The following is a 57,671-nucleotide window of genomic DNA, read 5'->3' on the forward strand; positions in this document are numbered from 1 at the left end:
CCCCGTGCGGATATTGCTGCGCAACTCCAGATCATTACCCACAGCGACAATCTGCTTGAACATATCGCGCATGTTGCCGGCGATCGTCACTTCCTGGACGGCGAATTGAATTTCGCCATTTTCCACCCAGAAACCTGCCGCGCCCCGTGAGTAATCACCTGTGACCATATTCAGGCCCTGGCCCATCAACTCAGTCACCAGCAAGCCGCGCCCCATGCGCCGCAGCAATGCAGCCTGGTCTTCGTCGCCATGGGTCACGAACAGGTTATGCACGCCACCGGAGTTGGCGGTACTCGGCAGGCCAAGCTTGCGACCGGCATAGGTACCCAACACATAGGAGACCAGCTCACCATTTTCGACAAACGGCTTGGCATAGGTCGCCAGGCCATCACCGTCGAACGACGAACTGCCCATCGCACGCATCAAATGCGGGCGCTCATCGATGGTCAGCCACTCAGGAAACAGCTTTTGGCCGATTGCGCCTTCAAGGAATGACGATTTGCGATAGAGGTTGCCACCGGAAATCGCCCCCAAAAAGCTACCGAACAAACCACCGGCCAGTTCCGCAGAAAACAGCACCGGCACTTCGCACGTCGGCACCGGGCGCGCGCCCAGGCGACTGGCGGCACGCTGTGCAGCCCGTTGGCCAATGCTGACGGGGTCCGCCAGCAAATCGCCCTGGCGGTTCACGTCGTACCAGTAGTCACGCTGCATCTGGCCGTTGGCTTCGGCGATCATCACGCAACTGAGGCTGTGACGCGTGGACGCATAACCGCCGATGAAACCATGGCTGTTGCCGTACACACGGCAGCCCTGGTGAGTGCTCAGCGTGGTGCCATCAGCATTCTTGATCCGAGGGTCGGTATCGAAGGCCGCCGCTTCGCAGATCAGCGCTTGTTCAATGGCTTGCTCCGGGGTGATGTCCCAGGCGTGGAACAGGTCGAAATCCTGCACGTCCCTGGCCATCAGCGCCTTGTCGGCCAGCCCCGAGCTTTCATCCTCGGAGGTGTGCTTGGCAATCGCCAACGCAGCGGCGACGGTCTCGCGAATCGCTTCCGGGCCGCTGGCCGAGGTGCTGGCCGAGCCTTTGCGCTGGCCTGCGTACAAGGTGATGCCAAACCCCTGGTCGCGGTTGAACTCGACCGTTTCCACTTCCCGCTGGCGCACCGAAGTCGACAGCCCCTGCTCCAGCGACACCGCCACTTCACAGGCGCTGGCCCCCTGGCGCTTGGCCTCGGCGAGGATCTGCTCGACTTGTTCCTGCAGTGCCGGTAACGCTTGCGGACCGACGCTTTGGGCTGCACTCATGGTTTTCTCCACTCAAATTCTGCTTTCGGTTAAGGCCATCGAGCGACCGGGCCGGACAAGCGGCCCCCGACTGGTTATCATGGCGGCGTTTCTTTGCGGACTGCCACCATGGTTGATTCTTACGACGACTCCCTCGATGGGGAGAAAAGCAAAACCCAGGTCAAACGCGAGCTGCATGCTTTGGTTGACCTCGGCGAGCGCCTTACAACGCTCAAAAAGGATTTGATTGCCAAACTGCCATTGACCGACGAAATGCGCCGGGCCCTGGCTGATGCGCCCAAGCACACCGCGAATATCGCGCGCAAACGGCACATCTCGTTTATCGGCAAACTGATGCGCGATCAGGACATTGACGCCATTCTGACCTTGCTTGATCAAACCGATGCCTCCACTCGCCAGTACAACGAACGCTTCCATAACCTGGAACGTTGGCGTGACCGCCTGATCGCGGGCGATGACGCCGTGCTGGAGAAATTCGTGATGGACTACCCGGATGCGGACCGCCAGCAATTGCGCTCCCTGATCCGTCAGGCCCAGCACGAGCAGGCGCACAACAAAGCGCCGGCCACCAGCCGTAAAATCTTCAAGTACATCCGTGAGCTGGACGAGACTCAACGCGGCCTGCGCTGATCCTCTTCCCCGGGTGGCGGCCTTCGCCACCCGAAGCTCCGTCCTTACGACCCCGTGCCACCCACGGTGATCGCATCAATTTTCAGGGTTGGCTGCCCCACGCCTACCGGCACTGACTGCCCATCCTTCCCGCATGTGCCCACGCCGCTGTCCAGCGACAGGTCGTTACCGACCATCGAAACCTTGCTCATGGCCTCCGGCCCGTTACCAATCAAGGTCGCCCCTTTGACCGGCGCGGTAATCTTGCCGTCTTCGATCAGGTACGCCTCGCTGGTGGAGAACACGAACTTGCCGCTGGTGATGTCGACCTGGCCACCGCCCAGATTGGCGCAATAGATGCCGCGTTTCACCGAGGCGATGATTTCCGCCGGATCGCTTTCGCCACCGAGCATGTAGGTATTGGTCATGCGTGGCATCGGCAAATGCGCGTAGGACTCACGACGGCCGTTACCGGTGCGCGCCACGCCCATCAGGCGAGCGTTGAGCTTGTCTTGCATATAGCCCTTGAGCACGCCGTTTTCGATCAGGGTGGTGCATTCGGTCGGTGTGCCTTCGTCATCGACGCTCAGCGAACCACGGCGCCCGGCCAGCGTGCCGTCGTCCACGATGGTGCAGAGCTTGGACGCAACCATCTCACCCATTCGCCCGCTGTAGGCCGAACTGCCCTTGCGGTTGAAGTCGCCTTCCAGCCCGTGGCCGACGGCTTCGTGGAGCAACACGCCAGACCAACCCGAGCCCAGCACCACCGGCAAGGTGCCGGCCGGTGCAGGGATGGCTTCGAGGTTGACCAATGCCTGACGCAGCGCCTCACGGGCATAGCCCATGGCACGGTCGTCAGCAAGGAAGTAACGGTAGTCGGTGCGCCCGCCGCCGCCATGGCCACCGCGCTCGCGGCGACCGTTCTGTTCAACGATCACACTCACATTGAAACGCACCAGCGGCCGTACATCCGCCGCCAGCCCGCCGTCGGTGGAGGCAACGAGGATGCGCTCCCACACACCGGCCATGCTTACGGTTACCTGCTGGATACGCGGGTCCAGGGCACGGGTAGCCGCGTCCACACGCTTGAGCAGCTCGACCTTTTCCGCACGGCTGATCACTTCCAACGGGTTATCCGGCGCATACAACTGCGCTACATCCTGGGTGCTGAACGCCTGTACCGTGCCATTTTGCCCGGCACGGGAGATCGAGCGTGCCGCACGCGCCGCCAGGCCCAGGGCTTCAAGAGTGATTGCATTGCTGTAGGCAAAGCCGGTTTTTTCACCCGATTGCGCACGCACGCCAACGCCCTGATCAAGGTTGAAACTGCCTTCCTTGACGATGCCATCTTCCAGGGCCCAGGACTCGGAAATCTGTCCCTGGAAATACAGGTCGGCCGCATCGATACCTGGCCCGGCCAGGTCGCCCAGCACGGTCTGCAGACTTTCGATGGTCACGCCACCGGGCGCCAGGAGGTGTTCACTGACTGAGGACAACAACTCGCTCATAGGTTTGGCCTTAAATTCATCGTTCTGAAGCAGGCCGCTGCGCGCCCTGCGAGAAAAAGCGCCGGTGGTTCGCCACCGGCATGCGCGTCCGTATCGACGCTTGTTCACCGCTATCGCGTTCGGCCAGTAGCACCGCTTCGCCTTGATCCTGTTGCGCCAGCACCCGACCCCAAGGGTCGATGATCGCCGCGTGGCCAAAGGTTTCACGTGGGCCTGGGTGCACACCGCCTTGGGCCGCTGCCAGCAGGTAGCACTGGGTTTCAATGGCCCGCGCCCGAATCAGCACATCCCAATGGGCGGCCCCAGTCACCGCCGTAAAGGCCGAGGGCGCGGTAATCAATTCAGCCCCCGCAGCGCGTAATTCGCTGTACAGCTCGGGAAAGCGCAAGTCATAGCACACCGTCAGCCCCACGCGGCCCACTGGCGTATCCGCCACCACTACATTGCTTCCAAAAGCATAGTCGTCGGATTCGCGGTAGCGACCGCGAGCATCCGCTACGTCCACATCAAACAAGTGGAGCTTGTCATAGCGAGCGACGATTTCACCCTGATCATTGATCAGCAGCGAGCAAGCGTTGGCCTTGGCGTGGGGTTGGTCCCTGGGCGGCAGCGGCAACGTGCCGGCCACTATCCATAAGGTGAGGTCGCGGGCGGCCTGTTTCAACCATGGCAGGATCGGGCCTTCACCCAATGCTTCGGCGCGGCCAATGTCGGCCACGTCACGGCGTCCCATGGCGGCGAAGTTCTCCGGCAAAACCGCGAGTTTCGCGCCGTTTGCCGCCGCCTGCTCCAGCAGGCGGCGTGCCTGGGCGAGGTTGGCCAGCACGTCACTCTGGCTGACCATTTGGATTACTGCAAAGGACATGGGCCGACACTCCAGACAAGGCATGGGGCCATGCTACTCCACAGGCTCTCAGTTTGGCTTTTCAAATGGCTTGTCGAAGGTGATTTTCGGATCCTTCCAAGGGCCTTGCACCTTGTACTGCACACTGGCAAAGCGCGAAACCCGATCACCGATCAGCTTGTCGATCAGGAACAACGCACCACCGATGGCCGGCGCACCGACAATCAGCGCCGCGATAGGCAGGTTGTTGGTCACCGGCAACGTGACCAGCAGCTTGGCGTCGACGCGATCGGCGACCAGATCCAGGGTGCCGTTAAGCTCAAGATTGGTCGAGGGTCCGGTCATGGTGATGGGCTCACGGGTCACGAACACACCATTACTGGCGGCCAGCAAGCCCTTGACTCGGTCATAGCTCAAGCCTTTGCCAAACAGGTCGGAAAAGTCCAAACGCAAACGCCGGCCAATGGAGTTGAAGTTAAGCAGGCCAAACACCCGCAATGCCTGGGCGCCCCCTTCCACTTCAACGAACTGACCTTTACGGAATGCCGCATCCAGGCTACCGGAAAAGCGCTTGGGCCCAACCCAGGCCGGTGAGCCCGGCCAACGGCCATCCACGTCCAGATGGAAATCCTCACTGGTCACCGTAGGCGCAAAACCCCAGCCCTTGAGCACATCGGCGATATTTCTGCCATCGAGGCGGCCCTTGTACCAACTGCTGCTGGCGCCCGGCGCGCCTTCCCAGCCACCGGCGCCCTTGAGCAGCATCCCCTTGAGGCCCAGGTCCAGGTTATTGAAGGCCAGGCCCTTGGTGGTCGGACGAATCCGCAGCGACCATGCCCCTATCAGATCGGGGCCCTGGAACAGCTGGTCAATGGCGATGTCCAGTGCCGGGATGCTTTTGGGGTCGATATCGGCCAGCGGGTCCGGTGCGTTTTCGTCGGCCTGCGCTGTCGGGTCCACCGCGGGCAATTTGACGTACTTGAGGTTGATCGCAATCGGCGCGCCCTTGGCATCGGGCAGGTTCACCGTGCCCTTGGCTTGCTGGCTGTCGAGTTGCAGGCCCCAGGCAGCCGGCTTGCGATCAAGCTGCAACTTGACCTGGTCAAACCGGGTACCAAACCCGGTCAGCTTGCCTACCCTGAAGTCGGCGCTACTGAGCAGTTGCTTGGCATTGCCACCTGGGTCGTTACCCGCGTAGCGGTCCACGAGTTTTTTCCAGGGATCGATATCCAGTTCCGACAGCACGCCACGAATGCGCAAGCCCTTGGCCCCGGGCAACAGCGCGTCACCGTCGCCGAGGAACAATTCGCCACGGCCGTTATTGAAGTTGTCCGGCGGCGCCGCAAAGGTGAAATTCGCCAGCTCGCCGTAATCAAACCAGTAACGTCGCTCAGCGCCCTGCAACGTCATGCGAAAGGTGCTGTCACGTCCCTGGCTGGCCGGCATGCCGAACGGCGCCGGCAGATCCACCGCAACACCCTTGAGGTTGGAGTTGACCATCAACTGACTGTCCGCACCGTCCAGAATAACCTGCAACTGGTAAGGAATATCGCCGGATACCGGCAACGGCTGACTGACGTTCAGCCAATCCGTCAGGCGCTTGACCGCCACCTGGCCCTTGGCAGTCACGCGGGTGCTGATATTGCCCGGCTTGCCCTCGGCGAAGATCTGCGCAGTGACAGGTTGCTCGAATGCCCGGGCCGAGATGTTCTGACCGCTCAGGCCCTTGGCGCTATCGAAGCGAAAATCACCCTTGAGCTGGGTGAGGTCCAAGGGCGGCTCAGCCAATTGCAGGCGTGCCTTGTCGGTCTTGAAGTCCACCACGATCTTGGGCTCGGTGCCCTTGGCCAGGGGAACGTCGAGGTCCAGGCTACCTTGCAGGTCACCCTCGCCTTTCCAGCCGGCGAACGTGGACGCGGTACCGATGGGCGCTTCCTGAAGAATTTTCAGGCCATCACCCAAGCCACCGGAAAACCCGCCGGTGAGCAACAGATGACTGTCCTTGCCGGCCGGTGCGTGGGGAATATTGACGTACACATCCTTGACCCGGGTGTCGAGCAACTGCCCCTTGCTCGCCAGGATGCGCACGCCGCTTTCCTCGACGAACACTTCACCATTGACCTTGTTCACATGGGGCCAACCCGGCTGGAAGGCCAGTTCGGCATCATGCACCTTGAAGAACAGGCTGATATTGCGCGACGCAGGCAGGGCGTTGTGGCTCAGCGACCCCTGGTACTGGAAGAAGCCTTCATCCACTGCACCTTTGAGAATCGCCGTACGCAGCCACTCATCCAGCGCCGGGCTCAACACGGCTGGCAAGTATTTGGGGGTAAAACGGCCATCGCCATCGACCATGCCGACCCGCAGGTCCATGTAGTCTTCCTGGCTATGATCAAAATGCAGGCGAATCAGAAAGTCCGCCGCGACCTTGCCCTCTTCGCCCAGCACCTTGATGTACGGAGCGATCAGGGTGAAACCCTGTTTGTCGAGTTTCCAGGTCAGGCGTGCATTGGCCTGGATGTACTGCCAGGGCTTGGCGAAGATGGGGAACAGATGCAGGGAAAAATCCTTGCTGTCCATGCGCAGTTCGCCATGGCCCAGGTCGCCACTGATGCTGCCGGACACATTACGCGCGGCCGGCGCACCGAAATACGCGTCGAAACCGACGCGCTCAAGGTTCGCGGCAAAACTGACTTTCTGGTCGGTGGTGTCCTGAGGGCGGAAATCCACCAGCACATTACGCAACAAGCCAGTGGCCTTGAGATGCTCGACAGTCTTGGCGAAACCTTCGGGCAAGGGCGCCAAGGCATTGAGCAGCGGCGTGATCGGCGTCAGGTCAAGACGATCGGCCTGCAACTTCCACACTTCCTGTTCTTTATCGGTCGCAAGGCTTTGCTGCAATTGAATGCGCGACTCCCAGCGGGTGTCGCCAATGTTCATTGCCAGCGAATCGAACAGCACTTCAAGGCCCCTGTCACTGCGTTGCAGGTAGGCCGTCAGCGCCAGATTCTCCAGATGCACGGGCTTGCGGTCGGCGTAGCTGCCCTTCACTTGCGGCGAGTTGAGGCGAACCGCAGCGCTTTGCACGGTGCCTTTGGCCCAACTGAGCCAAAACTCACCGCCGGCCTTGAACTGCGTGAGTTTCCATTGCTGGGTCAGCCGGGCGGGAATCCATTTGGCCCAGTCGCTTTGCGGCAGGCTCAGGTAGCCGTCGATCTCTGCGTCCTTCCACTGGCTGGCGCGAATACGGCTACGCAGGCTGACAGCAAGCGGCTGGCCATCGGGCAAGGTCAGCCGTGCATCCAGACGCTGATGGCTCATGCCGGTATGCAGGCTCAGGCCTACATAGGTCACGGTCACCGGCGCCTGATCGAAGGGTTGCAAGGTAACTTGACTGTCCAGCACCGACACGCGCTTGATCATTTGCATGCGCGTCAGCAACTGTTGCGGGTCCAGCGGCTGGTCGTCCTGAACCGGCAAGCCTTGCAGCGTCCAGCGGCCGTCCTTGTCTTCCTTGACGCTCAGTTGCAGGCCGCTGACTTGAAGGTGGGCGATGCGCACTTCACGGGCCAACAGGCTGGCCCATATATCCGGCACCACTTCCACCTGGTCCAGGCGCAGGGCACTGCTGCCCTCGCCGACCATCACATCGTGGGCCAGCAATACCGGGGCAAACCCGCTCCAGCGGCCTTCAAGGCTGCCGATATGCAGCGGTGTATCCACTGCAGCCTGGGCCTTGGCTTCGATTTCGGCGCGATATTCGGCGACCAATGGGGTCAATTCACGCCCCAGGCTTACGTACACCGCCGCCAATACCAGCAGCAACGCACACAGGCCCAAGCCCCAGCGGGTCAAAGCGGCAAAAAAGCGTATCAGACGCTCCATGTCAGGCGACCCTCAAAAAACAGTTGGCGGACGGCGGATCAAGGTCCGCCGGTCTCGAATAAGGCAAGCAATTGGGGATCAGAGCAGCACCACGTCGTATTGTTCCTGGGAATACATGGTTTCGACCTGGAAGCGAATCGTGCGACCGATAAAGCTCTCCAGCTCCGCGACGTTCCCCGACTCTTCGTCCAGCAGGCGATCGACCACTTTCTGGTTGGCAAGCACTCTATAACCCTCGGCCTGATAGGCACGTGCCTCACGCAGGATTTCGCGGAAAATTTCGTAGCAAACGGTTTCCGGGGTTTTCAATTTACCCCGCCCCTGGCAACTGCTGCACGGCTCGCACAGCACCTGCTCAAGGCTTTCGCGGGTGCGCTTGCGGGTCATCTGCACCAGGCCCAGCTCGGTGATGCCGATGATGTTGGTCTTGGCGTGATCGCGCTCCAGCTGCTTTTCGAGGGTGCGCAATACCTGGCGCTGGTGCTCCTCATCTTCCATGTCGATGAAGTCGATGATGATGATGCCACCGAGGTTGCGCAGACGCAGTTGGCGAGCGATCGCCGTGGCGGCTTCCAGGTTGGTCTTGAAGATGGTCTCTTCGAGGTTGCGATGGCCCACGAATGCGCCGGTGTTGACGTCGATGGTGGTCATGGCTTCGGCCGGGTCCACCACCAGGTAGCCGCCGGATTTGAGCGGCACCTTGCGCTCCAGGGCTTTCTGGATTTCGTCTTCAACGCCATACAGGTCGAAGATCGGCCGCTCGCCGGGGTAGTGCTCCAGGCGGTCGGCAATTTCCGGCATCAGCTCGGCAACAAATTGCGTGGTGCGCTGGAAGGTTTCCCGCGAGTCGATACGGATTTTCTCAATTTTCGGGCTGACCAGGTCACGCAGCGTACGCAGCGCCAGGCCCAGGTCTTCATAGATGACGCTGGGCGCGCCAATGGTTTTGATCTGTGCGTCGATCTGGTCCCACAGGCGCCGCAGGTAGCGGATATCCATAAGGATCTCATCAGCGCCTGCGCCTTCGGCGGCGGTACGCAGGATAAACCCGCCCGCTTCCTTGATGCCCTCGGCAGCCACGCAGTCGCTGACCACCTTTTTCAGGCGTTCACGCTCGGCTTCGTCTTCGATCTTCAGGGAAATGCCGACATGGGCCGTGCGCGGCATGTACACCAGGTAGCGCGAGGGAATCGACAACTGGGTGGTCAAGCGTGCGCCCTTGGAGCCGATAGGGTCCTTGGTGACTTGCACCACCAGACTCTGCCCTTCATGCACCAGGGCGCTGATGCTTTCCACCGCAGGGCCTTCGCGCAGGGAAATTTCCGACGCATGAATGAATGCTGCACGGTCCAGACCGATGTCGACAAATGCTGCCTGCATACCTGGCAGTACGCGCACCACCTTGCCTTTATAGATATTGCCGACGATCCCACGCTTCTGGGTGCGCTCGACATGCACTTCTTGCAGAACACCGTTCTCTACCACCGCCACGCGCGATTCCATCGGCGTGATATTGATCAGAATCTCTTCACTCATGGCTGGGTCTCGTTCAGGCGTTTTCACAATAGTGACCGATCGCTCAAGGCTTGGCGCTGGAATACGGCGTTCAGCGCACGGTAAGGTTTTGCCAACAGGGTATGCCGAATTGGGCGAGCAGTTGCGCGGTTTCGCACACGGGCAGGCCAACCACCGCAGAATAACTGCCATTGAGGCCGGCAACGAACACCGAACCCAGGCCCTGGATAGCATAGCCGCCGGCCTTGTCCTGCGGTTCGCCACTGTGCCAGTAGGTTGTAGCCTCTTCGACAGAAACCTGGCGAAAACGTACAAGACTGCTTACATATCGAGTTTCGCAGCGCTGGCCGTCGGTGAGGGCAATCGCGGTGAGCACTTCATGCTCGCGGCCCGAAAGGGCCATCAGCATTGCCAGCGCGTCGGCCTGGTCCACCGGTTTGCCCAGGATCTGGCCGTCAATAATCACCGCCGTATCGGCGCCCAGGACACAGGCGCCGGAGGTTTGGCCAAGCGCAATAAAACCCGCCGTTGCCTTGCCGCGTGCAAGACGCTCGACATAGGCAACGGCAGGTTCGTGGGTAAGCGGTGTTTCATCAATCGCGGCGCTGACTAGGGTGAAAGGCACACCGATCTGGGTCAGCAGCTCACGTCGCCGCGGGGAGCCCGAGGCCAGATAAAGCGAAATCATTGCAGCCTCTCCCTGTTGGGTTCGATAACCAGGCAGAGCCTCGCAACCATTCAATTGATTTTATAGCGACGACGCAGCCCACGCAGGCCAAAACTGATCCAGGGCCACAGCAGTGCACTGACCAGGGCCGGCAAGACCAGCGCCAGCGTAGGCTGACGGTTGCCGGTCAAGGCGCTCAGCCACAGTTGTACCAGCTGCGCCAGACCGAAGATCACCAGGATCACCAGGCACTGCTGCCACATAGGGAACATGCGCAGGCGCTGTTGCAACGACAGCACAAGGAAAGTGATCAGGGTCAGGATCAACGCATTCTGGCCCAGCAAGGTGCCATAGAGCACATCCTCCGCCAAGCCCAGGCACATCGCCGTGACCATGCCCACCTTGTGCGGCAGGTTCAAAGACCAGAACGCCAGCAGCAAGGCCAGCCAGAGCGGGCGCAGGATTTCCATGAATTGCGGCAGCGGCGAAACGCTGAGCAGCAAGCCAATAGCGAAAGTCAGCCAGACGATCCAGCCATTGCGCGAATGAGTACCGGCCATTATTCCTCCCTCTGCCGTGTGGTGGCCGGAGCGGTTGTCGCAGGCCTCGCAGGCGCGGTGGTCGCCGCCGGTTTAGCCGGGCGAGCACTCTGTGCAGCAGGCTTGGCTGGTGTGGCGACAGGCGCTGCGGTTGCCGGAACGGCCGGCGCAGGCGCTGGTGGCCCGACGAAAGCCGGTTTGGGCACAGTGGCGGGGACGACCGGCGTGGTGCCGTTCTGCTTGTCTTCGGCTTCCTGGGCCTGGGCGGCGTCGTTGGCGCGCTCTTCCGGGGTTCGATTGTCGCTGAACACCAGCAGCAGGTAACGGCTGCGGTTGAGGGCAGCCGTCGGCACCGCCCGCACGATAGCGAATGGTTGGCCAGAATCGTGGATCACTTCCTTGACCGTCGCCACCGGGTAGCCGGCCGGGAAGCGCTGGCCCAGGCCGGAGCTGACCAGCAGGTCGCCTTCCTTGATATCCGCAGTGTCGGCAACATGGCGCAGTTCGAGGCGTTCGGGGTTGCCAGTACCGCTGGCAATCGCGCGCAAGCCGTTGCGGTTGACCTGCACCGGAATGCTGTGGGTCGTGTCCGTCAGCAGCAGGACGCGGGAGGTGTAGGGCATCAACTCCACCACCTGGCCCATCAGGCCACGGGCATCAAGCACCGGCTGGCCGAGGACCACACCGTCGCGCTCCCCCTTATTGATGATGATGCGATGAGTGAACGGGTTGGGATCCATGCCGATCAGCTCGGCCACTTCAACCTTTTCATTGACCAACGCGGAAGAATTGAGCAACTCGCGCAGCCGAACGTTCTGCTCGGTGAGGGCCGCCAGCTTTTGCATGCGCCCCTGCAACAGCAGGTTTTCAGTCTTGAGTTTTTCGTTCTCGGCGATCAGCTCGGTGCGGCTGCCAAATTGGCTGGCCACGCCCTGGTAGAGACGTTGTGGCAGGTCGGTGATCCAGTAGGTCTGCATCAACACCAGCGACATCTGGCTACGCACGGGCTTGAGCAGTGCAAAGCGGGCATCGACCACCATCAGCGCGACCGAAAGCACGGTCAGCACCAATAAGCGCACGCCCAATGAGGGGCCTTTGGCGAAAAGCGGTTTAATAAGCCGCTCCTCCCAGGCAAATGTTCTCTTTATTCATACGGCATCAAACCGGCCTGGATGCAGATTGAAGAAGATAAACGCCAACAGGCAGCACTGCAAAGTGCTGCCTGCCGACCAAGCATGAACCATCCAGGCAATCTTATTCGCTGGAGAGCAGGTCCATGGTGTGTTTATCCATCATTTCCAGCGCACGACCACCACCACGAGCAACGCAGGTCAGCGGGTCTTCGGCGACGATCACCGGCAGACCGGTTTCCTGGGCCAGCAGCTTGTCGAGGTCGCGCAGCAAGGCGCCACCACCGGTCAGCACCAGGCCACGCTCGGCGATATCGGAAGCCAGCTCCGGCGGCGACTGCTCCAGGGCACTCTTCACGGCCTGAACGATGGTGGCCAGGGACTCTTGCAGAGCTTCCAGCACTTCATTGGAATTCAGGGTGAAGGCACGTGGAACGCCTTCGGCCAGGTTGCGACCGCGAACATCGACTTCGCGAACTTCGCCGCCCGGGTAGGCGGTGCCGATTTCCTGCTTGATGCGCTCGGCGGTGGATTCGCCGATCAGGCTGCCGTAGTTGCGACGTACATAGGTGATGATCGCTTCGTCGAAACGGTCGCCACCCACACGCACGGATTCGGCATACACCACACCGTTCAGGGAAATCAGGGCGATTTCGGTAGTACCACCACCGATATCCACCACCATCGAGCCGCGGGCTTCTTCAACCGGCAGGCCGGCACCGATCGCAGCCGCCATCGGCTCTTCGATCAGGAACACTTCGCGGGCACCGGCGCCAAGGGCCGACTCACGGATGGCACGACGCTCAACCTGGGTGGACTTGCACGGAACGCAGATCAGCACACGAGGGCTGGGCTGCAGAAAACTGTTTTCGTGAACCTTGTTGATGAAGTACTGCAGCATCTTCTCGCAGACGCTGAAATCGGCGATCACGCCATCCTTCATCGGACGAATGGCAGCAATGTTGCCTGGTGTACGGCCGAGCATACGCTTGGCCTCGGTGCCAACGGCAACGACACTTTTCTGATTACCATGGGTCCGAATGGCCACAACCGATGGCTCATTCAGAACGATACCGCGCTCGCGCACGTAAATAAGGGTGTTGGCAGTGCCCAGGTCAATGGAAAGATCGCTGGAAAACATGCCACGCAGTTTCTTGAACATGGGAAAGGGACCCTAGGCAACGCGTGGGTAAAAAAGTGCGGCAAACTCTAACAACGACAGGGATTTTGGGCAAGGCGCCAATGTGCTAAATTGGCCGACTTTCTGTGCACCAACCCCCACAATCGCGGCCATATGACCGTAGAAATGCGGTAGTGTTCCGACAATCTAACACACGGACGCCTTCCGTTCTGTTTTCCACTGGAGAATCCCATGGCGCTTGAACGCTCCGACGTGGAAAAAATCGCGCATCTGGCCTCGCTTGGCCTCAATGACGCCGATCTTCCACAGACCACCGCAGCCCTGAACAGCATTCTCGGGCTGGTTGACCAAATGCAGGCTGTCGATACCGACGGCATCGAGCCCCTGGCTCACCCGCTGGAAGCCAGTCAGCGCCTGCGCGCAGACGTCGTGACCGAGCGCAATAACCGCGAGGCCTACCAGTCCATCGCGCCAGCGGTCGAAAACGGCCTGTACCTGGTTCCGAAAGTCATCGACTAAAGGGAAAGAGCCTTTCATGCATCACATGACTCTGGCCGAGATCGCCCGCGGTCTCGCCGACAAAACGTTTTCCAGCGAAGAGCTGACCAAGACCCTGCTTGCGCGTATCGCCGAGCACGACCCCAAGGTCAACAGCTTCATCAGCCTCACCCAAGAGCTGGCCCTGAGCCAGGCCAAGGCCGCCGACGCACGTCGCGCCAACGGTGAAAACAACCCTCTGCTGGGCGCCCCCATCGCCCACAAGGACCTGTTCTGCACCCAGGGCATTCGCACCAGCTGCGGCTCGAAGATGCTCGACAACTTCAAGGCGCCCTATGACGCCACCGTGGTCTCCAAGCTGGCCGCCGCCGGGGCTGTGACCCTGGGCAAGACCAACATGGACGAATTCGCCATGGGTTCGGCCAACGAGTCGAGCTACTACGGCGCGGTGAAAAACCCGTGGAACCTTGAGCACGTGCCCGGTGGTTCGTCCGGTGGCTCGGCTGCGGCCGTGGCCGCACGCTTCCTGCCCGCCGCTACGGCGACCGACACCGGTGGTTCGATCCGCCAGCCGGCCGCGTTCACCAATCTCACCGGCCTGAAGCCGACCTACGGTCGCGTTTCCCGCTGGGGCATGATCGCCTACGCCTCAAGCCTGGATCAGGGCGGCCCTCTGGCACGCACCGCCGAAGACTGTGCAATATTGTTACAAGGCATGGCAGGCTTCGATAAACAGGACTCCACCAGCATCGATGAGCCCGTGCCGGACTACAGCGCCAGCCTGAATACCTCGCTCAAGGGCCTGCGCATCGGCGTGCCGAAAGAGTATTTCAGCGCCGGCCTCGACCCGCGTATCGCCGAACTGGTGCAAAACAGCATCAAAGAGCTGGAAAAGCTGGGCGCCGTGATCAAGGAAATCAGCCTGCCGAACAACCAGCACGCGATTCCCGCCTACTACGTGATCGCGCCGGCAGAGGCGTCTTCCAACCTGTCGCGCTTCGACGGCGTGCGCTTCGGCTATCGCTGCGAGAACCCGAAAGACCTCACCGACCTGTACAAACGCTCCCGTGGCGAAGGCTTCGGCAGTGAAGTCCAGCGCCGGATCATGGTCGGCGCCTATGCCCTGTCCGCCGGCTACTACGACGCGTACTACCTCAAGGCGCAGAAAATCCGTCGCCTGATCAAGAACGACTTCATGGCCGCCTTCGAAGAAGTCGACGTGATCCTCGGCCCGACCACGCCGAACCCGGCCTGGAAGATCGGCGCCAAGACCGGCGACCCGATCGCCGAGTACCTGGAAGACCTCTACACCATTACCGCCAACCTCGCGGGCCTGCCGGGCTTGTCCATGCCTGCCGGTTTCGTCGACGGCTTGCCGGTTGGCGTGCAATTGCTCGCCCCGTACTTCCAGGAAGGCCGCCTGCTCAATGTGGCGCACCAGTACCAGTTGCACACCGACTGGCACACCCGCACCCCTACCGGCTTCTGAGGAGAACACTATGCAATGGGAAGTTGTGATCGGGCTGGAGATTCATACCCAGCTCGCCACCCAATCGAAGATTTTCTCCGGTAGCGCCACCACGTTCGGCTCTGAGCCCAACACCCAGGCCAGCCTGGTCGACCTGGGCATGCCCGGCGTGCTGCCGGTGCTGAACCAGGAAGCGGTGCGCATGGCGGTGATGTTCGGCCTGGCGATTGACGCCGAAATCGGCCAGCACAACGTGTTTGCACGCAAGAACTACTTCTATCCAGACCTGCCCAAGGGCTACCAGATCAGCCAGATGGAACTGCCGATCGTCGGCAAGGGCCACCTGGACATCCCGCTGGAAGACGGCACCATCAAGCGTGTCGGCGTAACCCGTGCGCACCTGGAAGAAGACGCCGGCAAGAGCCTGCACGAAGAATTCCCCGGCGCCACCGGTATCGACCTGAACCGTGCCGGCACGCCGCTGCTGGAAATCGTCTCCGAACCGGACATGCGCAGCGCCAAGGAAGCCGTGGCCTACGTCAAGACCATCCACGCGCTGGTGCGCTACCTGGGCATCTGCGACGGCAACATGGCCGAAGGCTCGCTGCGTTGCGACTGCAACGTGTCGATCCGGCCAAAGGGCCAGGTTGAGTTCGGCACCCGCTGCGAGATCAAGAACGTCAACTCGTTCCGCTTCATCGAGAAGGCGATCAACAGCGAAGTGCGTCGCCAGATCGAATTGATCGAGGACGGCGGCAAGGTGATCCAGCAAACGCGCCTGTACGACCCGAACAAAGACGAAACCCGCGCCATGCGCAGCAAAGAGGAAGCCAACGACTACCGTTACTTCCCCGACCCGGACCTGTTGCCGGTGGTGCTGGAGGATTCGTTCCTCAACGACATCCGCGCCACCCTGCCGGAACTGCCGCAGCAAAAACGCGAGCGCTTCCAGGAGCAGTTCGGCCTGTCGGTATACGATGCCAGCGTGCTGGCGTCCAGCCGTGAACAAGCCAACTACTTCGAAAAAGTCGTGAGCATTGCCGGCGACGCCAAGCTGGCGGCCAACTGGGTGATGGTCGAACTGGGCAGCGTGCTGAACAAACAGGGCCTGGAAATCGACGAAGCGCCTGTCACTGCCGAACAATTGGGCGGGATGCTGCTGCGCATCAAGGACAACACCATCTCCGGCAAAATCGCCAAGACGGTGTTCGAAGCGATGGCCGCGGGTGAAGGCAACGCCGACGAGATCATCGAGAAGCGTGGTCTCAAGCAAGTCACCGACAGCGGCGCGATTTCGGCCGTACTCGATGAAATGCTCGCGGCGAATGCCGAACAGGTCGAGCAATACCGCGCCGCAGACGAAGCCAAGCGCGGCAAGATGTTCGGCTTCTTTGTCGGCCAGGCCATGAAAGCCTCCAAGGGCAAAGCCAACCCGCAACAGGTGAACGAGCTGCTTAAAAGCAAGCTCGAAGGCTGATTGCGGTGAATGGTTGGAGCAGACTTCAAGGTCTGGCTCCAACCTGTGTGGGAGGGGGCTTGCTCCCTCTCCACATTTTTTATTGGGGATGTCCTGACAATGAAGCGTCTACTCGGCCTCCTGGCCTTGTCCTCCCTGCTGGCGGGTTGCGCCAGCGGCCTCATCGACCCCAACGGTTACGACGAAACCGGCACCGCCTCCTATTACGGCGCCAAACACCATGGCAAAAGAACCGCCAGTGGTGAACCCTTCAACCAGAACGCCTTGACCGCTGCGCATCGGCGCCTGCCCTTCGGTACGCGGGTCAAAGTGACCAATCTGAACAACGACCGATCGGTCGTGGTGCGTATCAATGACCGCGGCCCGCACACCCGTGGGCGCCTGATCGACGTTTCCCGCAAGGCTGCCGAGCAATTGCGTATGCTGGGCAGCGGCACCGCACGGGTTCGCGTGCAAGCCCTGAACAACTGATTGAGGCCGCCTTGAGTATTTTCGGATTGAACGCCCTTTCGCCCTGGAGCCTGCTCGAACTGGTCGGCGGCTTGCTGCTGTTGATCGTCGGCGCCGAGATCCTGGTACGCGCCGCCGTACGCCTGGCGGCCAGCCTCAAAGTGCGACCGCTGATCATCGGCTTGAGCATTGTCGCCTTCGGCAGCAGCGCGCCGCAGATGGCCGTCAGCCTCCAGGCCACGCTGGCCGGCAATACCGATATCGCCGTGGGTAGCGTTATTGGCAGCAGCATTTTCAATATCCTCGTCACCCTGGGCCTGTCGGCGCTGATCATTCCGCTGCGGGTCTCGCGGCAACTGGTGCGTGTGGATATCCCGGTGATGATCTTCGCCGGTCTGCTGGTGTTTATCCTGGCCGCCAATGAAGTGCTGACACCGCTCGATGGTGTTTTGCTGCTGGTGGCGCTGGTGGCTTACCTTGGCGTACTGCACCACCAGACGCGTCATTCACGCCGCCCGCGCACCCTGGACACCGTGGCCAAGGCACCCTGGTTGAGCAGCGCGTTGCTGATGCTCGCCGGGCTATTGGTGCTGGTACTGGCCGGGCATTTGTTGCTGGGCGCCGCGGTGGAAGTGGCGGGCGACCTGGGCTTGTCGGAGCGCGTCATCGGCCTGACGCTCATCGGCGTGGGCACCTCGCTGCCCTGCCTTGCCACATCGCTGATCGCCGCCTTGCGCGGCGAGCGGGAAATTGCGGTGGGCAACGTGATCGGCAGCAACCTGTTCAACCTGCTGGGCGTGCTGGGCTTTACCGCGCTGGTGGCGCCGTCGCCGCTGTCGGTATCACCCAATGCCCTGGACTTCGATTTGCCGGTGATGCTCGGTGCCATCGTCCTGTGCCTGCCGGTGTTTTATACCGGCTACCGTGTGACGCGTATCGAAGGGCTGGTGCTGCTGGGGTTGTACCTGGCGTACGGGCTGCACGTAATGGCGTTCACCACCGGTATGCCCCTGGCCAACAAGCTTGAACAATTGATGCTGTATTACGTCCTGCCGGCGTTGGTGGCTTTGCTGTTGTTCACCTCTGTGCGCGCCTGGCACCGCCAACACAAGAGGGAATCGAAATGACCGATCAGAAAAAACCCGGAGTTGAGGTACGACGCCAAGTCATGGGCGATGCATTCGTCGACCGCGCCCTGGGTAGTGCCACGGCGTTCACCCAGCCGCTGCAGGACTTCGTCAATGAACATGCGTGGGGCGCTGTCTGGAACCGCGAAGGCTTGCCGCTCAAGACCCGCAGCCTGATCACCCTCGCCGCCCTGACAGCCCTCAAATGCCCGCAGGAACTCAAGGGCCACGTGCGCGGTGCACTGAATAATGGCTGCACGGTAGACGAGATTCGCGAAGCGCTGCTGCATTGCGCGGTGTATGCCGGTGTGCCGGCGGCGATTGATGCCTTTCGGGCAGCGCAGGAAGTGATCGAAAGCTACCAGAAAGACGCCTAGATCCAGCCACCCGCCTGCAATACGAAAATCCCGATGTTGGTGGTCACCGCCGCCATCAACGTGGTGATCACGATAATCGCCGCCGCCAGCTCATGATTGCCTTGCGCCGCCCTGGCCATCACGAAGCTGGCCGCGGCTGTCGGCGCGCCGAAGTACAGGAACAGAATCCCCAGCTCCGGCCCGCGAAAGCCCAGCAACCAAGCGCCCAGGGTTGCGATCACCGGCAACCAGATCATCTTCATCAGGCTCGCACTCAACGCCATGTTGCCGCTCTTGCGCAGCGCGGCCATGGACAAGGTGCCGCCGATGCAAATCAACGCCAACGGCAGCGTGGTATCCGACAGGTACTGCAAGGACTTTTCGAACCAGCCGGGCAAGCTGATCTGAAAGTACGCGAACGGCGCCGCAACGATCACGCTGATGATCAGTGGGTTAGCCACCACACTCTTGAAAATGCTCCACGGGTCGGACTTGATCACCGGGCTGTACACCGCCAGCACAATGGTCGACAGCGTGTTGTAAAACAGGATCACCAGCGCCGCGAGGATTGCGCCCAGGGAGATCCCGTAGTCACCGTACATGCTGGCGGCGAGCGCCAGGCCGATCACCCCGTTGTTGCCGCGAAACGCACCCTGGGTGTAAATGCCCCGGTCTTCACGCTTGCAGCGAAAAATCGCCCAGCCCCAGGCCAAAGCAAAGCTCGCCAGGGTGGCGACGGCAAAATAGATCAGCAAACCCGGCTTGAGTGCCGCGTGCAGGTCGGCATGCAGGATGCCCAGGAACAACAGCGCCGGCATGGTGACGTTGAACACCAGGGACGAAGCGGTGTGGATAAAGTTGTCGTTGATCCAGTTGATGCGCTTGAGCAGCACACCAAGAAACAGCATGGCAAACACCGGCGCGGTGATGGTGAGGGTGGTAAGGAAGATTGCCAGCATGCCGGGGAGAACCTTGGTGGGCGTCGTTAGTTGGCTAATGATAAGCCATGCAGCCCGTGTCGTCTGGTCTACCGCTATCGGGAGCAAGCCCCCTCCCACATTTGAACGCATTCATTGTGTTGGAATGCGGACCAATGTGGGAGGGGGCTTGCTCCCGATGCAGGCGACTCGGTCTCAGGTAATCGGCGCCGGGTTGAACAGCGTAATATCGTTGTGCAACTTGTGATGCTCGGCCCACGTCTGCTTCCTGCCACTGGCCACGTCCAGGTAGAAGTGAAACAACTCCCAGCCCAGTTCCTCGATACTCGCACGCCCGGTGGCAATGCGCCCGGCGTCGATATCGATCAGGTCCGGCCAACGCTGGGCCAGCTCGGTGCGGGTCGACACCTTGACCACCGGCGCCATCGCCAGCCCGTACGGCGTGCCACGCCCGGTGGTGAATACATGCAGGTTCATCCCTGCAGCCAGTTGCAAGGTGCCACACACAAAATCACTGGCCGGGGTGGCGCAAAAAATCAGGCCCTTGCCCTTCAAGCGCTCGCCGGGGCCGAGCACGCCGTTGATCGCGCTGCTGCCGGACTTGACGATGGAACCCAAGGACTTCTCGACAATATTCGACAGCCCGCCCTTCTTGTTGCCCGGCGTGGTATTGGCGCTGCGGTCTGCTTCACCCTTGGCCAGGTAACGGTCATACCAGTCCATTTCCCTGACCAGTTCCCGGGCAACCTCCTGGTTCTGTGCGCGGGAAGTCAGCAGGTAAATGGCATCGCGCACTTCAGTCACTTCGGAAAACATCACCGTCGCGCCGGCCCGCAGCAGCAAGTCCGAGGCATACCCCAGCGCCGGGTTGGCGGTGATACCGGAAAACGCATCACTACCACCGCACTGCATACCCAGGATCAGCTCGCTGGCCGGCACGGTTTCCCGACGGCGCTGGTCGAGTTTCTTCAAGCGCACCTCGGCCAGCGCCATGATCTGCTCGATCATTTCGGTGAAGCCATGGCTGGAATCCTGCAGGCGATACAACCACGGCTCGCTCAGATCCACCGAGCTGTCGTTGTCGTGCATCACCTGCCCGGCCTGCAACTTCTCGCAGCCCAGACTGATCACCAGGGCTTCACCACCCAGGTTCGGGTTGCGCGCCAGGTTGCGCACGGTGCGGATCGGGATATAGGCATCCGTCGCCGTAATCGCCACGCCGCAGCCATAGCTGTGAGTCAGCGCCACCACATCATCGACGTGGGGATACTTGGGCAGCAACTCATCCTTGATGCGCTTGACTGCGTGGTCCAGCACGCCGGTGACGCACTGCACGGTGGTGGTGATACCGAGGATATTGCGCGTGCCCACGGTACCGTCGGCATTGCGATAGCCCTCGAAGGTGAACCCCTCCAGCGGTGCCTGGGTTTCAGGCACCTCAGTGGACAGCGGCAAGCTGTCCAGCGGTGGCGCGGTGGGCATGCGCAGCTGATCTTCCTGCACCCAACTGCCACGCAGGATCGGAGCCAGGGCGTAACCGATGGTCTGGCCGTAGCGAATAATCCGGCCGCCCTCGGGGATATCTTCCAACGTCACCTTGTGGCTCTGGGGTATGAACTCCACGGTGACCAGGCCGTCGGGAAATTCAGTGCCCGCCGGCACGCCCTGGTCGTTTACCACGATCACCACATTGTCGCGCTCGTGCAAACGGATCGAGCGCGGCGAGTCGGCATGTTCAATCAACTGCATCACACGAACCTCAGGAATGCGCTTGGGAAAGGTTGGTCAACTCAGGGCCTTTGGCGGGCGGCTCTTTGAGCACCACGCGCTTGATCGGGCCGACAATCACCAGGTAGCTGAACACTGCGACCAGCGCGTTGGCGCCGACGAACACCAGGGCCCATTTGAACGAGCCGGTAGTGCTGATGATGTAGCCAATGACAATCGGCGTGGTGATCGACGCCAGGTTACCGAAGGTGTTGAACAGGCCGCCACTGAGGCCGGCGATCTGCTTGGGCGAGGTGTCGGACACCACCGCCCAACCCAGTGCGCCAACGCCTTTGCCGAAGAACGCCAAGGCCATGAAGCCCACCACCATCCATTCGATGTCCACGTAATTGCAGGCCACGATACTGCTGGAGATCAGCAGGCCGCCAATGATCGGCGCCTTGCGTGCAAAGGTCAGCGAGTGGCCTTTACGCAGCAGGTAGTCAGAGATCACCCCGCCGAGCACACCGCCGATAAAGCCGCAGATCGCCGGCAACGAGGCGATAAAACCAGCCTTGAGGATGGTCATGCCGCGATCCTGCACCAGATACACCGGGAACCAGGTCAGGAAGAAGTAGGTGATACCGTTGATGCAGTACTGGCCCAGGTATACGCCAAGCATCATGCGGTTGGTCAATAACTGGCGGATGTAATCCCACTTCGGCCCGTCAGTTTTCTTACCCTTGCCCTTGTCCTGATCCATGTCGACCATCGCGCCGTTGGCAGCGATGTGGTTGAACTCGGCCTCGTTGATCATCGGATGCTGGCGCGGGCTGTGGATAACTTTCAGCCAGATCAGCGAGAACACGATGCCGATCACGCCCATCACGATAAACACGTGCTGCCAGCCGAAGCGGTAAACGATCCAGCCCATCAATGGCGCAAACAACACCGTGGCGAAGTACTGCGCCGAATTGAAGATCGCCGATGCGGTGCCGCGCTCAGCCGTAGGAAACCACGCCGCAACAATACGGGCATTGCCCGGAAACGAAGGCGCCTCGGCCAGGCCCACCATGAAGCGCAGCATGAACAGCGCAACCACAGCAGTGGAGACGCCGAACTCACCGACATAGCCTTGCAGCACGGTGAACAGCGACCAGGTGAAGATGCTCAAGGCGTAGATTTTTTTCGAGCCGAAGCGGTCGAGCAGCCAGCCGCCAGGAATTTGCCCGGCCACGTAAGCCCAACCGAATGCGGAGAAGATGTAACCGAGGGTGACCGCGTCGATGCCGAGGTCTTTTTGCAGGCTGGAGCCGGCGATGGCGATAGTTGCGCGGTCGGCATAGTTGATCGTGGTCACCAGAAACAGCATGAGCAGGATCAAATAGCGGACATGGGTCGGCTTGGTCGCTTGCATGAAGAGGTACTCCCACTAATTATTTTTTTTGCGGGTAATGATTTTTTGTTTTTCCTGTGGGAGCCGGGCTTGCCCGCAATGCAGACACCTCGGTGTGTCAGCAAGACCGAGGTGATGCTATCGCAGGCAAGCCAGCTCCCACATAAAGCCAGTGCCACAGGATGCTGCGTATTACGACCCGATATAGCTGGTCTTCACCACGGTGTAGAACTCTTGCGCATAGCGACCTTGCTCACGCGAACCGTAGGATGACCCCTTACGGCCACCAAATGGAACGTGGTAATCCACACCGGCGGTTGGCAGATTGACCATCACCATCCCAGCCTGGGAGTGGCGTTTGAAGTGGTTGGCGTACTTCAGCGACGTAGTGGCGATACCCGCCGACAGGCCGAATTCGGTGTCGTTGGCCATGGCCAGCGCCGCCTCGTAGTCAGCCACACGCACCACGTTGGCCACCGGGCCGAAGATTTCTTCACGGCTGATGCGCATCGCCGCTTCGCTGTCGGCAAACAAGGTCGGCGCCAGGTAATAGCCTTCGGTGTCGCAGGTCACCAGGCCGCCACCGCTGACCAGCCGCGCACCTTCGCTTTGGCCGATGTCGATGTATTTCATGTCCTGGTCCAACTGGGCCTGGGACACCACTGGCCCGATGTCGGTGCCGGTGTGCAACGCGTGGCCGACCTTGATCGACTTCATGCGCTCAGCCATTGCCGCAACAAACTGGTCGTGAATGCCGGCGGTGACAATCAAACGGCTCGACGCGGTGCAACGCTGGCCGGTGGAATAGAACGCGCTCTGCACCGACAACTCCACCGCCTGCTTGAGGTCGGCGTCATCGAGGATGATCTGCGGGTTCTTGCCGCCCATTTCCAACTGCACTTTGGCCTGGCGCGACACACAATTGACGGCGATCTGACGACCCACGCCAACCGAGCCGGTAAAGCTGATGCCATCGACTTTCGGGCTGTTGACCAACACGTCGCCGACGACACGACCGCTGCCCATCACCAGGTTGAACACACCAGCAGGGAAACCAGCGCGAGAAATGATCTCCGACAGGGCCCAGGCGCAACCCGGCACCAGCTCCGCTGGCTTGATCACCACGCAGTTGCCGTAGGCCAGGGCCGGGGCGATTTTCCATGCGGGAATGGCAATCGGGAAATTCCATGGAGTAATCAGCCCCACCACGCCAAGGGCTTCGCGAGTCACTTCAACGTTGACGCCCGGACGCACCGAGGGCACGTAATCACCTGAAAGGCGCAGGCATTCACCGGCGAAGAACTTGAAAATATTACCGGCGCGGGTCACTTCGCCGATGGCTTCGGGCAGGGTCTTGCCCTCTTCCCGGGCCAGCAGGGTGCCGAGCTCTTCGCGACGGGCAAGGATTTCACTGCCGACTTTATCCAGCGCGTCGTGGCGCGCCTGGATACCGGACGTGGACCAGGCCGGGAAAGCGGCGCGGGCCGCGTCAATGGCCGCGTTGACTTGGGCCACGTCCGCTTTGGCATATTCGCCGATGACATCGGCCAAATCAGACGGGTTGATATTGGTGCAATAGTCGGCGCCGGTTACCCATTCACCGTTGATGTAGTTTTCGAAACGCTTTGCTTGGGACACGAATCTTCTCCTGACGCAAAAGGCCGCTGATTGCTCAGCGGCCTTGTGGATAATTTATTGCGCGCCTTGCTTGTCGATCAGCGCGGCCAGGGCTTCGTATTCTTCCGGCAACAGATCGGTCAGCGGCGTACGCACCGGGCCGGCGTCGTACCCGACAATTTTCGCGCCGGCCTTGACGATGCTCACTGCGTACCCGGCTTTGCGATTACGGATGTCCAGGTACGGCAGGAAGAAGTCATCGATGATCTTGTCGACGGTGGCGTGATCTTCGCGGGCAATGGCGTGGTAGAAGTCCATGGCGGTTTTCGGGATGAAGTTGAACACCGCCGAGGAGTACACCGGCACTCCAAGGGCCTTGTAGGCCGCGGCGTAAACCTCTGCAGTCGGCAGGCCGCCGAGGTAGCTGAAACGGTCACCCAGGCGGCGACGGATCGACACCATCAACTCGATATCACCCAGCCCGTCCTTGTAGCCGATCAGGTTCGGGCAACGTTCGGCCAGGCGTTCCAACAGCGGCGCGGTCAGGCGGCAGACGTTGCGGTTGTACACCACCACGCCGATCTTGACCGACTTGCACACCGCCTCAACGTGGGCAGCAACCCCGTCCTGGCTGGCTTCGGTAAGGTAGTGCGGCAGCAGCAGCAAGCCTTTGGCGCCGAGGCGTTCCGCCTCCTGGGCGTACTCGATGGCCTGGCGGGTCGAACCGCCCACACCGGCAAGAATTGGCACGCTGGACGCGCAAGTGTCCACGGCGGTTTTTACCACTTGGGAATATTCGCTGGCAGCGAGGGAAAAAAACTCACCCGTCCCCCCGGCGGCGAACAACGCGGTGGCGCCGTAAGGGGCCAGCCATTCGAGGCGCTTGATGTAGCCCGCCTGGTGGAAGTCACCCTGGGCGTTGAAATCGGTCACCGGGAAAGACAGCAGACCGTGGGAGAGGATGGACTTCAGTTCTTGTGGATTCATTATTCGAACACCCTGGGCGAAGACTTTCTGAGGAAAGCGTTGTTGTTGGTTTTGATGATGTCGTACGTCATCGTACAACTATAAAAAGATTCGTCAACTGCAATTCGTTGAGCCTCCGCTCGCACCTGACGTGTGGATTGCAATTCTTGACGTAGGAAATTTCTCACCTATAGTGACTTTAGCTGTATATACATACAGCTAAAAAGGAAGATTCCCACGACATAGCAAGGAGCTAACATGTCAGGTCTTGAACTCGCAGTACCCGAGAAACTCCCACCGACCCTGCGTTTTGAAGGGGGTGAACACACCGCCATCGGCGATGAAACCCTGCTGCGCTTCGCCAAGGACGCAGCGGCGATTCCTGCACACCAGGTGCAATTGCATCTGCCCAACGGGCTCGCGCTGACCTACGGCCAAGTGATCGCTTTGGGTGGCGATTTCTATGGCATCCCCGGCCAAGCCATCAGCGATGGCGCCTCTGCGGCCGAGCGCGTGCAACGTTTCACTGCAGCCTTCAACTCTCTCGCCGTATTGCCCGCCTCACGGGAAGAGGCGCAGAAGATCCTGGCGGTGATGCAAAAGGAAATCAACGCGGTCAAGCAGGCGATCAAGGATGGCAAACAACCCCATGAAGCCTACGACGCACTGGGTGATACGTTGTCGGAGGAGTGGAACCGCATCACGGGTGGCGGCAGCGCTGTTTCGGCCCTGATTCCCTTGGGACGCTACCTCAAGCTGGCAGCGGATAATGCCGATCATTTCGGTGAGTGGGCCTTGTCCGCGTACCTGGCCGGTCACACGGCGGCGCTGCAACAAGCCGTTGTGGCCCACCAGACGGGTACCGACCAGGCCCTGGAACTGGCCTATGCAATGAACAGCTTCGCTGATCACTTCTTGACCGACCTGTTTTCCGCCGGGCACCTGCGAGTGCCACGCAAACAGTTGGCAGCCGTTGTGACACCAGGTGAATTGGGTTCGCTGATCAGCCGCTTCATGCACGACGAAGACAGCAAGTTCGGGCTCAAGGTGCGTAATGCCATGGGTGATCAGTGGCATGCCTACGGCGACAAGCGCTACTTCGACAGCATCGACGCCGATAATCGCGTGCAGGTAAAACGTGCGGTGCAGGCTTCGGCAGACGAAATCTTCGAAACCTTCATCAGCGGCGTCGCGCCCTCCCCGGCCAGCTTCAAGGCACCGCTGTATGTGCCCGACCTGAACGCCGCGCAAAACCCGGCGAACAACTTCTCGCCGTTGTTCAAGATGGAGGGGGACAAGGTGCTGCGGCGCAAGGACGTCAATGACCTGAACGACAAACACTGGACCAATGATTGGTGGGGGTGGAGTACGTATCTGTTGCTCAAAGACTACAAGCCCAATCAACCCGCCAGCTAAACAGGCCCGGTATCCAGATAATGGAGGTCAAATGTGGGAGCTGGCTTGCCTGCGATAGCTGTGTGTCAGTCATTGAGTTTGTTACTGAACCACTGCATTCGCAGGCAAGCCAGCTCCCACACGGGATATGGCAAACCTCAGACGCGCTGTGCTTCTGCCTCTTCATGGGCATGGCGCAGCCGCTCACGGCTGTTGGTCAAATGCAGACGCATGGCCGCCCGCGCCGCATCCGAATCCTGGCGGGCAATTGCCTCATAGATTTCTTCGTGTTCGCGGCTCAGGCGGCCCATGTAATGCTGCTGGTCATCATGGGCCAGGCGCGCCGAATTCAAGCGGGTCCGCGGAATGATGCTGGTACCCAGGTGGGTCATGATATCGGTGAAGTAGCGGTTACCGGTAGACAGTGCAATTTCCAGGTGAAAGGCAAAGTCTGACGCCACCGCATCGCCAGCGTGGGCCGCACTTTCATTCAGCGCATCAAGAGCCGCACGCATGGCGGCCAGTTGCGCATCACTGCGACGCAAGGCGGCAAGGCCCGCCGACTCTACTTCCAGACTGATACGCAGCTCCAGAATCGCCAGCACATCACGCAAGGTCACCACGGTGGCCGGGTCAATGCGGAAACCGCTGGGGCTGGGCGTGTCCAGCACAAAGGTGCCGATACCATGGCGGGTCTCGACCTGCCCCGCCGCCTGCAAGCGCGAGATGGCCTCGCGCACCACGGTGCGGCTGACGCCGTGGGCTTCCATGATCGCCGACTCGGTAGGCAATTTATCGCCGCGTTTGAGCTGGCCATCGCGGATCTGCTCGGACAACACCGTGACCAATTCCTGGGCAAGGCTGCGGCGCTTGCGGGGCAGACGTGGAGCGGCGCTGGCGTTTTCCATGATGAACCATCTTTCTCGGCGAACTGAAGACCGCATCATAGCCCATGGTGGTTGTACGATCACCGTTGTGGCGCGACTTTCATCCATATCCTTCACGCAAAAAAATGCCCCGACAAACATCGAGGCATTTCTCACGGGGGGCTGAAGGCAAAATCCGCCTACTTCACCACTTTCAAGCTCGGCCGACCGCTAGGACGCGGCGGCTCGCTGTCCGGTGGCGGTAGATCATCACCGCCTTCACCGTCAATCGTTTCGTCGTCCTCGAAAGGCGACTCCAGATCGAACACCATGCCTTGGCCGTTCTCCCGGGCGTAGATCCCGAGGATGGCACCAATCGGCACGAACAGCGTATGCGGTACGCCACCGAAACGCCCTTCAAAGCTCACCGCTTCGTTGTCCATGTGCAGATGGCGCACGGCACTGGGCGATACGTTCAGCACGATTTGTCCGTCGCTGGCGAAACCCTGTGGCACATCCACCTTGGGAAACTCGGAATTGACCAGCATGTGCGGTGTGCAATCGTTGTCCACAATCCACTCATAGAGCGCGCGGACCAAATAAGGTCGACTGGAGTTCATCAACGGCTCCTTAAGCCTTAGCGCATATCGCGTTCGACACCAGACAGACTCGCCTGGAAAGCCTCACGCGCAAATTGGCGCTCCATGTAATCAAGCAGCGGCTTGGCCGGCCGTGGCAGTTCAATGCCCAGGATCGGCAAGCGCCAGAGTATGGGTAATAGGCAGCAATCCACCAGGCTTTGTTCCTCACTGAGGAAAAAAGGTTTATCGGCGAACAGCGGCGAAACACCGGTCAGGCTTTCGCGCAATTCCTTGCGCGCCTGCACCCGAGCGGCTTCCTTAGAACGCGAATCCAGAATCACATCCACCAGCCCGCACCAGTCACGCTGGATCCGATGGATCAGCAGGCGGCTGTTGGCACGCGCCACCGGGTACACCGGCAGCAAAGGCGGATGCGGGTAACGCTCATCCAAGTATTCCATCACCACGGTTGACTCCCACAACGCCAGGTCACGATCGACCAGGGTGGGCAAGCTGCCGTAAGGGTTCACTTCGATCAGTTTCGGCGGATGACGGCCCGCCTCCACACTGATGATCTCGGCGCTGACACCCTTCTCTGCGAGCACGATGCGTACTCGGTGGGAATAGTGGTCGGCGGGGTCGGAGTAACAGGCCAACCGATTGGTCACGCCCATGGCGGTCCTCCTCGCTTGTTGAAATTATCGAAAGCTCAAAAACGAGCGCGCCCAGAGAGCATCTCTGTAACGTCCGGTCAAACCAGGCGTTACGTGTTCAGAGATGCCGCTGGGCGCGCAAGATTAACAGCAATTGCTTACGGTTGGATCAATGCACATCCTTCCAGTATTCGCGCTTGAGCAGATAAGCGAATACGAAGAAGAAAGCCAGGTACAGCAAGACGTACGTACCGATGCGCTGGTGCTGCAGTTTGACCGGGTTGGCCGAGTAGGCCAGGAAGGTCACCAGGTTCTTGACCTTCTCGTCGAACTGCTCTTCGTTCAGCGTACCGGTCTTGGGCACGATGGTCAGTTGATCGCACGCTTCATGAGTCAGCGGCGTGCCGGTCAACGGATCATATTGCTTCTTGCCGTCTTCAACGACCTGAACCTGCTTGCATCCTACCACTTGACGACCCTGCAGGCCGACCAGAACGTTCGGCATGCCGACATTCGGGAAGACTTTGTTGTTCACGCCATAGGGGCGCGCCGGGTCTTCATAGAAGGACTTGAGGTAGCCGTAGAGCCAATCGGTACCGCGTACACGAGCCACCAGGGTCAAGTCGGGCGGTGCGGCGCCGAACCAGGTCTTGGCGTCAGCCGGTTGCATGCCGATGTTCATATGGTCGCCAATCTTGGCGCCAGTGAACACCGCGTGACTGAGCATCACCTCATGGGGAATGCCCAGGTCATCGGCCACACGCTCGTAACGCTGGAACTTGGCGCTGTGGCAGCCCATGCAGTAGTTGGTGAAGGTACGCAGCCCATCCTGCATGGCGGCCTTGTCAGACACATCGATATCGACTTTTTCCAGCTGCGCGCCATGCTCGGCGGCGAAGGACAGTAGCGGCAGAGCCGCAAGCACGAATGCAACGAATAATTTTTTCATCAGCCAGTCACCCTTTCCGGAACCGGTTTGGTCTTCTCGAGCCGGGTATAGAACGGCATCAGAATGAAGTAGGCGAAGTACAGGAAGGTGCAGACCTGCGACAGCAACGTACGCTCGGGGGTCGGCGCCAGCACGCCTAGCACACCCAGGATCACGAACGAAATGCAGAACACCCACAGCCAGATCTTGCTCAGCCAGCCTTTGTAGCGCATCGACTTGACCGGGCTCCGATCGAGCCACGGCAGCACGAACAGCACCGCGATGGCTGCGCCCATGGCGATCACGCCCATGAGTTTGTCGGGGATCGCACGCAAGATCGCGTAGAACGGCGTGAAGTACCAGACCGGGGCAATATGCTCGGGCGTCTTGAAGGCGTTGGCCTGTTCGAAGTTAGGTTTCTCCAGGAAATAACCACCCATCTCCGGGAAAAAGAACACGATCGAGCAGAACACAAACAGGAACACCACTACGCCGACAATGTCTTTCACGGTGTAGTAAGGGTGGAATGGAATGCCGTCGAGCGGGATGCCGTTCTCATCCTTGTGCTTCTTGATGTCCACACCATCAGGGTTATTGGAACCCACTTCGTGCAGTGCCAGGATGTGCAGTACCACAAGGCCCAGGATCACGATCGGCAGGGCCACCACGTGCAAGGCGAAGAAGCGGTTCAGGGTGATGCCGGAGATCAGGTAGTCGCCACGTATCCACTGGGTCAGGTCGTTGCCGATCACCGGGATTGCACCGAACAGCGAGATGATCACCTGGGCGCCCCAGTACGACATCTGGCCCCATGGCAGCAGGTAGCCCATGAAGGCTTCGGCCATCAGCGCCAGGTAGATCAACATGCCAAACACCCACACCAGCTCGCGGGGCTTCTGGTATGAACCGTAGAGCAGACCGCGGAACATGTGCAGGTAGACGACGATGAAGAACGCTGATGCGCCTGTGGAGTGCAGCAGGCGCAGGATCGAGCCGTACTCGACGTCGCGCATGATGTATTCGACGGAAGCAAAGGCCTCTTCCGCCGACGGGGTGTAGCTCATCGTCAACCACACGCCGGTGACGATCTGGTTGACCAGCACCAACAAGGCCAGGGAGCCAAAGAAGTAGAAGAAGTTGAAGTTTTTTGGCGCGTAATATTTGCTGAGATGGTCTTCCCACATTTTGGTGGCGGGGAAGCGCGCATCCACCCAATCCATGAACTTGCTCATCACGCGTTCTCCTTGTCGAGGCCAATGACTATGAGGTCGTCAGTTTCGTAGGTATGCGGAGGCACGGGCAGGTTCAATGGAGCAGGCTGGGATTTGTAGACACGGCCAGCGAGGTCGTAGTGCGAGCCGTGGCAGGGGCAGAAATAACCACCGACCCAATCCTTGCCCAGATCGACAGGGGCCACTTCCGGGCGGAAGGTAGGCGAGCAACCCAAGTGTGTACACAGACCAACCAGCAACAGGATCTCTGGCTTGATCGAACGCATTTCGTTCTTGGCGTAGGCGGGCTGATCGGAATTTTCGGATGTCGGGTCAGACAACTGGCCTTCGATCTTTTTCAGATTCCCCAGGATTTCCTCAGTACGGCGAACAATGAAAACCGGCTGGCCGCGCCATTCAGCAATCATCTGCTGACCTGGCTCGATCTTGCTGACATTCACCTTCACCGGTGCACCTGCGGCTTTCGCCTTGGCACTGGGAAACCATGACCCCACGAACGGGACCGCAGCCCCCACCGCTCCTGCAGCACCCACCACGGATGTGGCTGCTACCAAGAAGCGACGCCGGCCTGCATTCACGCCGTCATTGCTCATTCAGTCCTCTCCCATCAGCTTTTTGGCCTGTTAAATCAGGCGTCTACTAAGTGTTGAATCTTTACTTATAAAAATTTTGACGGATGGTAATGAAAAGCCCCACGTATGACAAGGGAATTGCCCGGGCCTCCGCCCTCAGGCCTTGTAGTATAGGGGGTCTACGGATGTGGCAAGTTGTCACGGCGAAAAATGTGCATAAATCGCAGGCAATAAAAAACGCCCAGCTCCGTGAGGAGGCTGGGCGTTTTCTGGAACGTAAAGCGAATTAACGCTTCGAGTACTGCGGACGCTTACGCGCTTTACGCAGACCGACTTTCTTACGTTCAACTTCACGAGCATCGCGAGTAACGAAGCCAGCTTTGCGCAGAGCGCCACGCAGGGTTTCGTCGTACTGCATCAGAGCGCGAGTGATACCGTGGCGGATTGCGCCAGCTTGACCACTTACACCGCCACCGATAACGGTGACGTAGATGTCGAACTTTTCAACGGTCTCGGTCAATTCCAGCGGTTGACGAACTACCATGCGGGCAGTTTCGCGACCGAAGAAGTTGTCCAGGGAGCGGTTGTTGATCGAGATGTTACCAGTGCCCGGACGCAGGAAAACGCGTGCGGTTGCGGTTTTGCGACGGCCAGTGCCGTAATTTTGAGTCGCCGACATAATGAACTATTCCGTTAAAACTTCAGTTCTTGGGGCTGCTGAGCAGCATGAGGGTGTACAGCGCCCGCATAGACTTTCAGCTTGCGAAACATATCGCGACCCAGTGGGCCCTTCGGCAGCATGCCTTTGACCGCGATTTCGATCGGGGCTTCAGGCTTCTTGGAGATCAGGCCTTCAAAGTTGGAAGACTTGATACCGCCTGGGAAACCGGAGTGACGGTAGTACATTTTGTCTTGCGCTTTGTTGCCGGTAACACGTACCTGCTCAGCGTTGATGATCACGATGTAGTCACCGGTATCAACGTGCGGGGTGTATTCAGGCTTGTGCTTGCCACGCAGACGGCTGGCGACTTCAGTGGCCAGACGACCCAGGGTCTGACCAGCGGCGTCGACGACAAACCAGTCGCGCTGAACTGTTTCCGGTTTTGCAGTAAAAGTTGTCATTCTTTAATAGCCTCAGGGGCCGCCCTGTAAATTAGACGGCGGATCTTACTGAATAGTGCGTACTTTGACAAGTCAAAGGCAGCCGGATACAGACGCTATCGGGGGCTCGGGTCGGCGCGTCCGTTCAACGGCAAGATTCTTCGGCAGGCGGCGCATCACTTCCACTGCAGAAAGAGGTGGGCAATTATGCAGATTGCGAAAAAAAATTCAACCTGCTTTTATGATTGTTTTCCCCTGAAGGAGTACCCGATGGATTACCGACAGCTGGGCCGCACCGATCTGAACGTCAGCGCCATCGCGTTGGGCACCATGACCTGGGGCGAGCAGAACAGCGAGGCAGAGGCTTTCGCGCAGATCGAACGGGCCAAGGGCGCGGGGATCAACTTCCTCGATACCGCAGAAATGTACCCGGTACCGCCCAAGGCCGACACCTATGCCACCACCGAACGCTACATCGGCAACTATTTCAAAAGCCGTGGCGACCGCGCCGACTGGATACTCGCCAGCAAGATCGCCGGCCCCGGCAACACGATTGACTACATCCGCGATGGCTACCTGCGTCACAACCGCAAGCACATCACCCAGGCGCTCGACGCCAGCCTCAAGCGCCTGCAGACCGACTGGATCGACCTCTACCAACTGCACTGGCCGGAACGCAGCACCAATTTCTTCGGCCAACTGAGCTATAGGCACAAGGACGAAGACGACCTCACCCCCCTGGAAGAAACCCTCGAAGCCCTGGATGAACAGGTCAAGGCCGGCAAGATCCGCCACATCGGCCTGTCCAACGAAACCCCATGGGGCACCATGAAGTTCCTCGCCCTGGCCGAAGCCCGTGGCTGGCCGCGCGCGGTGTCGATCCAGAACCCCTACAACCTGCTCAACCGCAGCTTTGAAGTGGGCCTGGCGGAAATCGCCATCCGTGAGCAGTGCGGTTTGCTGGCCTACTCACCGCTGGCGTTCGGCATGCTCAGCGGCAAGTACGAAGGCGGCGCACGGCCGGCCAAGGCGCGCCTGACCGAGTACAGCCGCTTCAGCCGCTACTTCAACCCGCAGTCGGAGGCGGCGTGCAGCCGGTATGTGGCACTGGCACGCGAACACGGCCTGGACCCGGCGCAGATGGCGCTGGCGTTTGTGACGCAGCAGCCGTTTGTGACCAGCAATATTATTGGTGCCACCAGCCTTGAGCAGTTGGACAGCAATATTGCCAGTGCTGATCTGAAACTGTCGAAAGAGGTGCTGGAAGGAATTGAGGCGATTCAAAAGGATCATCCGAATCCGGCGCCTTGATCGACCTTCAGGCCGCCATCGCAGGCAAGCCAGCTCCTACATTTTGATCTGTGAATACCGTCAAATGTGGGAGCTGGCTTGCCTGCGATGAGGCCATCAAGAGCACCAGACAATCAAAGCGCCCGCGCAATAATCTCCTTCATGATCTCATTGGTCCCCGCATAAATACGCTGCACCCGCGCATCCGCCCACGCCCGGGCAATCGGGTACTCCCACATGAAGCCGTAGCCGCCGTGCAACTGCACGCACTCATCGAGCACCTTGCATTGCAGGTCCGTGGCCCAGTACTTGGCCATCGCCGCTGTCGGCACATCCAGCTTGCCTTCCAGGTGCAGTGCCATGCATTTATCCACAAACACACGACCGATCTGAATCTCGGTAGCCATCTCGGCCAGCTTGAATCGGGTGTTCTGGAAGTCGGCAATCGCCTTGCCGAACGCCTTGCGCTCGCGGGTGTAATCCAGGGTCCATTGCAATGCCGCTTCGGCTGAAGACAGCGCACCTATCGCCACGGTCAAACGCTCTTGAGGCAGCTCCTGCATCAGGTATGCGAAGCCCATACCGGCCTGGCCCAGCAAGTTTTCCTTGGGCACCCGCACGTCCTGGAAAAACAACTCCGAGGTGTCCTGGGCCTTCATGCCGACTTTCTCCAGGCGCTTGCCCTTGTCGAAACCGGGCGTGCCAGCCTCCACCAGAAACAGGCTGGTGCCCTTGGCGCCGGCCTTGGGATCGGTCTTGGCGACTACGATCACCAGATCGGCCAGGTAACCGTTGGTGATAAAGGTCTTGGAGCCGTTGATGACGTACTCATCGCCGTCCAGCACTGCCGTGGTCTTGACCCCTTGCAGGTCGGAACCGGCGCCCGGCTCGGTCATGGCAATTGCCGTGACCATCTCCCCGCTGATCAACTTGGGCAGGTATTTGTGCTTAAGCGCTTCACTGCCGTAATGCAGGATGTAGGGCGCGACGATATCCGAATGCAGGGAAAAACCGATGCCGGTCAACCCCAGGCGGCTGACTTCTTCGATCACTACCGCGCTGTAGAGGAAATCTGCGCCCAGGCCGCCATATTCCTCCGGCAGGTGGGAACACAACATGCCCGCCTCCCCCGCCTGGTTCCACAGGCTACGATCGATATAGCCCTGCTTTTCCCATTGCCCATGAAAGGGCGCGGCGTGTTTTTCGAGGAAGGTGCGCACGCTCTCGCGGAAGAGTTCGTGCTCCGAGCTGAACAAGGTTCTGGGGATCATGAGTCACCTGCGTGGATTGTCGGACAAGGACGAGCCCACAGAGCCTATGCCCCGATGGCGTCACGGGACACTGGACACATGCGACAAAAAATAAGACGATCCAGCCGTCTGGTGACCACTTTCCCCTATAAGAATAAATGAAATTATGTCTAACCAAATCTCCACGCCCTTGCGGCGCGTCAGCATTTTGGCCATTGATCGGGTATTCGCTTCCACCCTCATGCAAGCCAAGGACTTCTTCCATCTGGCCAGCCTGCGTTACGGTAAACAGCAGGGCCTGGGCTTGACCCCAGGGTTCGATACGCGTCTGGTCAGCCCCGACGGGCAGTCAGTGCGCAGCTTCAGCGATGTGATCATGCCGGTGGACGGCGGCCTGGAAGATGCCGATATCATCGTGCTGCCGGCCTTCTGGGACGACTTCGACGCCCTGTGCACCCGCTACCCGCAAGTGTTGCCGTGGCTGCGCGAACAACACGCCCGCGGCGCCGTGCTGTGCGGTGAAGCCACCGGGGTGTTCTGGCTGGCCGAAGCCGGGCTGCTCGATGGCAAGGAGGCGACCACCTACTGGCGGTTCTTCAATGCTTTCAGCGAGCGCTTCCCCAAGGTGCAGCTCAACCAGGACAAGCACCTGACCGATGCCGATAACTTGTATTGCGCCGGCGGCACCACCTCGGCCTGTGACCTCTACATCTACCTGATCGAACGCTTCTGCGGCGCCAACATCGCCCAGGCCGTGGCCCGTGACATCCTCTATGAGGTGCAGCGCAGCTATTCGCCGGGGCGTATCGGTTTTGGCGGCCAGAAGCTGCACCAGGACGTGATCATCCTGCAGATCCAGCACTGGCTCGAAGAACACTTTGCCGACAAGTTCCGCTTCGAAGACGTGGCCCGGGAACACGGCATGAGCATCCGCAACTTCATGCGGCGCTTCCAGACCGCCACCGGTGACAAGCCGCTGCATTACCTGCAACGGTTGCGCATCGAGACGGCAAAGGGCCTGCTCTCAGGCAGCCGCAAGAGCATCAAGACCATCAGTTATGAGGTGGGTTACGACGATGCGAGTTTCTTTGCGCGGTTGTTCAGGCAGCACACGGAGTTGTCGCCGAATCAGTACAGACAGCAATTCCAACAGGCTGCCTGACCTCAGACCAACACAAACCACTGTGGGAGCTGGCTTGCCTGCGATGGCGGTGTATCAGCCAGCCTATAGTTGACTGATACACCGCCATCGCGGGCAAGCCCGGCTCCCACATTGGATCTCCATTGAGCTGGAGATTGATTAAGGCTTGTGTCCGCGCGACAGGAACTCGTGGGACTGCATTTCAAGCAGGCGGCTCAAGGTGCGCTGGAATTCGAAGTTCAAGCGACCGCCGGTGTACAGGTCCTTGAGCTCGACTTCCGCCGAGATGATCAACTTGACGTTGCGGTCGTAGAACTCGTCGACCATGTTGATAAACCGCCGCGCAATATCGTCGGTGGTCACGCCCATCTGCTCGACGCCGCTCAAGATCACCGCGTGGAAGATCTTGCCCAGCTCAATGTAGTCGTTCTGGCTGCGCGGGCCGTCGCACAGTTGGCGGAACTCGAACCAGGCCACGTCATCGCAGGTACGCAAGGCGATGATTTCGCGGTTCTCGATCATCAGCTTGTCGTTTTCCACCGCCTGGGTGCATTCCGGCGTCAGCGCGCGGAAGCTTTTTTTCAGGCTGTCGTGCGCCGCCTGGTTCAGCGGGAAGTGGAACAGCTCGGCTTGCTCCAGGTGGCGCAGGCGGTAATCGACGCCGCTGTCGACGTTGACGATATCGGTATTCTGCTTGATCAGCGCAATGGCCGGCAGGAAGCGCGCACGCTGCAGGCCGTCCTTGTACAAACCGTCGGGCACGATGTTCGACGTGGCAACCAGGGTCACACCGTTCTTGAACAGCTCTTCCATCAGCGTGCCGAGGATCATGGCGTCGGTGATGTCGGAGACGAAGAACTCATCAAAGCAGATCACCCGCGCTTCTTGGGAGAAGCGCTTGGCGATGATGGTCAGCGGGTTTTTCTCGCCCGGCAGGGTTTTCATCTCTTCGTGCACGCGCTTCATGAAGCGGTGGAAGTGAGTACGGACCTTTTCCTTGAATGGCAGCGCTTCAAAGAAGGTGTCTACCAGATAAGTCTTGCCCCGGCCGACGCCCCCCCAAAAGTACAGGCCCTTGACCGGCGTATGGTCTTTCTTGCCAAACAGCTTGCTGAACATCCCCGGCTTGCTTTGCGAGGCCGCGACCAGATCGTCGTACAGGCGCTGCAAATGACGCACAGCATTTTCCTGGGCCGCGTCATGGAAGAATTCAGGGCGTTTCAGATCAGCTTGATATCGTTCTAGGGGCGTCATAATTTCGTTAGCAAGGCAACAAAAACGGGCCGACACTGTAACGACGGCCCTGGAGAATGGCAATCAACCCTTGGTCGGGTTAATCCTCGATTGGAGTCAACGCAGCGCGCAAGGCTTCGATGGCCGCGTCACGCGATGCTTGATCGGCGTACTCGGCACTGTCAGCCACGGCGGCGCCGTCCAGCCATACGCTGAAGCTCAGAGCCTGCGCACGCACGTCCAGCGCATCACCACTTTGCAATTGTTTGGTCACAGCGCCAGCCGCTTTGCCATCGGTAAAGTTGCGCGATAGCAGCAGTTGCTCACCATCAGCGGCCAGCAGGCGAAAGCGGAAGCTGCCATCGTCTTCACGAAAACTCACAAAACGCGCAGCCTTCGCCGCTTTTTTCTTGGTGGCAGCCGGCGCCGCAGCCTGGTTGACGAACGAACGCAGGCCCACTGCTTCACGCAGTTCGGCGAGGAATGGCGCGGCCACGGCACGGGCTTTCTTGGCTCCGACCAGCAGCAGGTCTTCCATATCGGAGGGGCGCGACATCAGTTGGTGGTAACGCTCGCGCGCTTCACCAAGTTGGCCGTCGAGCAGTTGGAACAGACGATTCTTCGCCTCGCCCCAGCCCAGGCCTTGCAGCAGCTCGCCACGGAATTCTTCTTCCTGCGCCTTGGTCGCGAACGCCTGGTACAGGGTGAACAGGTGCGAATTGTCCGGGTCCTTGGCTTCGCCCGGCGCACGCGAGTCGGTCACGATCCGCGAGATCGCGTCTTTCATGTCCTTGGCGCTGGTGAACAACGGGATGGTGTTGTCGTAGCTCTTGGACATCTTGCGGCCATCCAGGCCCGGCAAGGTGGCGACGCTTTCTTCGATCAGCGCCTCGGGCATGGTGAAGAATTCTTTACCGTTGCCGAACAAGTGGTTGAAACGCTGGCCGATGTCGCGAGCCATTTCCACGTGCTGGATCTGGTCGCGACCGACTGGCACCTTGTGCGCGTTGAACATCAGGATGTCAGCGGCCATCAGCACCGGGTAGCTGTACAGGCCCATGCTGATGCCCGCATCCGGGTCCTCGCCGTTTTCCACGTTCTTGTCCACCGACGCCTTGTACGCATGGGCGCGGTTGAGCAGGCCCTTGGCGGCAACGCAGGTCAGCAGCCAGGTCAGCTCGGGAATCTCCGGGATGTCCGACTGGCGATAGAAGGTCACACGGTTCACATCCAGGCCACCGGCCAGCCAGGTCGCGGCGATTTCCATGCGCGAGCGCTGGATGCGCTGCGGGTCGTCGCACTTGATCAGCGCGTGGTAGTCGGCCAGGAAGTAGAAGGAGTCGGCATTCGCGTCTTCGCTGGCGAGGATCGCCGGGCGGATCGCACCGGCGTAGTTGCCCAGGTGCGGCGTGCCGGTGGTGGTAATGCCGGTGAGGATTCGGGTACGGGTCGTCATGGGTGATCGCTTGTCATCAATTCGAAAGGCGTGGCAGCACCAGATCCTTGAGATCGGTCAGCTTGCCATGAAAAAAGTGTCCGCATTCTGCCACTTTCAGCAACTCATGGGGGCGTTTCAGGGCGGCGGACCAGTCGTAGACCAGTTGCGGGTCGACCACTTCATCGCTTTCCGGTTGGATCAGGGTCAACGGGCAGCCTTGGGGCAACACATCTGCATCGCCAAGGCGCATCACGGCGGCAGCCACCATAAACAGGTGCGCAAGCTTTTCACCCTTGGCCTCCAGACGGCCGCCGAGACTGGCCGCGACATAGCCACCGAAGGAAAAACCCAACAAGGTGATCGGCAGTTCGGGATGTTTTGCCCGCAGCCAGGTGACGGCCGCTTCGGCATCGTCGACCTCACCACTGGCCATATCGTGTGTACCGGCGCTGGCACCGACGCCACGATAATTGAAACGCAAAGTAATCAAACCGGCATCGCGCGCAGTGCGTTGCAGGGTCGACACCACTTTATTGAGCATGGTCCCACCCTGCACCGGGTTAGGGTGGCAGATCAGCGCCAGGCCACGTGGTTCGGGGTGATCCAGGTACAAGGCTTCCAATTGGCCCACCGGGCCATCGATCAAAACGGGGGTTTCACGCATGAGCAAGGATGAACTCCGTGACCTCTCAAGGGGTCGACTCGTCTAGCTAAAAGTCTGTGCATGGCATCATTGCGAGCTTAATCGCGGTATACAGCGCAGGTTTGAGCCGTTAACGTAAAGCAAAGCCGTTTATAGAGGAAGGACTCGTGGAACACTCGCTCTTAGTTTGGTTGTTGCCGACTCTTGCCCTGGTTGCCGGTGTCGCCATTGGATTCCTGGTTGCCCGCCTGCTGCCGAATGCCGCGCCTAACCGCACGCAGCGTCAGCTGGATGACATTCAGGAACGTTTTGACAGTTATCAGAACGAGGTTGTTACCCACTTCAACAGCACCGCGACCCTGGTCAAGAAGCTCACCCAGAGCTACCAGGAAGTACAGGATCACCTCGCCGAAGGCGCTAATCGCCTGGCCCTCGACGACATCACCCGCCAGCGCCTGCTGGCTGCGCTGCATTCCGATGCACCGCAAACCCCACGGGAACGCCTGACCCCGCCACGGGAAAACCAGGAGCCACCACGGGACTACGCGCCAAAGACGCCGAACGCCCCAGGGATGCTGGATGAGCATTACGGCTTGAAGAAGTAAGTCGTCCTCAAGCAACAAAAAGCCCGGCTGATCGATGATCAGCCGGGCTTTTTTTGGGCGCCACTTCAAGAACAATGCAGATCAATGTGGGAGGGGGCTTGCTCCCGATAGCGGTGGATCAGCCAATGCATCTGTTACTGACAGGCCGCCCTCGGGAGCAAGCCCCCTCCCACACTTACCGAGCGTGAGCTTAAGTAAGCTGTTGCTCCTGCAACCGCCCACCCTCGATGCGCACATGCCGCCCATGGAAACGCTTGAGGCTGCTGCGGTGGCCGACGCTGACGATGCTCAATCCCGGCAATTCATCGATCAATGCCTGGTACAAGGTTGCCTCATCTTCTTCATCCATCGCCGAGGTCGCTTCATCCATATACAGCCACTGCGGTGCGAACAACAACGCACGGGCAAAGGCCAGGCGCTGTTGCTCACCCGGCGAAAGCATGCGTTGCCAGTGGTTGGCTTCATCCAGGCGATTGACCAGGTGCGGCAGGCGGCAGGTTTGCAGGACCTGTGCATAACGTTCTGCCGGATAGACGCTGTCGTCTTGTGGATAACTCAGCACCGCCTTGAGCGTACCAATCGGCAGGTAAGGCTTCTGCGGCAGGAACAGGTAGCGCGTCGCCGGCAACCGAATGCTGCCATGACCTGCGGGCCAAAGATGGCCCATCGCCCGCAGCAAGGTGCTCTTGCCGCTACCGGAACGCCCGCTGAGCATCACGCGCTGACCAGGCTCCACGGTCATGTCGGCGTCGGTGAGCAGGTGACGGCCGTCGGCCAGGTCCATGCCCAGATCCGTGATCTCCAGGCGCTCGCCGTCAGGGCGTACATCGATGGCCGGGGCTCGCTGCTCGTTGTCGCTCATGGCTTGCTGGAAACTCAGCAGACGATCACTGGTGGCGCGCCATGTCGCCAGTTCCGAGTAGGCGTTGATAAACCAGCTGAAGTTTTCCTGCACGTTGCCAAATGCCGAGTTGATTTGCATCAGCTCGCCCAGCTCGATCTTGCCGCTGAAGTAGCGCGGCGCGGCCACGATAAACGGGAAGATGATCGCAATCTGGCTGTAGCCGGCGGTGAAAAAGGTCAGGCGCTTGGACACTTTCATGATGTCCCAGAAGTTGTGCCAGACCTTGCCGAAGCGCGTACTCAGGCGCTGCCTTTCATTCGGCTCGCCGTTGTACAGGGCAATGCTCTCTGCATTCTCACGCACCCGCACCATGGAAAAACGCAAGTCTGCCTCGAAGCGTTGCTGCTGGTTGCTCAGGCCGATCAAGCGGCGGCCGATCAGGTGCGTCAGCCAACTGCCCACGGCGGCGTACAGCAACGCGCACCAGAACATATAGCCGGGGATGGTGATGCCAAACACTTCGATGCTGCCCGATACGCCCCACAGGATGATCGAGAACGACACCAGGCTGACCACATTACGCAGTAACCCAAGGCCGAGGCTCAAGGTGCCGGAGGTGAAGTTGTTGAGGTCTTCGGAAATCCGCTGATCTGGGTTGTCGGTATAACCACCCTGTTCCAGCTGGTAGTAATTCTTGTGGGCCAGCCACCGGGTGAAGTGTTGTTCGGTGAGCCAGGCGCGCCAGCGGATCGTCAGCATCTGGGTCAGATAGAGACGGTAGACCGCGCCGAGAATCGCCACCGCCGCAATGCCGCCGAAATAACCTATCAGTTGCCAGAAGGCGGCGGTGTCCTTCTTCTCCAGGGCGTTGTAGAAATCCTTGTACCAGTGATTGATCCACACGGAAATCGCCACGCTGAACAGCGACAGGCCAATCACTGCAGCCAGCAACAGCCAGGCCCTGCCCTTCTCTTCGCTGCGCCAATAAGGCGTGATCATGGCCCAGGTTCGGCGGAAGAATTGCCCACGCACCGCATCGTTGACCGCGCAATATTCAGCGTTCTGATTCATTGTTCAGGCTCGGTAGGAAAACATCACAGGCGTTTGAACCGATCATAGGTGATCGGTTCGTGCATCCGTGCAGCCTGAAGCAGGTTGTTCAGTCGCCGTTCAGCGTCGTACCGGGCGCTTCTGCAACTTGCGCTGCAAGGTACGGCGGTGCATGCCCAAAGCACGGGCAGTGGCGGAGATATTGCCTTCGTGCTCGGTCAGCACGCGCTGGATATGCTCCCATTGCAGGCGGTCCACCGACATCGGGTTTTCCGGTACCAGGGTGTCAAGGTCGGCGTGCTCGGAAAGCAGAGCGGCCAGCACGTCGTCGGCGTCCGCCGGCTTGCAAAGGTAGTTGCAGGCGCCGCGCTTGATCGCCTCGACAGCGGTGGCGATGCTGGAGTAACCGGTGAGGATCACCACGCGCATTTCCGGGTCGAGCTCCAGCAGCTTGGGCAGCAGCACCAGGCCGGAGTCGCCGTCCATTTTCAGGTCGAGGGCGGCGTAGTCGGGCAGGTCGGCCTGGGCGATGGTCAGGCCTTCTTCGGCAGACCCTGCGGTGCTGACGCGAAAACCGCGACGGCTCATGGCGCGCGCCATCACGCGGGTAAAGGTAGCATCGTCATCTACCAGCAACAGGTGCGGCAGTTCTTCGCCTTCGACTTGGATCTCGTCACTCATCGATATCTCCTCGTGCGACACGGGGCAGGCGCAGCTCGGTGAGCGTGCCACCTTCCTCATGACTATAGAGCTTCACTGAGCCGCCCGCGCGGGTCACGCTGGCCTTGCTCAAAAACAGGCCCAGGCCGAAGCCTTTGCCCTTGGTGGTAAAGAAAGGTTTGCCGATCTGCTCGGCAATGGCCAGCGGCACGCCCGCGCCGTGGTCACGAATGCTGATGGTGATGTTTTCGGCGTCCCAGTCCAACTGTACGCCGAGCCCTTCAGGGCAGGCGTCAGCGGCGTTGTTCAGCAAGTTGAGCAGCGCCTGGGTCAGGTCCGGCGGTGGCGCCAGGCGCGGTACGTTGCCTTGGCCCAGCAGGTTAAAGCGGTAACTGGCTTCGGGACGCATCAGGTGCCAACGGTTCAGGGCTTCATCGAGCCATTGGGTCACGTCCTGCATCTCAACTGCCAGGCGGCGGTTGGCTTCGGCAGCACGCACCAGTTGCTGCAGCGTCAGCTTGCATTGCTTGACCTGCTCCTGCAGCACACTCAAGTCGTCTTGCAGCGCGGGGTCGTGATGGTCCTGGGTCATTTCCTTGAGCAGCACGCTCATGGTCGCCAACGGCGTGCCCAACTCATGGGCGGCACCGGCAGCCTGGGTGGCGACGGCCAGCAATTGCTGGTCGCGCAGCCCTTCTTCGCGGCGAATGGCGCGCAGCTCTTCCTGGCGACGCAGCTCTTCGGCCATACGTGCGGCGAAAAAGGTAATGACGGCGGCAGACAGGGCAAAACTCAACCACATCCCGTAGATTTGCAGGTTTTCCCGGGCGATAGGGAAGGTCTGCAACGGGTAGAACTGAGCCAGCAACAGGGTGTACAGCGTCAGCGCGATCCCCGAAAGCACCACCGAGTAGCGCCATGGCAACGTCACCGCAGCGATGGTCAGTGGCACCAGGTAATACGAAACGAACGGGTTGGTGGACCCACCGGAGAAATACAGCAACACGCTGTGGATAAACAGGTCGCAAGCCAATTGCAGGGCATATTCCAACTCGGTCACCGGCCAGGTGGTGCGCAGCCGTATGGCGGTAAATGCACACAACACGGTGGAAAAACCCAGGGTCACAGCCAGTTGCAGCCAGGGCAGCGGCAGCAGGTCGAACCAATAGGCAAGCCCGACGGAACCGGCCTGTGCGGCCAATACCAGGGTGCGAATGAACGTCAGGCGCCAGAGGTTCTGGCGAGTGGCGGAAGTCAGTTTTACGGCGGCGAGCATGAGCTCTCCCGATGAGCGCTGCAGGCGGATCGGCACGAGTATAAACGAAGCAGACCGGCTGGCACGGCGCGTGTGGCTCTTTGACGCAGGCCGGCTAAATGACCGTTCGTCGGCGCCCGCATAACTTGTAGGTAATGTGTAAACCCGAAGAACCCGGTGCCAGCGTCTACAGTCTTACCGAGCACGACTACTTCAAGGAGCTTCCATGTCTCGTTTCATTCGCAGTGCAGCCATCATCACTCTCAGCGCCAGCGCCATTGCCAGCCTGCCGGCCATGGCCGCCGATGCACTGAACTACAACCAGATCTCCCTGCGCGCCGAAGTCAGCCAGGAAGTGGCCCGCGACAAGATGATCGTCACCCTCTATACCGAGTCGCAAAACGCCGACCCGGCCAAGCTTGCCGCTGAAATCACCACCACCATGAACACGGCCTTAGGCCAGGCCCGCGAAGTCAAAGGCGTGACCCTGCGCCAGGGCAGTCGTAACAGCTACCCGATCTACGACAACAAGAACCAGAAGATCACCGGCTGGCGTGAGCGCGCCGAACTGCGCCTGGAAAGCGCGGACTTCCCGGCGCTGTCCAAGCTCACCGGCGAGCTGTTGAACACGCTGAAAATGGAAAACATGGACTTCGCCATCGCCGATGCCACGCGCAAGGCCAGCGAAGATGCGTTGCTCAAGGACGCGGTTACTGCGTTCAAGGCCCGTGCGCAACTGGCTACCGATGCACTGGGCGGCAAGGGTTACAAGATCGTCAACCTGAACTTCAACACCAATGGTTACCCGATGCCTTTTGCTCGCGGCGGGATGATGATGAAGGCGGCCATGGCAGATTCTGCACCGACGCCAGACGTTGAAGCGGGCACCAGCCAAGTGAGCATGAGCGCCGATGGAGTGATCGAAGTTTTACCGTAAGTCTTCGCGAGAACACCACTGCGTAACCTTCACCGGTTACGCAGTGGTGTTGCCGCCCACGGAACACTCAGACCGCTACCACACACCAAGTAACTTGATACTACAGCCTTACTCCAATCTATCTAAACCTCGCCCTCACGACACCACTCGTCAAACATTGCGAATGCAGGCCTGGAACTTACGGCACTCAACTTTCCACCCAGGGTTGCCATGCACATCATCTTGAATCAGAACATCGAACAGGTTAATTGCCACACACGGACGTACTGACAACAGAATATTACACATATCGATTTCTTTGTTTCTCGATGAACGGCAGTTATTTACCCAATAATTAATGTGAGTCGATAATGAATATAACGCCGTCTCTCGCTCCCACACTCGTCGTTCCCTCTTTCCCTCCCACACATGATCGCCAGCGTCGAGCGCTTGATGATTTACCCGCAACGCAAACCCGGCAGCAGGCAGAACAAACCTCTTCAAAACATCCAAAAAAATTGCTCGACCACCCCCCGTTTCCCATGCCTACACCCGCCCATGAACTCGATACCTCCAAAAGCATCATCTATGGGTCAGTCAACGTTATTCCGCCAACCGCGGGTTATACACAGCAAGAGCGAATGCATCGTATCGATGCCTATACCGGTCGAGTCGTCGCGCACATTCAACACATCGAAAATGGCAGCGACGCAGAACGCAATATCAGCTTCCAGCAAACTCGCCCGTTTCTAGAACCCGCAGGTTACTTCAGCGGCGGGTTGCTAGCAGCCGGCTACGATCCCCATGAAAAAATCTCGGTGACCTTCCACTCCTATGTAGGAATGGGCAAGCCCAAGGAGGAAACCAACAAAGAGGTACGCACCTATTTTGCATGGGAGATTGCAGCCGGCGCTCTTGCGCACGATCAGGTGTCAAGGGGCGGCCCGTTGAACTTCCAGGACATGCACATCAACCCGCAAGATAAAAACAAGCTTCACGAACTGGATTCCTTGGGCAGCCAGCTCCAAGGCCATTGGGAAAATGAAATAGCGGCGCCCATGCGCGACGCCTCGGGGCAACTGGCGAAGCGATCGGGCAAAGCGGATGCCTATGTGTTGCGAGGAATACTACAAAGTCTGCATGACGACAATTCCAGTAACAAACACCTAACCCCCGCTGCGCGAGCCGCCATTGTCCGCACACTTGAAGAAGACGGAAACGCGGTAATCCCCAACATATATGGTTATCCCTTAGAGGGTTATGCATTTATTCCTTATATCAACTATCACGGTGATTATGACCACCGCCCGAATAAGGGACTGATGATTGACTTAAAGAATGGCTCCGCCCGTGAAATACACGGTGATGACGACTTTGCCAGTTGGGCTAAAAACAATCAGGCTCAATTAGTTAGCCGCTTCAACGCTCGTGACAGGCAAGGCGGTCATGATGCTCACTGGGTAGGGGCCGGGTATGTACTCGATGCATTGATTCAGGATAACCATTCTACGTTTCCAGGAAGAAAAGGTCCGTTCACAGATCAGGCCGTACCGGTCCGGGAGACATTCAATTACACACAATCGCGAGACAGCGATTACTACTTGAAATTTGGCGACCTTAAAAACGGTATTGCCCCCCACTACCAGGCGATAAATGCCAAGAATGCACGCTGGACCGATCAAACCGAGGTCTTTGGCGCCTCCCAACAAAGTTGGAAAGCAGCCAAAGAGTTTTGGGGTAACACGTTTGGTTACTTACCGATCGTAGGCAATGTGGGCAACATTGTCTTCGGCGTACACGATGGCCTCTACGGCAAGACGGCCGATGATCGTGTCGCAGGTAACGCCGCGGCGGTAATTTCCAGCCTGCAACTGGCGCACGAGATTGCCCCCATTGGATTGGAAGCCGGACTTGGGGAGGCGGTTTTGACACCTGGCGCTCCCAGCGCAAAACCCTACAACTGGCGATTCAGTCAGGACACTAGCGATCTTGAACTCGTGCGCACGCCAAAAGCGTTGAGCGAGAGTGATACCAACCCGGTTGCAAATCACTCGGCGCCCCAGGTGAACCCGTTGCGGCCCAGCCACGCGGGGATGATCAGCGAACATGCCATCCCTGACGGCGAGCAGTTGATTGAAAAGGCCGCGCACAACCAGAAGGGCATCTATCAGCTCAAGAACACCGCCACCGGCGAAGATCACTGGTTTATCCGCTACACCGATGGGACAGGCGTCCCTGGCGTATATGAAATAAAAAGCAACTTCAAACCTAGCAATGACTACGTGCAGATTATTGATCGCTCCGGAAAGATTGTATTGACCGTGCATTCAGCCGGTGACGGAAACTGGGTTCGCAATGCAGCCAATGGGGGGGTGAGGTGGCCGTGGCAGCGTTCACCATCGCCAACACCCAGTGAAAATCTGACCCCCCATTTTTCGGACCTGTTCGCCGACGTCGATCAACAGGCCGTGGCGCGAGCCGACAGATTCGACCAATTCATGAAAGTGGATGAGACCAAACCTTACGCCGTATCGACCCGCGGCTATGAAGAAAACGGCGTTGTTAAAAGAAAGCTGAATATTGGCTGGGAGGCCCCCAGGGAGAAGTTCGAAATGTTGCCCTCGGAGCGAGCGGCTCCTTCGCCTCTGAGCGAGACCAATTATTCAGAGCACTTTCTTACCGACCTGAATCGTAACAACTACACGGTCATCAAAAGCTCAAAAGGCGGCGATATCGAATTGCCCCTGGATGCCGTTGGAAAAACGCCAGAGGCTACGAGACTGAACCGTCTCAAACAATTCGAAAAGGCAATTCCCGATGCAGAACTGCGATCCCGTATCTCCGAGGTCGCCCATCAAGGATCAGTATTTCCCGCCCATTGGGAGTTGCTCCAAAGCATGAAAGACGGTTACGGCGTCACAGCAAGCAATGCTTCTTACTTTATTGAATACGACCCGACACGCAATGAAGCCCGAGTCAAAGTCGTCACCACGTGGTTTGTAAGCGATGTCAGCGATCACGTTCCAAAAGTGATTCCGGATTTAGAGGCAACCACCGTCAGAACCTTCACTATTGGCGAGAACAATGATGTGTCCGGCGCCCTTTACACGATTGACGATTACGCTCCAACTCACCTGGAAGTGTCGATCCCCGATGATCTCCCTCAGTAATCAAGGGCACCCTTTGATGCAGATGTCCCTACCTGAGTAACCGGAACGGCGGTAACCTCGGTGACCGCCGTTTTCGTTTAGGCAGCTTTGGTCTGCCTGCCATTTCAGGGGTCTCCATGGAAAGAATCGCCGTCAAGCCACTGCTCCTCGCCGCAAGCCTACTGGCTGTTATGCCGATGGCCCAGGCCGCAACCACCCTGGTCTACTGCTCCGAAGCCAGCCCCGCCGGCTTCGATCCCAGCCAGTACACCAGCGGCACCGATTTTGACGCGTCCGCCGAAACCGTGTTCAACCGCCTGACCCAATTCAAGCGCGGTGGCACCGAGGTAGAACCGGGTCTGGCCACGAGCTGGGATGTATCCAAGGACGGCCTGACGTATACCTTCCACCTGCGCGATGGCGTCAAGTTCCACACCACCGACTTCTTCACCCCGACCCGTGACTTCAACGCCGATGATGTGTTGTTCACCTTCAATCGCTTGCTCGATGCCGACAGCCCGTTTCGCAAGGCCTACCCCTCCGAATCGCCCTACTTCACTGACATGGGCTTGAACGCCACGATCAAGAGCGTCGACAAACTCGACGAACACACCGTGCGTTTCAACCTGAACAATGTCGATGCTTCATTCGTACAGAACCTGGCGATGAGTTTCGCCTCGGTGCAATCGGCCGAATATGCCGCCCAGCTGTTGAAAGAAGGCAAGGCCGAGCAGATCAATCAGAAGCCCATCGGCACCGGGCCGTTTGTGTTCAAGCGTTACCAGAAAGACGCGCAGATCCGGTATGTGGCCAACACACAGTACTGGAAGCCCGAGGACGTAAAGCTCGATAACCTGGTATTTGCGATCACCCCGGACGCCGCCGCGCGCCTGCAAAAACTAAAGGCCGGTGAATGCCAGGTCAGCGGTTACCCACGTCCTGCCGATATCGACGTGATGAAGCAAGATCCCAATCTGCGCGTGCTGCAACAAGCGGGTTTCAATCTGGGCTTCCTGGCCTACAACGTGACTCACCCGCCGCTGGACCAACTCAAGGTGCGCCAGGCGCTGGACATGGCGATCGACAAGCCGGCAATCATCAAGGCCGTATACCAGAGCGCCGGACAATTGGCGCAGAACGCGTTACCGCCGGCGCAGTGGTCTTATGACCCCGGCATCAAGGATGCCCCCTACGATCCGACCAAAGCCCGGTTGCTACTAAAAGAAGCAGGGGTTGCACCAGGTACCACCATCAATCTGTGGGCGATGACCGTACAACGCGCCTCCAACCCCAATGCGCGGATGTCCGCACAAATGATCCAACAGGATTGGGCCAAGGTCGGCATTAAAGCCAACATCGTCAGCTATGAGTGGGGCGAGTACATCAAACGCGCTAAAAATGGCGAACACGACGCAATGATTTACGGCTGGACCGGCGACAACGGCGACCCGGACAACTGGCTCGGCGTGCTCTACAGTTGTGCCGCAGTCAAGGGCAGCAACTATGCCAAATGGTGTAACCCGGCCTACGACAAGCTGGTGCAGCAAGCTAAGGTCAGCAATGATCGCGAGCAGCGTATCAAGTGGTATCAACAGGCGCAGAAAATCCTTAAGGAACAGGTACCTATAACGCCTATTGCAAACTCGACGGTTTTCCAGCCCCTGCGCAAGGAAGTGCGCGACTTCAAGATCAGCCCGTTTGGACTGACGCCCTTCTACGGTGTGAGTCTAGATAAGTAACATCGACGCCCCAACCGAGTGCGCTAGACGCCTCGGCTGGGCTTTTTTGGTGCGCACATTGCACCGAAAAAAACCATCAAATCGACGCTTTTATGGCAAAACTTTCATAATTGCGACATTCCTGTACGTTCGTACCACTGTTTGCCGCTCGTAACCGTTCAGCATCTTGCATTGGGTATGGCGCCTGCATAAGTATCCGCAGGCCGACTCACGAGGTCGCCCTCACCACCAAAAATGACAACAAATCATGAGGCCAACATGCTTAAACACGCAGTCCTTCCGTTATTAGTGAGCGCCGGCCTGATGGCCGCAGCCCCCGTAGCCCTGGCGGCAACTAACCTGGTGTTCTGCTCCGAAGGGAGCCCGGCCGGTTTCGACCCAGGCCAGTACACCACCGGAACAGACTTCGATGCCTCGGCCGAAACCATGTTCAACCGTCTGAGCCAGTTCGAGCGTGGCGGCACCGCTGTCGTTCCTGGCCTGGCCACCAGCTGGGACGTGTCCCCGGACGGCCTGACGTATACCTTCCACCTGCGCGAAGGCGTCAAGTTCCACACCACCCCGTACTTCAAGCCTACTCGTGAATTCTCGGCCGACGACGTACTGTTCACCTTCAACCGGATGATCAACAAAGACGATCCGTTCCGTAAGGCCTACCCCACTGAGTTCCCGTACTTCACGGACATGGGGATGGACACCAACATCAAGAACATCGAGAAAGTCGACGACCACACCGTCAAGTTCACCCTTGGCACCGTGGACGCGGCTTTCATCCAGAACCTGGCCATGAGCTTCGCGTCGATCCAGTCCGCTGAATATGCCGCGCAATTGTTGAAGGAAGGCAAACCCGCCGACATCAACCAGAAGCCGGTCGGCACTGGCCCGTTCGTGTTCAAGAGCTACCAGAAAGACTCGAACATTCGTTACACCGGCAACAAGGACTACTGGAAACCTGAAGACGTGAAGATCGACAACCTGATCTTCGCTATCACCACCGACCCGTCGGTGCGTATCCAGAAGCTCAAGAAAAACGAATGCCAGATCACTCTGTTCCCACGTCCGGCCGACCTCAAGGCGCTGGGCGAAGACAAAGACCTGAAACTGCCGCACCAGGCCGGTTTCAACCTGGGCTATGTGGCCTACAACGTGATGGACAAGGTCAAGGGCAGCGACCAGCCTAACCCGCTGGCTGACCTGCGCGTACGCCAGGCGCTGGACATGGCGGTGAACAAGCAGCAGATCATTGACTCCGTGTACCAGGGCGCCGGTCAGTTGGCCGTCAACGCCATGCCGCCGACCCAATGGTCCTACGACACCAGCATCAAGGACGCCAAGTACGACCCTGAAAAAGCCAAGGCGCTGCTCAAGGAAGCCGGCGTCAAGGAAGGTACCGAAATCGTCCTGTGGGCCATGCCGGTTCAGCGTCCGTACAACCCGAACGCCAAGCTGATGGCCGAGATGCTGCAGAACGACTGGTCCAAGATCGGTCTGAAGGTCAAGATCACCAGCTACGAATGGGGCGAGTACATCAAGCGTTCCAAAGGCGGCGAGAACCAGGCCATGATCATTGGCTGGAGCGGCGACAATGGTGACCCGGACAACTGGCTGAACGTGCTGTTCGGCTGCGACTCGCTGTCGGGCAACAACTTCTCCAAGTGGTGTGACAAGAAATTCGACGGCATCGTGAAAGAAGCCAAGGCCACATCGGATGTCGCCAAACGCACCGAGCTGTACAAGCAGGCGCAACATATCCTCAAAGATGCAGTCCCGATGACACCTATCGCGCACTCGACGGTGTATCAACCCATGCGTAATACCGTACAGGACTTCAAGATCAGCCCATTTGGCTTGAACTCCTTCTACGGCGTTAGCGTAAGCGGCAAGTAAGGATCAATAACGGCGACGTTTCACAACGTCGCCGTTATTCCATCCGCCAGGGCCGTAGGAAACAGACCACATTTGCAAGCGTTGCCGTCCTACAGCAACGAACTGCGCCTTATGTCTCCGTTACCTACAAGTCCAGTCAGAATTGGCGCATTTACTGCAAGGTCCACGTCCCATAACGTCGTAGGACAGCAGAGGCATCACTCTGGGAAATGGCACTTGCTGTGCGTGGGATCAGTGATGTCTCCCTGGCTGTGGCCAGCGGGATGGTTCGCTGTTGATAACTACAAACAAGGATCGGGATCGTCATGCGCCATACCACTGTTCTATCCGCGATGTTTGCCACCAGCCTGCTGGCCGTGGCCACGATGGGCCAGGCCGCCGAAAAGAAGAGCCTGGTGTTCTGCTCCGAAGGCAGCCCGGCAGGGTTTGACACTGCGCAATACACCACGGCCACCGACAACGATGCGGCAGAGCCTTTGTACAATCGCCTGGTTGAATTCGAAAAAGGCGCGACCGACGTAGTACCTGGGCTGGCGACCAAATGGGATATTTCGCCAGATGGCCTGACCTACACCTTCCACCTGCGTGAAGGGGTGAAGTTCCACAGCAACAAGGAGTTCAAGCCGACGCGCGACTTCAACGCCGACGACGTGCTGTTCACCTTCAACCGCATGCTTGACCCCGAGCATCCGTTCCGCAAGGCCTACCCTACCGAGTTTCCGTACTTCAACGGGATGAGCCTGAACAAGAATATCGCCAAGGTCGAAAAAACCGACCCGCATACCGTGGTGATGACCTTGAACACGGTCGACGCCGCGTTCGTGCAGAACATCGCCATGAGTTTCGCTGCGATCCTGTCCGCCGAATACGCCGAGCAGTTGCTCAAGCAAGGCAAGCCCAGCGACATCAACCAGAAGCCGATCGGCACTGGCCCATTTGTGTTCCAGCGTTACCAGAAAGACTCGCAGATCCGTTACGTGGGCAACAAACAGTATTGGGACCCGAGCCGGGTCAAACTTGACCAACTGATCTTCGCCATCAACACCGACGCCTCGGTACGGGTGCAGAAGCTCAAGGCCGGCGAATGCCAGGTCACCCTGCATCCGCGCCCCGCAGATGTAGACGCACTGAAGGCCGACCCGAACCTGCAACTGCTGACCAAGCCTGGCTTCAACCTCGGCTACATCGCCTACAACGTGCGCCACAAGCCGTTCGACCAGCTTGAAGTGCGCCAGGCGCTGGACATGGCGGTGAACAAGCAGAGCATCCTCAACGCTGTGTACCAGGGCGCCGGGCAACTGGCGGTCAACGGTATGCCACCGACGCAGTGGTCTTACGATGACAGCATCAAGGACGCCGCCTACGACCCGGAAAAAGCCAAGGAGCTGCTCAAGGCCGCCGGCGTCAAGGAAGGCACCGAGATCACCCTGTGGGCGATGCCGGTACAACGTCCGTACAACCCCAACGCCAAGCTGATGGCCGAGATGCTGCAGAACGATTGGGCCAAGATCGGCCTGAAAGTCAAAATCGTCAGCTACGAATGGGGCGAGTACATCAAGCGCACCAAGAACGGTGAGCATGATGTCAGCCTGATTGGCTGGACCGGCGACAACGGTGATCCGGACAACTGGTTGGGCACCCTCTACAGCTGCGACGCCATCGGCGGGAACAACTACTCCATGTGGTGTGACCCGGCGTACGACAAGCTGATCAAGCAAGCCAAGGTCGTGACCGACCGCGAACAAAGGACTGTTCTTTACAAACAGGCGCAGCAACTGCTCAAGCAGCAGGTGCCGATCACGCCAGTCGCCCACTCGACGGTCAACCAGCCGTTAAGCGCCAAAGTCGAAGGTTTCAAGGTGAGCCCCTTCGGCCGCAACGTGTTCTCGGGCGTCAGCATTACCCCATAAGAAAATAACCGGATTGCGGGGAGCGAAGTTCGCTTCCCGGCAAACGTGCAGGCTTTTGTTGGGAAATTTCCTACGCCAAACGTTTGCACAGGCTTGAACGAGTTCCACACCCAATAGCCGGTTCACCTAAAAAGACCGGCATTAAAAAAGAGAACCAAAGGAGCTTCACCCATGAAACTGAGCAGCAAAGCGCTTCTGGCCCTGGCCATCAGCAGCATCACGGCAACCGCCTACGCTGAAACGCAAAGCCAGGACTTCGTTCCTACCACGTTGGCCGGCACCAGCGCCCAAAGCGAGGCTAAAGGCTTCGTTGAAGACTTCAGCCTTGGCGGCACCACACGTAACTGGTACTCCCATGAAAGCAAATACCGTGGGGGCACCTTCGCGTACCAGAAGCATGGCCAGACCCTGACCGACCGTAACCGTACCAACTGGGTACAGGGCACCATCCTCAACGCCAGCTCGGGTTTCACCCAGGGCACCGTCGGCGTCAAGACCGAAGTAGCGGTTTACAACGCTTTGGTACTGGACCGCAGCAAGCGTGATATCAAGGGCGGCTCCAACCGTACCCTGGCGGACTCCAACGGTGACGCCGTAGACCAGTGGAGCAAACTGGGCCTGGCCAACGTGCAGTTCCGCGTGTCCAACACCACCTTGACCGCCGGTCGCCAGAACTTCAGCAGCGGCATCGTCGACACCATCGGCAACCGTGCCTTGCCTTCAAGCTTCCAGGGTGTGAGCTTCAACAGCGAAGAGTTCAGCAACCTGTCGTTCCAGGGCGGCGTGTTTGACCGCGTTTCGCCACGTAGCGAACAGAGCCTGTCGAAATTCCGCTCCGAATACACCAACAGCGCAAAGGTTGAAACCGACAAGGTCTATACCCTGGGCGCCAACTACCAGCCATTCAAGAGCCTGAAGACCAGCTTCTTCGGCGCCAACGTCAAGGATTTCTGGAACCAGTACTACTTCGGCGCTACCCATGAACTGGGTGACAGCCAGCAACTGGCGCTGACCACCGGTTTCAACTACTACAAGACCGTCGATGAAGGCAAAAAGCTGATGGGGGATATCGACAACGATACCTACTCCCTGTCTTTTGGCCTGACTCACCAGGCCCACAGCCTGACCTTCGCCTACCAGGCCGTGAACGGTAACGAGTACTTCGACTACCTGCACGAAACCAACGGTATCTACCTGGCCAACTCCCTGACGTCCGACTTCAACGGCCCGAACGAGAAATCGTTCCAGATCGCCTACGCCATCAATATGGCCGAATACGGCGTGCCAGGCCTTAAGTTCAACGCCTACTCCGCTCGCGGCTGGGGCATCGACGGCACCCACTACACCGGTAACCGCGGTGTAGTCGGCAAAGGTTACGACGGCATCCAGTCCCAGGACGGCGAGAAGCACCAGGAATACGGTATCGGCGCTTCCTACGCGGTCCAGAGCGGCCCGCTCAAGGCCACCGCGATTCGTGCCACCTACGTTGAACACCGTGGCAGCGAGTTCCAATCCGACGGCAGCATCAAAGAGTTCCGTCTGGTCACCACCATTCCATTCAACATCCTTTAACTAGCGCCAGGCAGACGGCGGGCTCAGGACGAGCTCGCCGTCTACGCTTTTCTGGTTCCATCGATTGCAGAGGGCTCTGAATGAAAATGCTCCCGCTACAAGCCGCCATGGCTGCCGCGCTGTTGAGCGTGGCGATCGGCGTTTCGGCCAAACCGCTGGTGGTGTGCACCGAAGCCAGCCCGGAAGGTTTCGACCCGGTCCTGTACACCACCGCCGTAACCGCTGATGCCGCCGCTGAAACCATGTTCAACCGTCTGGTGGACTTCAAGCCCGGTACTACCGAGGTGGTCCCTGCGCTGGCTAAAGACCTGCCGGAAATCAGTGCCGATGGCCTGACCTACACCTTCCACCTGCGTGACGATATCAAGTTCCACACCACCGACTATTTCAAACCCACGCGCAACCTGAACGCCGACGACGTGCTTTGGAGCTTCCAGCGCCAGCTGGACCCGAATCACCCTTGGCATAAAAAGTCCCTCGTGGGCTACCCGTACTTCGAAAGCATGGGGTTCAAGGAACTGCTCAAGAGCGTAGAGAAGATCGACGATCATACCGTCGTCTTTACCCTGACCCGTCCTGAAGCTCCGTTCCTGGCTGACCTGGGCATGGCATTCTCTTCAATCCATTCGAAGGAATACGCCGACCAGTTGCTCAAATCCGGCAAGACCGAAGACCTCAATGCCAAGCCCATCGGCACTGGCCCGTTCATCTTCACCCGTTATCAGAAAGACGCCCAGGCACGCTTCAAGGCCAACCCCGACTACTTCCGCGGCAAGCCGGCGGTCGATCCGCTGATTCTGGCAATCACCGTCGATAACAACGTGCGCCTGCAGAAGCTCAAGGCCAACGAATGTCAGATCGCATTGTTCCCCAAGCCGGACGACATCCCAAGCATCAAGAAAGACCCGAACCTGAAAGTCGATGAACTGGCGGCGATGACCACCAGCTATACCGCATTGAACACCACCCGCAAATACATGAGCGATGCGCGGGTACGTCATGCAATCAATATCGCGTTCGACAAGACCGGCTATACCGAAGCGCTGTTCGGCAAAGGCAATGCAGTCGTGGGCACCGGCCCTTATCCACCGACATTGCTGGGTTTCAGTGAAAAGCTGAAAAACCCAGCGCGCGACCTGGACAAGGCCCGTGCCCTGCTCAAGGAAGCCGGCGTGCCGGAAGGCACCGAATTCACCCTGTTCACCCGTAACGGCGGCGGCCCGACCAACCCCAACCCGATGCTCGGCGCCCAGCGTATGCAAGCAGACCTGGCCCAGATTGGCTTGAAGATCAATATCAAGGTCATGGAATGGGGCGAGATGCTCAAGCGTGCCAAAAACGGCGAGCACGACATGGTTTCGGCGGGCTGGGTCGGTGATAACGGCGACCCGGATAACTTCCTGACGCCAAACCTGAGTTGCGATGCAGCCAAAAACGGCGAAAACTACGCCCGCTGGTGTAACAAAGAGTTTCAGGACTTGATCGACAAAGCCCGTGCAGTCGCGGAACCGGCCGAACGGGCCGCGCTCTATGAACAAGCACAGGATGTGTTCGAGAAAGACCAACCCTGGCTTCCCATGGCTTACCCGAAACTGTTCACCGCCCTGCGCAAGAACGTAGAGGGCTTCACCCAAAGCCCTCTGGGTACAAATAACTTCGCCACCACCCAGGTGAAGTAAATAAGAAAAACGCTCGGCACCGTCGACATTGACGGTGCCGAACCTGCCTAACCGGCTGATTGAGGTACACACCAAGATGTTTAGTTTTATTGCCCGCCGATTGGGGTTATTGATCCCCACGTTCTTCGGCATCACGTTGCTGACTTTTGCGTTGATTCGCATGATTCCAGGCGACCCCGTAGAAGTCATGATGGGCGAGCGGCGGGTTGACCCCGAAATGCACGCCCAGGCAATGGAGCGCCTTGGCCTTAACAAGCCGCTGTATGCGCAATACCTGGATTACGTCGGCAAGCTCGCCCAGGGCGACCTTGGCGAATCGCTGCGCACCCGCACCAGCGTGTGGACCGAGTTCACCGCCCTCTTCCCCGCGACCCTGGAACTGTCCATGGCCGCCCTGTTGTTCGCCGGTATCCTGGGCCTGTTGGCCGGGGTGATCGCGGCACTCAAACGAGGATCCCTGTTCGACCATGGGGTGATGGGCATCTCCCTGGCGGGCTATTCGATGCCGATCTTCTGGTGGGGCCTGATCCTGATCATGTTCTTCTCGGTAAGCCTGGGCTGGACCCCGGTTTCCGGGCGTATCGACCTGCTCTACGACATCGAGCCGCGCACCGGTTTCATGCTCATCGACACCCTGCTGGCCGACGAGCCGGACGCGTTCTGGGACGCCCTGCACCACCTGATCCTGCCGGCTATCGTGCTGGGTACCATCCCGCTGGCTGTGATCGCACGGATGACCCGCTCCTCGATGCTTGAAGTACTGCGCGAGGACTACATCCGCACCGCCAAGGCCAAGGGCCTGTCGCCGGCGCGCGTGGTATTCGTTCACGGCCTGCGTAACGCGCTGATCCCGGTACTGACCGTGGTCGGACTGCAAGTCGGCACGCTGCTGGCCGGTGCGGTACTGACCGAAACCATCTTCTCGTGGCCCGGCAT

General features: G+C 59.3%; 48 protein-coding genes (2 of these 48 cut by a window edge). 19 read left to right on the plus strand and 29 right to left on the minus strand.

The window, feature by feature from the left end:
• On the minus strand, positions 1-1,308 hold the 5' portion of the coding sequence (pmbA, locus tag QMK52_RS02735; protein ID WP_005784818.1) for a metalloprotease PmbA. Its footprint begins 39 nt before the window's first position; only the first 1,308 of its 1,347 coding nucleotides appear in the window; its start codon is at positions 1,306-1,308; its stop codon lies off the left edge, out of view.
• A 108-nt stretch (positions 1,309-1,416) separates the two neighbouring features.
• Here pmbA and yjgA point away from each other — a divergent pair, with 108 nt between their 5' ends.
• Positions 1,417-1,938 carry a ribosome biogenesis factor YjgA gene (yjgA, locus tag QMK52_RS02740; RefSeq protein WP_005784816.1) on the plus strand — a complete coding sequence of 174 codons (522 nt, stop codon included), beginning with the start codon at positions 1,417-1,419 and terminating at the stop codon, positions 1,936-1,938.
• Between the two features lie 44 nt (positions 1,939-1,982).
• Here yjgA and tldD read toward each other — a convergent pair whose 3' ends face one another.
• The 8 genes from tldD to mreB all read right to left on the minus strand — a co-directional run bounded on the left by tldD (position 1,983) and on the right by mreB (position 13,167).
• Positions 1,983-3,425 carry a metalloprotease TldD gene (gene tldD / locus QMK52_RS02745; RefSeq protein ID WP_005784814.1) on the minus strand — a complete coding sequence of 481 codons (1,443 nt, stop codon included), beginning with the start codon at positions 3,423-3,425 and terminating at the stop codon, positions 1,983-1,985.
• Between the two features lie 16 nt (positions 3,426-3,441).
• On the minus strand, positions 3,442-4,290 hold the full coding sequence (locus QMK52_RS02750; protein ID WP_005784812.1) for a carbon-nitrogen hydrolase family protein: 849 nt from the start codon (positions 4,288-4,290) through the stop codon (positions 3,442-3,444).
• A gap of 48 nt (positions 4,291-4,338) precedes the next feature.
• Positions 4,339-8,154 carry a YhdP family protein gene (locus QMK52_RS02755; RefSeq protein WP_005784811.1) on the minus strand — a complete coding sequence of 1,272 codons (3,816 nt, stop codon included), beginning with the start codon at positions 8,152-8,154 and terminating at the stop codon, positions 4,339-4,341.
• 78 nt (positions 8,155-8,232) lie between these two features.
• Positions 8,233-9,690 (minus strand): ribonuclease G, encoded by a 1,458-nt coding sequence (gene rng, locus QMK52_RS02760; RefSeq protein ID WP_003188562.1) that lies wholly within the window; start codon positions 9,688-9,690, stop codon positions 8,233-8,235.
• 70 nt (positions 9,691-9,760) lie between these two features.
• Positions 9,761-10,357 carry a Maf family protein gene (locus tag QMK52_RS02765; RefSeq protein WP_005784808.1) on the minus strand — a complete coding sequence of 199 codons (597 nt, stop codon included), beginning with the start codon at positions 10,355-10,357 and terminating at the stop codon, positions 9,761-9,763.
• Between the two features lie 50 nt (positions 10,358-10,407).
• Positions 10,408-10,896 (minus strand): rod shape-determining protein MreD, encoded by a 489-nt coding sequence (gene mreD / locus QMK52_RS02770; protein WP_003188558.1) that lies wholly within the window; start codon positions 10,894-10,896, stop codon positions 10,408-10,410.
• On the minus strand, positions 10,896-11,990 hold the full coding sequence (gene mreC / locus QMK52_RS02775) for a rod shape-determining protein MreC (protein WP_194440651.1): 1,095 nt from the start codon (positions 11,988-11,990) through the stop codon (positions 10,896-10,898). The genes mreD and mreC overlap by 1 nt, the downstream gene beginning before the upstream one ends.
• 139 nt (positions 11,991-12,129) lie before the next feature.
• On the minus strand, positions 12,130-13,167 hold the full coding sequence (mreB, locus tag QMK52_RS02780) for a rod shape-determining protein MreB (protein WP_002555108.1): 1,038 nt from the start codon (positions 13,165-13,167) through the stop codon (positions 12,130-12,132).
• A 210-nt stretch (positions 13,168-13,377) separates the two neighbouring features.
• Here mreB and gatC point away from each other — a divergent pair, with 210 nt between their 5' ends.
• The 6 genes from gatC to QMK52_RS02810 all read left to right on the plus strand — a co-directional run bounded on the left by gatC (position 13,378) and on the right by QMK52_RS02810 (position 18,543).
• Positions 13,378-13,665 carry an Asp-tRNA(Asn)/Glu-tRNA(Gln) amidotransferase subunit GatC gene (gene gatC / locus QMK52_RS02785; protein ID WP_005784804.1) on the plus strand — a complete coding sequence of 96 codons (288 nt, stop codon included), beginning with the start codon at positions 13,378-13,380 and terminating at the stop codon, positions 13,663-13,665.
• Positions 13,666-13,681: 16 nt separating this feature from the next.
• Positions 13,682-15,133 (plus strand): Asp-tRNA(Asn)/Glu-tRNA(Gln) amidotransferase subunit GatA, encoded by a 1,452-nt coding sequence (gene gatA / locus QMK52_RS02790; RefSeq protein ID WP_194440129.1) that lies wholly within the window; start codon positions 13,682-13,684, stop codon positions 15,131-15,133.
• 10 nt (positions 15,134-15,143) lie between these two features.
• Positions 15,144-16,589, plus strand: a complete 1,446-nt coding sequence (gatB, locus tag QMK52_RS02795; RefSeq protein ID WP_320403794.1) for an Asp-tRNA(Asn)/Glu-tRNA(Gln) amidotransferase subunit GatB — start codon at positions 15,144-15,146, stop codon at positions 16,587-16,589.
• Positions 16,590-16,688: 99 nt separating this feature from the next.
• Positions 16,689-17,060 carry a septal ring lytic transglycosylase RlpA family protein gene (locus tag QMK52_RS02800; RefSeq protein WP_005784798.1) on the plus strand — a complete coding sequence of 124 codons (372 nt, stop codon included), beginning with the start codon at positions 16,689-16,691 and terminating at the stop codon, positions 17,058-17,060.
• Between the two features lie 26 nt (positions 17,061-17,086).
• Positions 17,087-18,166, plus strand: a complete 1,080-nt coding sequence (locus QMK52_RS02805) for a calcium/sodium antiporter (RefSeq protein ID WP_413817840.1) — start codon at positions 17,087-17,089, stop codon at positions 18,164-18,166.
• Complete coding sequence (locus tag QMK52_RS02810) at positions 18,163-18,543, plus strand: carboxymuconolactone decarboxylase family protein (protein ID WP_194440128.1); 381 nt, start codon at positions 18,163-18,165, stop codon at positions 18,541-18,543. The genes QMK52_RS02805 and QMK52_RS02810 overlap by 4 nt, the downstream gene beginning before the upstream one ends.
• Here the strand turns inward: QMK52_RS02810 and QMK52_RS02815 are convergent.
• The 5 genes from QMK52_RS02815 to kdgD all read right to left on the minus strand — a co-directional run bounded on the left by QMK52_RS02815 (position 18,540) and on the right by kdgD (position 25,167).
• Positions 18,540-19,481 (minus strand): AEC family transporter, encoded by a 942-nt coding sequence (locus tag QMK52_RS02815; protein WP_005784792.1) that lies wholly within the window; start codon positions 19,479-19,481, stop codon positions 18,540-18,542. The two genes, QMK52_RS02810 and QMK52_RS02815, sit on opposite strands and share 4 nt — an antisense overlap.
• A gap of 174 nt (positions 19,482-19,655) precedes the next feature.
• Positions 19,656-21,209: a galactarate dehydratase gene (gene garD, locus QMK52_RS02820; RefSeq protein ID WP_320403795.1), complete on the minus strand. Its 1,554-nt coding sequence runs from the start codon at positions 21,207-21,209 to the stop codon at positions 19,656-19,658.
• 10 nt (positions 21,210-21,219) lie between these two features.
• The gene (locus QMK52_RS02825) at positions 21,220-22,584 is read right to left on the minus strand and encodes an MFS transporter (protein WP_005784790.1); all 1,365 of its coding nucleotides are present in this window, start codon (positions 22,582-22,584) and stop codon (positions 21,220-21,222) included.
• Positions 22,585-22,755: 171 nt separating this feature from the next.
• Positions 22,756-24,201: an aldehyde dehydrogenase family protein gene (locus QMK52_RS02830; protein ID WP_320403796.1), complete on the minus strand. Its 1,446-nt coding sequence runs from the start codon at positions 24,199-24,201 to the stop codon at positions 22,756-22,758.
• Between the two features lie 54 nt (positions 24,202-24,255).
• Positions 24,256-25,167 (minus strand): 5-dehydro-4-deoxyglucarate dehydratase, encoded by a 912-nt coding sequence (gene kdgD / locus QMK52_RS02835; RefSeq protein WP_034118093.1) that lies wholly within the window; start codon positions 25,165-25,167, stop codon positions 24,256-24,258.
• A gap of 237 nt (positions 25,168-25,404) precedes the next feature.
• Between kdgD and QMK52_RS02840 the strand changes: the two genes are divergently transcribed.
• Positions 25,405-26,562, plus strand: coding sequence for a hypothetical protein (locus QMK52_RS02840; RefSeq protein WP_032877800.1), 1,158 nt, complete (start codon positions 25,405-25,407; stop codon positions 26,560-26,562).
• Positions 26,563-26,699: 137 nt separating this feature from the next.
• Here QMK52_RS02840 and QMK52_RS02845 read toward each other — a convergent pair whose 3' ends face one another.
• The 8 genes from QMK52_RS02845 to rplM all read right to left on the minus strand — a co-directional run bounded on the left by QMK52_RS02845 (position 26,700) and on the right by rplM (position 32,495).
• Positions 26,700-27,449, minus strand: coding sequence for a FadR/GntR family transcriptional regulator (locus QMK52_RS02845; RefSeq protein ID WP_005784782.1), 750 nt, complete (start codon positions 27,447-27,449; stop codon positions 26,700-26,702).
• 158 nt (positions 27,450-27,607) lie between these two features.
• Positions 27,608-28,027, minus strand: a complete 420-nt coding sequence (locus QMK52_RS02850) for a ClpXP protease specificity-enhancing factor (RefSeq protein ID WP_005784780.1) — start codon at positions 28,025-28,027, stop codon at positions 27,608-27,610.
• Between the two features lie 17 nt (positions 28,028-28,044).
• Positions 28,045-28,662, minus strand: a complete 618-nt coding sequence (locus QMK52_RS02855) for a glutathione S-transferase N-terminal domain-containing protein (RefSeq protein ID WP_005784778.1) — start codon at positions 28,660-28,662, stop codon at positions 28,045-28,047.
• 148 nt (positions 28,663-28,810) lie between these two features.
• Entirely contained in the window at positions 28,811-29,590 is a 780-nt protein-coding gene (locus QMK52_RS02860) for a cytochrome c1 (RefSeq protein ID WP_005784777.1), read from the minus strand.
• Positions 29,590-30,801 carry a cytochrome b gene (locus tag QMK52_RS02865; RefSeq protein ID WP_003188526.1) on the minus strand — a complete coding sequence of 404 codons (1,212 nt, stop codon included), beginning with the start codon at positions 30,799-30,801 and terminating at the stop codon, positions 29,590-29,592. Before QMK52_RS02865 ends, QMK52_RS02860 begins: the two co-directional genes overlap by 1 nt.
• Complete coding sequence (petA, locus tag QMK52_RS02870) at positions 30,801-31,394, minus strand: ubiquinol-cytochrome c reductase iron-sulfur subunit (protein WP_005784775.1); 594 nt, start codon at positions 31,392-31,394, stop codon at positions 30,801-30,803. The genes QMK52_RS02865 and petA overlap by 1 nt, the downstream gene beginning before the upstream one ends.
• Before the next feature lie 265 nt (positions 31,395-31,659).
• The gene (gene rpsI / locus QMK52_RS02875; protein WP_002555064.1) at positions 31,660-32,052 is read right to left on the minus strand and encodes a 30S ribosomal protein S9; all 393 of its coding nucleotides are present in this window, start codon (positions 32,050-32,052) and stop codon (positions 31,660-31,662) included.
• A gap of 14 nt (positions 32,053-32,066) precedes the next feature.
• A complete protein-coding gene (gene rplM / locus QMK52_RS02880) occupies positions 32,067-32,495 on the minus strand; it encodes a 50S ribosomal protein L13 (RefSeq protein ID WP_003171742.1) in 429 nt (142 codons plus the stop codon).
• A 249-nt stretch (positions 32,496-32,744) separates the two neighbouring features.
• On the opposite strand from rplM, the gene QMK52_RS02885 reads away from it, so the two are divergent.
• Positions 32,745-33,785, plus strand: a complete 1,041-nt coding sequence (locus QMK52_RS02885; protein WP_005784773.1) for an NADP(H)-dependent aldo-keto reductase — start codon at positions 32,745-32,747, stop codon at positions 33,783-33,785.
• 113 nt (positions 33,786-33,898) lie between these two features.
• Here QMK52_RS02885 and QMK52_RS02890 read toward each other — a convergent pair whose 3' ends face one another.
• Positions 33,899-35,035: an acyl-CoA dehydrogenase family protein gene (locus QMK52_RS02890; protein WP_005784771.1), complete on the minus strand. Its 1,137-nt coding sequence runs from the start codon at positions 35,033-35,035 to the stop codon at positions 33,899-33,901.
• A gap of 244 nt (positions 35,036-35,279) precedes the next feature.
• On the opposite strand from QMK52_RS02890, the gene QMK52_RS02895 reads away from it, so the two are divergent.
• Positions 35,280-36,176, plus strand: a complete 897-nt coding sequence (locus QMK52_RS02895; protein WP_177327423.1) for a GlxA family transcriptional regulator — start codon at positions 35,280-35,282, stop codon at positions 36,174-36,176.
• A gap of 138 nt (positions 36,177-36,314) precedes the next feature.
• Here the strand turns inward: QMK52_RS02895 and zapE are convergent, their stop codons facing one another.
• From zapE to QMK52_RS02910, 3 genes are all read right to left on the minus strand, one after another.
• Positions 36,315-37,409: a cell division protein ZapE gene (gene zapE, locus QMK52_RS02900; RefSeq protein ID WP_005784768.1), complete on the minus strand. Its 1,095-nt coding sequence runs from the start codon at positions 37,407-37,409 to the stop codon at positions 36,315-36,317.
• Positions 37,410-37,488: 79 nt separating this feature from the next.
• Complete coding sequence (locus QMK52_RS02905) at positions 37,489-38,844, minus strand: tryptophan--tRNA ligase (protein WP_194440124.1); 1,356 nt, start codon at positions 38,842-38,844, stop codon at positions 37,489-37,491.
• 16 nt (positions 38,845-38,860) lie between these two features.
• Positions 38,861-39,490, minus strand: a complete 630-nt coding sequence (locus tag QMK52_RS02910; RefSeq protein WP_005784765.1) for an alpha/beta hydrolase — start codon at positions 39,488-39,490, stop codon at positions 38,861-38,863.
• Between the two features lie 146 nt (positions 39,491-39,636).
• On the opposite strand from QMK52_RS02910, the gene QMK52_RS02915 reads away from it, so the two are divergent.
• Entirely contained in the window at positions 39,637-40,074 is a 438-nt protein-coding gene (locus QMK52_RS02915; protein WP_005784763.1) for a YhcB family protein, read from the plus strand.
• Positions 40,075-40,264: 190 nt separating this feature from the next.
• Here QMK52_RS02915 and QMK52_RS02920 read toward each other — a convergent pair whose 3' ends face one another.
• The 3 genes from QMK52_RS02920 to QMK52_RS02930 all read right to left on the minus strand — a co-directional run bounded on the left by QMK52_RS02920 (position 40,265) and on the right by QMK52_RS02930 (position 43,904).
• Positions 40,265-41,989, minus strand: coding sequence for an ABC transporter ATP-binding protein/permease (locus QMK52_RS02920; RefSeq protein WP_005784761.1), 1,725 nt, complete (start codon positions 41,987-41,989; stop codon positions 40,265-40,267).
• A 99-nt stretch (positions 41,990-42,088) separates the two neighbouring features.
• Positions 42,089-42,649, minus strand: a complete 561-nt coding sequence (locus QMK52_RS02925) for a response regulator transcription factor (RefSeq protein ID WP_003171731.1) — start codon at positions 42,647-42,649, stop codon at positions 42,089-42,091.
• On the minus strand, positions 42,642-43,904 hold the full coding sequence (locus tag QMK52_RS02930; RefSeq protein ID WP_005784756.1) for an ATP-binding protein: 1,263 nt from the start codon (positions 43,902-43,904) through the stop codon (positions 42,642-42,644). Before QMK52_RS02930 ends, QMK52_RS02925 begins: the two co-directional genes overlap by 8 nt.
• 205 nt (positions 43,905-44,109) lie before the next feature.
• Here QMK52_RS02930 and QMK52_RS02935 point away from each other — a divergent pair, with 205 nt between their 5' ends.
• The 8 genes from QMK52_RS02935 to QMK52_RS02970 form a co-directional block, all read left to right on the plus strand.
• Positions 44,110-44,820, plus strand: a complete 711-nt coding sequence (locus QMK52_RS02935) for an SIMPL domain-containing protein (protein WP_005784754.1) — start codon at positions 44,110-44,112, stop codon at positions 44,818-44,820.
• A gap of 350 nt (positions 44,821-45,170) precedes the next feature.
• A complete protein-coding gene (locus QMK52_RS02940) occupies positions 45,171-47,969 on the plus strand; it encodes a hypothetical protein (RefSeq protein WP_005784752.1) in 2,799 nt (932 codons plus the stop codon).
• A gap of 116 nt (positions 47,970-48,085) precedes the next feature.
• On the plus strand, positions 48,086-49,687 hold the full coding sequence (locus QMK52_RS02945) for an ABC transporter substrate-binding protein (RefSeq protein ID WP_005784751.1): 1,602 nt from the start codon (positions 48,086-48,088) through the stop codon (positions 49,685-49,687).
• A gap of 258 nt (positions 49,688-49,945) precedes the next feature.
• Entirely contained in the window at positions 49,946-51,574 is a 1,629-nt protein-coding gene (locus tag QMK52_RS02950; RefSeq protein WP_005784750.1) for an ABC transporter substrate-binding protein, read from the plus strand.
• Positions 51,575-51,906: 332 nt separating this feature from the next.
• The gene (locus tag QMK52_RS02955) at positions 51,907-53,484 is read left to right on the plus strand and encodes an ABC transporter substrate-binding protein (RefSeq protein WP_413817841.1); all 1,578 of its coding nucleotides are present in this window, start codon (positions 51,907-51,909) and stop codon (positions 53,482-53,484) included.
• A gap of 171 nt (positions 53,485-53,655) precedes the next feature.
• Positions 53,656-55,056 (plus strand): OprD family outer membrane porin, encoded by a 1,401-nt coding sequence (locus QMK52_RS02960; protein WP_078820283.1) that lies wholly within the window; start codon positions 53,656-53,658, stop codon positions 55,054-55,056.
• 80 nt (positions 55,057-55,136) lie between these two features.
• The gene (locus QMK52_RS02965) at positions 55,137-56,735 is read left to right on the plus strand and encodes an ABC transporter substrate-binding protein (RefSeq protein WP_005784742.1); all 1,599 of its coding nucleotides are present in this window, start codon (positions 55,137-55,139) and stop codon (positions 56,733-56,735) included.
• 76 nt (positions 56,736-56,811) lie between these two features.
• Positions 56,812-57,671, plus strand: the 5' portion of a protein-coding gene (locus QMK52_RS02970; protein WP_003171721.1) for an ABC transporter permease subunit. It continues 151 nt past the right edge of the window; only the first 860 of its 1,011 coding nucleotides appear in the window; the start codon lies at positions 56,812-56,814; its stop codon lies off the right edge, out of view.

The sequence above is a fragment of the Pseudomonas sp. P9_2 genome (assembly GCF_034008255.1).
Lineage (GTDB): Bacteria > Pseudomonadota > Gammaproteobacteria > Pseudomonadales > Pseudomonadaceae > Aquipseudomonas > Aquipseudomonas synxantha_A.

Coding starts and splice junctions, on each gene's coding strand:
- yjgA (WP_005784816.1), top strand. CDS start 1,417: ATGGTTGATTCTTACGACGACTCCCTCGATGGGGAGAAAAGCAAAACC.
- tldD (WP_005784814.1), bottom strand. CDS start 3,425: ATGAGCGAGTTGTTGTCCTCAGTCAGTGAACACCTCCTGGCGCCCGGT.
- QMK52_RS02750 (WP_005784812.1), bottom strand. CDS start 4,290: ATGTCCTTTGCAGTAATCCAAATGGTCAGCCAGAGTGACGTGCTGGCC.
- QMK52_RS02755 (WP_005784811.1), bottom strand. CDS start 8,154: ATGGAGCGTCTGATACGCTTTTTTGCCGCTTTGACCCGCTGGGGCTTG.
- rng (WP_003188562.1), bottom strand. CDS start 9,690: ATGAGTGAAGAGATTCTGATCAATATCACGCCGATGGAATCGCGCGTG.
- QMK52_RS02765 (WP_005784808.1), bottom strand. CDS start 10,357: ATGATTTCGCTTTATCTGGCCTCGGGCTCCCCGCGGCGACGTGAGCTG.
- mreD (WP_003188558.1), bottom strand. CDS start 10,896: ATGGCCGGTACTCATTCGCGCAATGGCTGGATCGTCTGGCTGACTTTC.
- mreB (WP_002555108.1), bottom strand. CDS start 13,167: ATGTTCAAGAAACTGCGTGGCATGTTTTCCAGCGATCTTTCCATTGAC.
- gatC (WP_005784804.1), top strand. CDS start 13,378: ATGGCGCTTGAACGCTCCGACGTGGAAAAAATCGCGCATCTGGCCTCG.
- gatA (WP_194440129.1), top strand. CDS start 13,682: ATGCATCACATGACTCTGGCCGAGATCGCCCGCGGTCTCGCCGACAAA.
- gatB (WP_320403794.1), top strand. CDS start 15,144: ATGCAATGGGAAGTTGTGATCGGGCTGGAGATTCATACCCAGCTCGCC.
- QMK52_RS02800 (WP_005784798.1), top strand. CDS start 16,689: ATGAAGCGTCTACTCGGCCTCCTGGCCTTGTCCTCCCTGCTGGCGGGT.
- QMK52_RS02810 (WP_194440128.1), top strand. CDS start 18,163: ATGACCGATCAGAAAAAACCCGGAGTTGAGGTACGACGCCAAGTCATG.
- QMK52_RS02815 (WP_005784792.1), bottom strand. CDS start 19,481: ATGCTGGCAATCTTCCTTACCACCCTCACCATCACCGCGCCGGTGTTT.
- garD (WP_320403795.1), bottom strand. CDS start 21,209: ATGCAGTTGATTGAACATGCCGACTCGCCGCGCTCGATCCGTTTGCAC.
- QMK52_RS02825 (WP_005784790.1), bottom strand. CDS start 22,584: ATGCAAGCGACCAAGCCGACCCATGTCCGCTATTTGATCCTGCTCATG.
- kdgD (WP_034118093.1), bottom strand. CDS start 25,167: ATGAATCCACAAGAACTGAAGTCCATCCTCTCCCACGGTCTGCTGTCT.
- QMK52_RS02840 (WP_032877800.1), top strand. CDS start 25,405: ATGTCAGGTCTTGAACTCGCAGTACCCGAGAAACTCCCACCGACCCTG.
- QMK52_RS02845 (WP_005784782.1), bottom strand. CDS start 27,449: ATGGAAAACGCCAGCGCCGCTCCACGTCTGCCCCGCAAGCGCCGCAGC.
- QMK52_RS02850 (WP_005784780.1), bottom strand. CDS start 28,027: ATGAACTCCAGTCGACCTTATTTGGTCCGCGCGCTCTATGAGTGGATT.
- QMK52_RS02855 (WP_005784778.1), bottom strand. CDS start 28,662: ATGGGCGTGACCAATCGGTTGGCCTGTTACTCCGACCCCGCCGACCAC.
- QMK52_RS02860 (WP_005784777.1), bottom strand. CDS start 29,590: ATGAAAAAATTATTCGTTGCATTCGTGCTTGCGGCTCTGCCGCTACTG.
- QMK52_RS02865 (WP_003188526.1), bottom strand. CDS start 30,801: ATGAGCAAGTTCATGGATTGGGTGGATGCGCGCTTCCCCGCCACCAAA.
- petA (WP_005784775.1), bottom strand. CDS start 31,394: ATGAGCAATGACGGCGTGAATGCAGGCCGGCGTCGCTTCTTGGTAGCA.
- rpsI (WP_002555064.1), bottom strand. CDS start 32,052: ATGTCGGCGACTCAAAATTACGGCACTGGCCGTCGCAAAACCGCAACC.
- rplM (WP_003171742.1), bottom strand. CDS start 32,495: ATGACAACTTTTACTGCAAAACCGGAAACAGTTCAGCGCGACTGGTTT.
- QMK52_RS02885 (WP_005784773.1), top strand. CDS start 32,745: ATGGATTACCGACAGCTGGGCCGCACCGATCTGAACGTCAGCGCCATC.
- QMK52_RS02890 (WP_005784771.1), bottom strand. CDS start 35,035: ATGATCCCCAGAACCTTGTTCAGCTCGGAGCACGAACTCTTCCGCGAG.
- zapE (WP_005784768.1), bottom strand. CDS start 37,409: ATGACGCCCCTAGAACGATATCAAGCTGATCTGAAACGCCCTGAATTC.
- QMK52_RS02905 (WP_194440124.1), bottom strand. CDS start 38,844: ATGACGACCCGTACCCGAATCCTCACCGGCATTACCACCACCGGCACG.
- QMK52_RS02910 (WP_005784765.1), bottom strand. CDS start 39,490: ATGCGTGAAACCCCCGTTTTGATCGATGGCCCGGTGGGCCAATTGGAA.
- QMK52_RS02920 (WP_005784761.1), bottom strand. CDS start 41,989: ATGAATCAGAACGCTGAATATTGCGCGGTCAACGATGCGGTGCGTGGG.
- QMK52_RS02925 (WP_003171731.1), bottom strand. CDS start 42,649: ATGAGTGACGAGATCCAAGTCGAAGGCGAAGAACTGCCGCACCTGTTG.
- QMK52_RS02930 (WP_005784756.1), bottom strand. CDS start 43,904: ATGCTCGCCGCCGTAAAACTGACTTCCGCCACTCGCCAGAACCTCTGG.
- QMK52_RS02935 (WP_005784754.1), top strand. CDS start 44,110: ATGTCTCGTTTCATTCGCAGTGCAGCCATCATCACTCTCAGCGCCAGC.
- QMK52_RS02940 (WP_005784752.1), top strand. CDS start 45,171: ATGAATATAACGCCGTCTCTCGCTCCCACACTCGTCGTTCCCTCTTTC.
- QMK52_RS02945 (WP_005784751.1), top strand. CDS start 48,086: ATGGAAAGAATCGCCGTCAAGCCACTGCTCCTCGCCGCAAGCCTACTG.
- QMK52_RS02950 (WP_005784750.1), top strand. CDS start 49,946: ATGCTTAAACACGCAGTCCTTCCGTTATTAGTGAGCGCCGGCCTGATG.
- QMK52_RS02955 (WP_413817841.1), top strand. CDS start 51,907: ATGTTTGCCACCAGCCTGCTGGCCGTGGCCACGATGGGCCAGGCCGCC.
- QMK52_RS02960 (WP_078820283.1), top strand. CDS start 53,656: ATGAAACTGAGCAGCAAAGCGCTTCTGGCCCTGGCCATCAGCAGCATC.
- QMK52_RS02965 (WP_005784742.1), top strand. CDS start 55,137: ATGAAAATGCTCCCGCTACAAGCCGCCATGGCTGCCGCGCTGTTGAGC.